The following is a 57,671-nucleotide window of genomic DNA, read 5'->3' on the forward strand; positions in this document are numbered from 1 at the left end:
CGGCCTTCAACGGCCTGCGGGTGCTGGTGGTCGACGACAACCCGGTGGCGCGCGACGTGATGGTCGGCGCGCTCGACGACCTGCCCTTCCGCGTCGACGCGGTCGACTCCGGCGCCGCCGCGCTGGCCGCGATCCGCGGCGCCGACCAGGACGACCCGTTCGGCGTGGTGCTGACCGACTGGCAGATGAAGGGGCTGGACGGCATCGAGCTGACCCGCCAGGTGAAGAACGACCCGCTGCTGGCCGAGCCGCCGGTGATGGTGCTGGTGACCGCCTTCGGCCGCGAGGAGATCCGCAACCGCGCCGAGCAGGCCGCGGTCGACGGCTTCCTGCTCAAGCCGGTCAATCGCTCGACCCTGATCGACACCCTGGTCACCCTGGTCGGCGCGCGCGACGACGACTGCCCCGACCCGGCCGTCCTGCCGCGCGAGGCCGGCCTCGACGGCGCCCGCGCGCTGCTGGTCGAGGACAACGAGGTGAACCAGCAGATCGCGCGCGAGCTGCTGGAGGGCATGGGCCTGGCGGTCGACGTGGTCGGCAACGGCCGCGACGCGGTCGAGCGGCTCGACGGCCTGCCGCCCGACCACTACGCGCTGGTGTTCATGGACCTGCAGATGCCGGTGATGGACGGCCACGAGGCGACGCTGGCGATCCGCGCCGATGCGCGCTTCGACGCGCTGCCGATCGTGGCGATGACCGCCCACGCCATGGTCGAGGAACGCGAGCGCTGCCTGCGCGAAGGCATGCAGGACCACATCAGCAAGCCGATCGAGCCGACCACGCTGCAGGCCTGCGTGCGCCGCTGGATCATCGGCGCCGCCGCCGCGGCCGTGGCCGAGCCGGCGGTCGCCTTCGACGACGACGGCCTGCCGCGCCTGCCCGGGCTCGACGCCCGCGAGGGCCTGCGCCGGGTGGCCGGCAACCGTACGCTCTACCGCAAGCTGCTCGGCCAGTTCCACGACCGCTTCGGCGACAGCGCCCAGCGCATCGCGCAATGGCTGCCGCAGGACCGCCAGGCTGCCGAGCGCGAGGCGCATTCGCTCAAGGGCGTGGCGGCCAACCTCGGCGCGACCGAGGTGCAGCTGTTGGCCGAGCAGGTCGAGACCGGCCTGCGCGAAGGCGAGCCCGACGCCGCGCTGCGGCCGCGGCTGACCCGGCTCGGCCAGTCGCTGGCCGGGTTGTGCGCGCTGCTGGGCCGCGCGCTGGCCGAGACCGCGCCGGGCGCCGCGGCGCAATCGCCCGCCGCCGCGCCGACGCCCGCCCCGGCCGGCCAGCTGCTGGAACTGGCGGCCGGTCTGAGCCGGCTGCTGGCCGACAACGACGGCGACGCGATCGACCTGATCGAGCGCCACGGCCCGATCTTGCGCCAGGGCCTCGGCGACTCCTTCGCCGCGGTCGAACAGGCCGCCTCCCAATACGATTACGACGCGGCCCACGCGCTGCTCGGCGCGCTCGCCGTCCGCGCCGGCCTCGACCTCGGCCGCGCCGCCGCCGCATGGCAAACCATGCCTTACGAACCGACGCCATGAGCGACCTCATCGAACCCCTCCGACAGCACGCCGCCTGGCGCGGCGACTTCGAACGCGCGATGTCGGTGATGCGCGACGACCAGGCCGCCGCCCAGGCCATCGGCACCCGCCTGGCCGCCGATCCCGACCCGCTGGCGCGCCTGCACGGCGAGCTGGCGATGGCGCTGAGCGACTATTTCGCCGACCGCAACGAACACAGCGAGGCGCGCTTCCTGCAGCTGGACCAGGCCTTCACCCGGCTCGACGTGCGCGAGGGCATGCTGCTCAGCCGCTTCGGCCTCTTGGCGGTCTACCGCGTGCTCGGCCGGGTGGCGGAGGCGCACCGCTTCGGCGAGGAGCACGTGGTGCCGATCCTGCCGGCGCGGCCGGACATGGGCAGCGTGCTGACGCTGAACACGCTCGGCATCATCGCGCAGGAATACGGCCTCACCGACGAGGCGATCCGCCACTTCCACGCCGCGCTCGACGCCGCCTGCGCGCTCGGCCTGCGCGCGCGCGAGGCGCAGATCACCTGCAATATCGGCGAGCTGTTCTACATCTGCGGCAACGCCGAGGACGGCGAGACCATGCTGCTGCGCGCGCGCGACCTGGCGCGCCAGGCCGACGAGCGCTGGCTGCTGCCCTTCGTCAGCCTGATCCTGGCGCTGTGCAAGCTGTCGCGCGACGACGTCGAGGCGGCCTACCAGGTGCTGGCCGAATTCCTGCAGGACGAGGAGGTGCAGCCCAATGCATCGGCCTCCAACCGCGGCTTCTTCCTGGCGGTGTCGGCCTACACGCTAGCCGAACGCGGCCAGCTCGACCGTGCCGAGCAGCTGTGCAACCAGGCGCTGGCCGAGATGGCCGGCTACGAGGAAAAGCACCTGCGGCCCTACACCTGGTGGGCCAGCGGCCATATCCACCGGCTGCGCGGCCGGCTGCGCGAAGCGGTCGTCGACCTCAACCGCGCCATCGACGAGATCGGCGAGCTCGGCTACGTGTTCATGCCGATGAAGGCGGCCGAGGAACTGGCGGCGATCCACGCCGAGCTCGGCGACTGGCAGGCCGCGCTGGCCGACTACAAGCGCCACCACGCGCTGTTCGAGCGCGCCCAGAGCCAGGCGATCCGTACCAAGCTGCAGGTGGTGCGCATCCAGACCGAGCTGCGCGAGGCCGAGACGGCGCGGCTGCACGCCGAGGAGGCGACGCGCGCCAAGTCGATGTTCCTGGCCAACATGAGCCACGAGATCCGTACCCCGATGAACGCCATCATCGGCATGGCCCACCTGGCGCTGAAGACGCCGCTCACGCCCAAGCAGCGCGACTACGTCGACAAGATCCACACCGCCGGCGTCTCGCTGCTCGGCATCATCAACGACATCCTCGACTTCTCGAAGATCGAGGCCGGCAAGCTCGACCTCGAGAGCGTCGACTTCGACCTCGACGAGGTGCTGGCCAACGTGGCCGCGGTCACCGGCGGCCGCGCGCGCGACAAGGGCCTGGAATACCTGTTCGACCTGCCGCCCGAAGTGCCGCGCCGGCTGCGCGGCGATCCGCTGCGGCTGGGCCAGGTGCTGATCAACCTGGCCAACAACGCGGTCAAGTTCACCGAGCGCGGCGAAGTGCGCATCGGCGCGCGGCTGCTGCGCAGCGACATGGAGGCGCTGGTGCTCGAATTCGAGGTCTGCGACACCGGCATCGGCATGAACGCCGAGCAGAGCGCGCGGCTGTTCCAGGCCTTCACCCAGGCCGACGGCTCGACCACCCGCCGCTTCGGCGGCACCGGGCTCGGGCTCAACATCTCCAAGCGGCTAGTCGAGATGATGGGCGGCCGCATCGACGCCGAGAGCGAGGAAGGCCGCGGTTCGCGCTTCCGCTTCGACGTGCGGCTGCGACCGGCCAGCGAGGAGGCGCCGCGGCCGGCCTCGGCGCCGCTGCAGCAGCCGGTGCTGCCCAAGTTCCGCGACGTCGCCGTGCTGCTGGTCGAGGACAACGACATCAACCAGCAGATCGCGGTCGAGCTTTTGCAGGCCGCCGGCGTCAGCGTCGAAGTGGCCTGCAACGGCCGCGAGGCGCTCGACCTGCTGCTGCTGCACGATTCGCCGCCCTACGACCTGGTGCTGCTCGACGTGCAGATGCCGGTCATGGACGGCTTCGCCACCATCCGCGCGATCCGCGCCGAGGCGCGCTTCGACGACCTGCCGGTGGTGGCGATGACCGCCCATGCCATGCAGGAGGAGCGCCAGCGCTGCCTCGATTCGGGCATGAACGACCACCTGTCCAAGCCGATCTCGCCGCAGTCGCTGTTCGATACCGTGGCGCGCTGGACCACCCGCCGCCCGCGCAAGCCCGCCGCGCCGGCCGCGGCCGAGACCGCCGCGCTGCCGCAGGTCGACGGGCTCAATACCGAGAGCGGCCTGGCGCGCACGCTGGGCGACCGCACGCTCTACCTCGACCTGCTCGACCGCTTCGGCCAGGAACAGGCCGGCGTGATCGGCCGCATCCGCGCCGCGCTGCCGGCCGACGCGGCGCTGGCGCGGCGGCTGGCCCATACGCTCAAGAGCGTGGCCGGCCTGATCGGCGCCGGCGCGATCCAGGCGCTGGCCGGCGAACTCGAGGACAGCCTGATGGTGCCGGGCGGCGTACCCGATCCGATCCGGCTGGCCGAGCTCGAACACGCGCTCGAACACCTGCTGGCCGGCCTCGCCGCCTTCCGCGGCCAAGCTACCTCCTCCCATGGCGCGTCGGCGCGCGATGGGCTAATCATGCTATTGAGGGCGCAGGACAGCGAAGCGCTCGACTACTACGATCGCCATCACGCCGCGCTGACGGCCGAGCTCGGACCGGCCGCCATGCAGCAGATCGAACGGCAGATCCGGCAATACGACTACGACTCGGTACTGGCGAGCCTCGCCCGGGCGGGCGGCGGACCGGGTCCGGCGGGGGGATAGCATGAGCGGTACACCGGAGCGGCAGACCGTCCTGATCGTCGACGACACGCCGGACAACATCACCCTGCTCTCCGCCCTCCTGCGCGACCGCTACCGCACCAAGGTCGCCACCAACGGGATCAAGGCGCTCGAGATCGCCGCGGCCTCGCCGCAGCCGGACCTGATCCTGATGGACGTGATGATGCCGGACCTCGACGGCTACGAGGCCACCCGGCGGCTCAAGCAGAACCCGGCCACCGCCGGCATCCCGGTGATCTTCCTGACCGCGCGCAGCCAGGTCGAGGACGAGGAGCTGGGCCTGTCGATCGGCGCGGTCGACTACATCACCAAGCCGATCAGCCCGCCGATCGTGCTGGCGCGGGTGCAGACCCATCTTTCGCTCAAGCGCGCCCACCGTTTCCTCGAGGACCAGAACCAGCATCTGGAGCACCTGGTCTACCAACGCACCCGCCAGCTCGGCCAGATGCAGGACGCCACCATCCTGGCCATGGCGAGCCTGGCCGAGACGCGCGACAACGAGACCGGCAACCATATCCGCCGCACCCAGAATTACGTCGCCGCGCTGGCCCGCGCGCTGCAGTCGCACCCGCGCTTCAGCGCGCTGCTGACCGAAGAGAACATCGACCTCTTGCACAAGTCGGCGCCGCTGCACGACATCGGCAAGGTCGGCGTGCCCGACCGCATCCTGCTCAAGCCCGGCAAGCTCGACGCCGAGGAGTGGGAGATCATGAAGCTGCACACGGTCTACGGCCGCGACGCGATCATCCAGGTCGAGAAGCACCTCGGCGGCAGCAACGGCTTCCTCGCCTTCGCCCGCGAGATCGCCTATTCGCACCAGGAGAAATGGGACGGCTCGGGCTACCCGGAAGGACTGGCCGGCGACGCGATCCCGCTGTCGGCGCGGCTGATGGCGGTGGCCGACGTCTACGACGCGCTGATCTCGCGCCGCGTCTACAAGCCGGCCTTCCCGCATGCGCAGGCGGTGGCGATGATGCGCGAAGGCCGCGGCAGCCACTTCGACCCCGACGTGCTCGACGCCTTCCTGGCGATCGAGGCGGAGTTCCTGGCGATCGCGGATCGGTTCAGGGACGAGGAAACGACGCCAGACGCTGCCTGACGGCAACGTCTGGCGAGTGAAACGTGAAATGTGAAAGGTGAAACGTGTCGCAGCTGCGCGGCTCGGTTCAGCGCGGCGAAGCCGCGCCACGTTTCACGCTCGCCGCGGGCGATCACTTTTCACGTTTCACGTATAATTGCCGGCTTTTCAAGCATTTCAGCCGAGCCCGCCATGGAAGCCGAACGCCTCAACCAGATCGAGAACAGCATCGCCGACCTCGCCGCCCGCGGCGACGAGCTGCGGAGGTATCTTTGACTACCCGGGCAAGAAGGACCGGCTCGAGGAAGTCTCCCGCCTGAGCGAAGACCCCGATATCTGGAACGACCCCAAGCGCGCCCAGGAGATCGGCAAGGAAAAGAAGCTGCTCGAAGCCGTGGTGCTGGTGCTCGACGAGATCGCCCAGGTCACTTCCGACAGCCGCGACCTGTTCGAGATGGCCAAGCCCGAGGAAGACTGGGACACCATCGAATCGGTGGCCGGTGACCTCGCCTCGGCCGAGGCCAAGATCGCCGACCTCGAATTCCGCCGCATGTTCAGCAACCCGATGGACCCGAACGCCTGCTTCGTCGACATCCAGTCGGGCGCCGGCGGCACCGAGGCGCAGGACTGGGCCGGCATGCTGATGCGCATGTACATCCGCTACGCCGAGCGCAAGGGTTTCACCGTCGAGGTGATGGAAGAATCGGAAGGCGAAGTGGCCGGCATCCAGAGCTGTACGCTCAAGCTGACCGGCGACTACGCCTACGGCTTCCTGCGCACCGAGACCGGCGTGCACCGGCTGGTGCGCGTCTCGCCGTTCGATTCCAACGCCCGCCGCCACACCTCCTTCTCCTCGGTCTTCGTCTACCCCGAGGTCGACGACAGCATCGAGATCGAGATCAACCCGGCCGACCTGCGCATCGACACCTTCCGCGCCTCGGGCGCCGGCGGCCAGCACATCAACAAGACCGACTCGGCGGTGCGGATCACCCACAACCCGTCCGGCATCGTCGTGCAGTGCCAGAACGACCGCTCGCAGCACCGCAACAAGGACGAGGCGATGCAGATGCTGCGCGCCAAGCTGTACGAGGCCGAGCTGCGCCGCCGGATGGAAGCGCAGCAGTCGCTCGAAGCCGGCAAGTCCGACATCGGCTGGGGCCACCAGATCCGCTCCTACGTGTTCGACCAGAGCCGGGTCAAGGACCTGCGCACCAGCGTGGAAGTCGGCAACGTCAAGGGCGTGATGGACGGCGACCTCGATATCTTCATCGAGGCCAGCCTCAAGCAGGGCGTCTGATCGCGCCGCACCGGGCAATACCGTAGTTCCTAACGCAGTACATTTCATATCCAGGGAGATACAAAAAGATGTCCACGCTCAATAAGATGAAAATCGGCTTCGTCATCGCCGCCGCAGCGCTGCTGTCGGCCTGTGCCTCGGTGCCCAAGGGCGACCCGAAGCTCGACGCCGAACTGAAGAACTTCAAGCCGCAGGACGGCAAGGCCGGGATCTACGTCTATCGCAACGAGACCATGGGCGCCGCCATCGCGATGGACGTCCAGGTCGACGGCAAGCAACTCGGCAAGACCGGCGCCAACACCTACCTGTTCACCGCCGTGGAACCGGGCCAGCACAAGCTGGTCGGCAAGGCCGAGACCGACTCCGAACTGACCATCGACACCGTGGCCGGCAAGCTCTACTACGTGTGGCAGGAAGTGAAGATGGGCGTGATGTCCGCCCGCAACAAGCTGCAACTGGTTGACGAAGCGAAGGGCCAAGCCGGCGTGAAGGAAACCACCCTGGCCGCCTCCGCCAACTAAAAGTACGTGCAATCAATCGGGCGGCGCGGGCAACCGCGCCGCCCGACAGACCCAGGATGCCCTGAATGTCCGACCAGCAAAGTCCCCTCGCCCTCGACGAAAACCAGCTCATCGCCGAGCGCCGCGCCAAGCTTGCCGAGATCCGCAAGCAGGGCGTCGCCTTCCCCAACGACTTCAAGCCCACGCACAAGGCCGGCGCGCTGCACGCCAGGCACGACGCGGCGGAGAAGGAAGCGCTCGAAGCCGATGCGATCGAAGTGTCGGTCGCCGGCCGCATGATGCTGAAACGGGTGATGGGCAAGGCCGCCTTCGCGACGCTGCAGGACGACACCGGCCGCATCCAGCTCTACATCGCGCTGGACAAGGTCGGCGAGGCCGCGCTGGCCGGCTTCAAGACCTGGGACCTGGGCGACATCCTGGCCGCGCGCGGCACGCTGATGAAGACCAAGACCGGCGAGTTGAGCATCCAGGTCACCGAACTGCGCCTCCTGGTCAAGGCGCTGCGCCCGCTGCCGGAGAAGTTCCACGGCATGACCGACCAGGAGCAGAAGTACCGCCAGCGCTACCTCGACCTGATCACCAACGAGCAGAGCCGCGACACCTTCATCAAGCGCTCGAAGATCGTGCAGAAGATCCGCGAATTCATGGCCGGCGAGGACTTCCTCGAGGTCGAGACGCCGATGATGCACCCGATCCCCGGCGGCGCCGCGGCCAAGCCTTTCACGACCCACCACAACGCGCTCGACATGCCGCTCTACCTGCGCATCGCGCCGGAGCTCTACCTCAAGCGCCTGGTGGTCGGCGGCCTGGAGCGCGTGTTCGAGATCAACCGCAACTTCCGCAACGAGGGGATGAGCACGCGCCACAACCCGAGTTCACCATGCTCGAGAGCTACGAGGCCTACGCCGACTACCGCCGGGTGATGGACCTGACCGAGGCGATGATCCGCCACGCCGCACGCGAGGTGATCGGCCATACCGCCGTGACCTACCAGGGCAAGATCGTCGACCTGTCCAAGCCGTTCGAGCGGCTCACCGTGGTCGAGGCCATCCTCAAGTACAACCCGCAGTACAACGAGGCACAGCTGAACGACCGCGCCTGGCTCAAGGCCGAGATCGAGAAGCTCGGCGGCAAGCTGGTGGTCACCGACGGCGTGGCCGGCCTGCAGTTCAGTCTGTTCGAGGAAACCACCGAGCAGAAGCTGTGGGACCCGACCTACATCATCGACTACCCGGTCGAGATCTCGCCGCTGGCGCGCGGCTCCGATACCCGTCCCGGCATCACCGAGCGGTTCGAGCTGTTCGTGGTCGGCCGCGAACTGGCCAACGGTTTCTCCGAGCTGAACGATCCGGAAGAGCAGTCCGAGCGCTTCCTCGACCAGGTGCGGCAGAAAGACGCCGGCGACGAGGAGGCGATGCACTACGACGCCGACTACATCCGCGCGCTCGAGCACGGCCTGCCGCCGACCGGCGGCCTCGGCGTCGGCATCGACCGGCTGGTGATGCTGCTGACCGACGCGCCGTCGATCCGCGACGTGATCCTGTTCCCGCAGATGCGCCGCGAGGACTGATCGGCCCCGGCAATCGGATGGAATGGGAGCTTCGGCTCCCATTTCTCATTGAGGCGTCGCGACCGTGGAAGCTGTCGCGGCCTGGCTCGTATTTGCCGCATCGCCGTCGGAATGCCCGGTGAGGCGGGGCAGGCGCTGAATTCCGACCTACATCAATGCCGCCTTCCATCCGTCGCCGTATAAATCGCTGATCTTCATTGCCGCATACCACGATATCTACACCGTGACGCCCCGCCATCCCCGCTCCAGACCGCCCGGCTCGACCTGACCGCCGACGGCATCCCCTACTCGGCCGCCTTCGACGACGTCTACCACACCCAGGACGGCGGCCTGGCGCAGGCGCGCGACGTGTTCATGGCCGGCAACGGCCTGCCGGAACGCTGGGGCGGACGCGCGAACTTCACGATCTGCGAGACCGGTTTCGGCCTCGGCCTGAGCTTCCTGGCCAGTTGGGCCGCCTGGCGCGCCGATCCGCGGCGCAGCGAACGGCTGCATTTCGTCTCCTGCGAGCTGCATCCGTTCGCCCAGGCCGATCTCGCCACCCTGCATGCCGCGCTGTTCGCCGCCGAAGACGAACTGGCCGGGCTTGGTCGACAACTGGTGGCGCAATGGCCCTTGCTGGTGCCCGGCTTCCACCGGCTCGAATTCGACGGCGGCCGCGTCGTGCTCACCCTGCTGCTCGGCGACGCGCTGGACTGGCTGCCGCGGCTGTCCGGCCAGGTCGACGCCTTCTACCTCGACGGCTTCGCGCCGGCCAAGAACCCGGCGCTGTGGCAGGAAGCGCTGTTCAAGCAGTTCGCCCGGCTGGCCGCGACCGGGGCCACGCTGGCGACCTATACCGTGGCCGGCGCGGTGCGGCGCGGGCTCGAGGCGGCCGGTTTCGCGGTCGAGAAGCGGCCCGGCTTCGGCCGCAAGCGGCAGATGCTGGCCGGTGCCTTCCGCGGCCGCCGCACGGCCCCGACCCTGCCGCCCGAGCGCCATGCCCTCGTGATCGGCGCAGGACTGGCCGGCGCCGCCATCGCCGAACGGCTCGCCACGCGCGGCTGGCGCATCACGCTGCTGGAGCGCGAAGCCGGGCCGGCCGCGGCGGCCTCGGGCAACCATGCCGGCGCCTATCGACCGGTGCTGTCGGGCGACGACAACCTGCAGGCGCGGCTCGCGCGGGCGGCCTTCCTGTACGGCCTGCGCGGCCTGGCACGGCTGCCAGACGTGCGCTGGGCGGCCTGCGGCGCACTGCAGCTCGCCCGCGACGACGACGAGGCCGCGCGCTTCGCCGCCCTGCCCGACCAGCTCGGCCTGCCGACCGACCATGCGCGCGCGGTCGACGTCGACGAGGCGAGCCGCCTGGCCGGCCAGCCGGTCGCCGCCGGCGGCCTGTGGTTTCCGCAGGCGGGCTGGATCAACCCGCCGAGCCTGGTCGCGGCGCTGCTGGCGGCCGCCGCGCCCCGGCTCGAAGCGCGCTTGGGCTGCACCGTGACCGAGTTGCGGCGCGATGAAGACGGCTGGCAGGCGTTCGACGCCAGCGGCACGCTGCTGGCTCGCGCGCCCGTGGCGATCCTCGCCAACGCAGCCGATGCGGCCCGATTCGCCCCCGACCTGCTGCTCGGCCGCGACGAACGCCTGGTCAGCCATCTGCCGGCCGGACAGGCGCCCGCGGTCCGCGCCGTGGTCTGCCGCGGCGGCTACCTCACGCCGGCGCACGCCGGCCTCGCCTGCATCGGCTCCAGCCCGGCCGGCGAGGCCGCGGCCGGCCACAATCTGGCCCTGCTCGACGCCATGCTGCCCGGCGCCGCCGACGGCCTCGACGCCGCTACGCTCGGCGGCCGCCGCTGCGCGCGCCCCGGTACGCCGGACCGGCTGCCGGTGGTCGGCCCGCTGGCCGACGCGGCCGCCTTCCTGCCCAAGCACGCCGGCAGCCTGCACCTGGCGCCGCGCCGGGCCGGCCTCTATGCGCTGACCGGTTTCGGCGCACGCGGCCTGGTCTGGTCGCAGCTGTGCTCCGAGCTGCTGGCCGCGCAGATCTGCGGCGAACCCTTGCCGGTCGAACGCGAGCTGGCGCTGGCGGTCGACCCGGCGCGCTTCCTGGCGCGGCGCGCCTGTTAGAATCGCGCCTCCCGCCTTTTCCAGGACCGCCATGGCCGCCCTCACCTGCCTCTATCCCCGCTGGCTGATCCCCGTCGAACCGCGCGGCGCGGTGCTCGAAGGGCATGCACTGGTGATCGAGGGCGAGCGCATCGCCGCCATCCTGCCGGCCGCCGAAGCCCGCCAACGCTATGCCGCCGCGGAGGCGATCGAGCTGCCCGACCACGCCCTGCTGCCGGGCCTCGTCAACCTGCACGGCCACTCGGCCATGACGCTGCTGCGCGGCCTGGCCGACGACCTGGCGCTGATGGACTGGCTGCAGAACCACATCTGGCCGGCCGAGGGCCGCCACGTCTCCGACGCCTTCGTCCACGACGGCACGCTGCATGCGATGGCCGAGATGATCCGCGGCGGCACCACCACGGTGAACGACATGTACTTCCACCACGAAGCGGTCGCCTGCGCCGGCCTCGCGGCCGGCATGCGCACCGTGGTGGGCTGCTCCATCCTCGAATTCCCGACCGCCTACGGCCGCGATGCCGCCGACTACCTGGCCAAGGCCGAAGCCGCCTGCCGTGCCTTCGCCGGCGAATCGCTGGTCGGCTTCACGCTGGCGCCGCACGCGCCCTACACCGTCGCCGACGACACCTTCCGCCGGACGATCGCGCTGGCCGACCGGCTGCGGCTCGGCATCCACTGCCATATCCACGAGACGCGCGACGAGATCGACGGCAGCCTCGCGCAATACGGCGTTCGGCCGCTCGAGCGGCTGCATGCGCTCGGCCTGCTCGGCCCCACTCTGGTGGCGGCCCACGTAGTGCACGCCAGCGACGCCGAGATCGAGCTGCTGGCCCGCCACGGCGTGCACGTGGCGCATAATCCGGCCAGCAACCTCAAGCTCGCCTCGGGCTTCGCCCGCGTCGCGGCGATGCAGCGCGCCGGCGTCAACGTCGGCCTCGGCACCGACGGCGCCGCCAGCAACAACAAGCTCGACCTCTTGGGCGACCTGCGCCTGGCCGCGCTGCTGGCCAAGGCCGAATCGGGCGATCCGACCGCGCTCGGCGCCGCTGCGGCGCTCGAGATGGCCACGCTGGCCGGCGCCCGCGCGCTCGGCCTGGCCGACCGCATCGGCTCGCTGCTGCCGGGCAAGCAGGCCGACCTGGTCGCCGTCGACCTCGGCGCGCTCGAGACCCAGCCGCTGTTCGACCCGCTGTCGCAGCTGGTCTATGCCGCCGGCCGCGAGCAGGTCAGCGACGTCTGGGTCGCCGGCCGCGCGCTGCTGCGCCGGCGGGAACTGACCACGCTCGACGCCGGCCAGATCGTCGCCCGCGCCCGCGACTGGCGCGAACGGATCGCCGCCGACCGCGCGGCCTGACGGCCTACCGCATCCTTTCGAATCCAGGACGAACAGCCATGACCGACACCACGACCGCACACCGCAACGCCGACGACGCCGAACTGGCCAAGTTCGCCGAGCTCGCCCACAAGTGGTGGGACCGCGACAGCGAATTCAAGCCGCTGCACGACATCAATCCGCTGCGGCTGGGCTTCCTCGACGGCCACGCCGGCCTCGCCGGCAAGACCGTGCTCGACGTCGGCTGCGGCGGCGGCATCCTGGCCGAGAGCATGGCCGCGCTCGGCGCCACGGTGACCGGCATCGACCTGGCCGAGAAATCGCTGAAAGTGGCTCGCCTGCATGGCCTGGAGAGCGGCGTGCAGGTCGCCTACCGCAATGTCGCGGTCGAGGCGCTGGCGGCGGAGGCACCGGCGAGCTTCGAGGTGGTCACCTGCATGGAGATGCTCGAACACGTGCCCGAGCCGGCCAGCGTGGTCGAGGCGACCGCGCGGCTGGTGAAGCCGGGCGGCTGGGTATTCTTCTCCACGATCGCACGCAATCCCAAGGCTTATCTGCACGCAGTGCTCGGCGCCGAATACCTGCTCGGCCTGCTGCCGCGCGGCACCCACGACTACGCCAAGTTCATCAAGCCGTCCGAGCTCGCCCGCATGGTGCGCGGCAGCGGGCTGGAGCTGGTCGAGCTCAAGGGCATGGGCATGGACCTGGTGACCCGCACCTATCACCTGAACGACGACGCCGGCGTGAACTACCTGCTGGCCTGCCGCAAGAACTGACCACGATGACCGATCTGCCCCAAGCCATCCTGTTCGACCTCGACGGCACCCTGGCCGATACCGCGCTGGATCTCGGCGGCGCGCTGAACCGCCTGCTGGCCGAGGAAGGCCGCCCGCCGGTGGCGCACGAGCACATCCGCCCGATCGCCAGCCACGGCGCGCGCGGCCTGGTCGAGCTCGGCTTTTCGCTGCATCGCGAGGCGGAAGGCTTCGACGCGCTGCGGCTGCGCTTCCTCGACCATTACGAGCACGGCTTCTGCGACTGCACCGTGCTGTTCGACGGCGTCAACACGCTGATCGAGACGCTGGCTGCGCGCGGTATCGCCTGGGGCATCGTCACCAACAAGCCGATGCGCTTCACCGACCGGCTGGTGCCGGCGCTGTGCTTCACCGTGCCGCCGGCCGTGGTGGTGTCGGGCGACACGGTCGGCGTCGCCAAGCCCGATCCGAAGCCGATGCTGCACGCCTGCGAAGCGCTGGGCGTCGACCCGGCGCGCTGCTGGTACGTCGGCGACGCCGAGCGCGACATCGCGGCCGGCCGTGCGGTCGGCATGACCACGGTGCTGGCCGATTACGGCTATATCGCGCACACCGACCGGCCGCACGAATGGGGCGCCGACCACCGCATCCAGCATCCGCTGGAACTATTGGCCCTGCTCGCGGCCTAAGCGGTATACTGTTCGACTTCTCTGGCAGTGCTGAGAAATTCTTTTCGGGGACGACATGGCTTCGACGGGGGTTACAAAGCGGCTGGGGGCATGCCGGGATTTCAGTCACCCCGTTAAACACTGAAACGTTATAGTCGCAAACGACGAAAACTACGCTCTGGCCGCTTAATCCCGGCTAGACGCTGCACCGATTTGTTCATGGGTCGGGCCGGGCAACCGGCGGCAGCGTTATTCACATGAAATCGCACTCCGCCGGGTCGCTTGACGGGGTGTCAAATCCAAGGCGACTCGCGTGTGCCAAGCCTGCCGGTCGGCGTGTCACCCGTTAAATCCAATTGACCAGGCTAAGCATGTAGAACTCACCGCAGAGGGCTTTCGGACGCGGGTTCGATTCCCGCCGTCTCCACCAATGCAAGGGCTCGGATCATTTCCGGGCCCTTTTTCTTGCCCGATGGCCGATCGATGTCGGCGCAAGCGGGATTGGCCGGATCGATCACGACCCAGGATTGTCGAGATGAGCGACTCACTCCAAGAACTGACGCATGCCCTGCAGCAATTCGCGCAGGAACGCGACTGGGGACAATTCCATTCCCCGAAGAACCTGGCATCCGCCCTTGTCGTCGAGGCAGGCGAACTGCTTGAGCATTTCCAGTGGCTCACCGAGGCGCAGAGTCGCACCCTGCCAGCGCAAAGCCGCGATGCCGTGGCGGCGGAGGCGGCCGACGTGCTGCTATACCTGATCCAGCTGTGCGCGGCGCTGGGCATCGACCCGATCGCGGCAGCGCAGGACAAGATGCGCGTCAACGGCGAGAAATACCCCGTCGAACGGGCCAAAGGGACACACAAGAAGTACGATCAACTCTGAAAGTCAGCCGGGAGCGCTCCTTGATCATCTATCAGGCCAACAAGCGCGAGTTCCTGCACCATGCGTTGCGCGAGGACATCGAGGACATCATCGCAGGCCACTACCGCTCCGCAACGGGGCACGGTGCCGGGTCCTCCGAAGTTCAGGCCTGGAAGCACTCCTTGCTGGAAATGGCCAAGGTACTGCAGGACGACGAAATTCCGGCCGACGCGGGCATCGCGATCGAATACCAGTTACCCCAGTCCGCCAAGCGCATCGACTTCCTGATCGCCGGAGAAGACGACGAGGCGCGCTCGAAGCTCATCATCGTGGAGCTGAAGCAGTGGTCTACATCGCGGCGCAGCGAGAAGGACGCCATCGTCTGGGCTCGACGCGGCGGTCGCTCCGGCGAACGGGAGGGGACGCATCCGTCCTACCAGGCCTGGTCCTACGCGGCCTACCTGCAGGACTTCAACAGCGCGCTCCAGGACGGCGCCGTGGCCGTGCAGCCGTGCGCATACCTTCACAACCATCCGCGCGACGGCGAAATCGACCATCCGCACTACCGGGAGCACATTGCCCGCGCACCGCTGTTCCTGGCCCGCGAACGGGCCAGACTGCAGGCTTTCATCCGCGAGCATGTGCGCCACGGCGACCGGCGCGGCGCGCTCTATGCCATCGAACACGGCCGGATCCGGCCAACGAAGATGCTGGCCGACAGCGTGGCCGGCATGCTGCGCGGCAAGACCGAATTCGTGATGATCGACGAACAGAAGGTCGTCTACGAAACCGTACTGGCCGTGGAGATGCAAGCCGAACGGCGCAAGCAGGTCGTCATCGTCCAGGGCGGCCCAGGGACCGGGAAGTCGGTACTGGCGGTGAACCTGCTGGCCGCGCTGCTGGCTCGCCATCGCAACGCCCGTTACGTATCGAAGAACGCCGCACCGCGGGCAGTCTACGAGGCCAAGCTCACCGGCACCTTCACGAAGACCCGGATCAGCAACCTGTTCAGCGGCTCCGGTGCCTTCGTCGACGCGGCACCCGATACCTACGACACCCTGATCGTCGATGAGGCTCACCGCCTCAACGAGAAGAGCGGCCTGTACCGCAACATGGGCGACAACCAGATCAGCGAGGTGATCCGCGCCGCACGCTGCACGGTGTTTTTCGTCGATGACGACCAGCGGGTCACGATTCACGACATCGGCCATGCGGAGGAATTGCGGCGCCATGCGGCCGCATGCGGTGCAGAAGTCACCGAACTCGAGCTGTCCTCGCAATTCCGCTGCAATGGCTCGGACGGCTACCTGGCCTGGCTGGACCACTCGCTCGATATCCGCGAGACGGCCAACCAGACTTTGGATACCCGAGAATACGACTTCAGGGTATTCGACGACCCGAAGCAGATGCATGCGCTGATCGAACTGAAGAACCAGGTCAACAACCGCTCGCGCGTCGTCGCCGGCTATTGCTGGAAATGGCTCAGTAAGAAGGATCCCCAGGCCTGGGACATCGAACTCCCGGGCTTTGACTATCGGCGCCGCTGGAACCTGGACAAAGATGGCAGCCTGTGGATCGTGACACCCGGTTCGGTCGAGCAGATCGGCTGCATCCACACCTGCCAAGGGCTGGAGCTGGACTACGTCGGCGTCATCATCGGGCCGGACCTTGCTTATCGCGATGGCCGAATCGTGAGCGATGCGACAAGACGGGCTCCGTCGGACCAGTCGGTCAAGGGGCTGAAGCGGCTGCTGGAATCCAGCCCCGAGGACGCTGGCAAACTGGCCGATTCGATCGTCAAGAACACCTACCGCACGCTCATGACGCGAGGCATGAAGGGATGCTACGTCTACTGCGCCGATCCCGCCCTGGCGGAATACCTGCGTTCTCGCCTGAGCAGCAGCAGGCCCGGCGGTGCGGATGCCGACGATGCCGCGACGGCCGTAGCCACCGCATGCAATGTCCTATCCTTGCGCAAGGTTTCGGAATCCGAGCGCGCGTCAGGTACGCCGGCCTTGCCCGTCGTGGATCTGCGATTCGCGGCGGGAGCCTTCTCGGACATGCAGGTACTGGAGGATGGTGCCGTCGACTGGGTTGTACCACCCGACTGGATCCGCCCCAGCCTGGCATGTTCGTCGCCCAGGTCGTCGGTGAATCAATGAACCGGCGAATTCCCAACCATGCGTGGTGCCTGTTCAGGGCAGCCCCTTCCGGGACACGGGAGGGCAAGGTCGTCGTGGTGCAGCACCGCGACATCGCCGATCCCGATACGGGAGGCCGCTACACCATCAAGGTCTACAGCAGCGAAAAACTGGCGACGGACGAAGGCAACTGGCGTCACCGGCGGATCATCTTGAAGCCGGACACCGATCATCCCGGCTATGGACCGATCGTCCTGGAGCTGGCGGACGACCAGGAGCACCTACACGTGGTCGCCGAGTTCTTGATGGTGATACCGCACGATGCCCGTGAATTCGAGGCCCTTCCCTCCCGGCAGACGCAGTGTCGTATCCGGGTTCATGCGGCTGTCCCCGGTAGCCGATGGCGTCGCCTACGCGATAAGGATCACCGGCCGGCACGTTAGCCCATCGCTTACGATGGCGAGACCATTTCGAGCGTTCTCCTAATCGGTCCAGCCTCGGCCGGACCGGGAGTACCGGTGCCTTCCTCGCTGGGATCGAGCCAGCCGAGTCAGTGGTGGAGCATTGTCGCAACGGCCCGGGCGCGATGTCCTTCGAAACGAAGGAAACGTTTCCTTCCATGCTATCGTTGCCGCTCATTGAAACGACCATGCGCCATATCGCAGCCGGAAGCCCTGACGGCGCCCGGCATATCGGCAGACCGAGCCGGACCATGGGCCCGGCTTCGGCAGGAATGGATGGGACATGTCCGACACGCAAGCAACCCTGATCGACGTCGCCAAGCGGGCCGGCGTATCGCTGGTCACCGCCTCGCGCGCGCTGAACGGTACCGGCGCCGTCGCGGAGAAAACGCTGGCCAAGGTCCAGACCGCCGCTGCCGAGCTGGGCTATTCGCCCAACCTGACTGCCCGCGTGCTCAAGGGCGGCCGCAGCAACGTGCTGGGGCTCACCGTCAGCTACCTGCAGTCGCCCTTCGTCGCCGAGGTCGTCAACGCGGTCAGCGAAACAGTGGAGCGGCTGGGGCTGGACCTCATCATCTACAACACCACCTCCCGCCTCGGCACTCCGGCGCGGGTGAACATCGGCCGCTTGCTCGGCGGCCTGTGCGACGGCCTCTTGCTGGTTTTGCCCGGCGCGGTCGACGGGGCGATCAAGCAGTTCGAGCAGGGCCGCCTGCCGGTCGTCCTGTTCAATTACTGGTTCGACGACACCAGCCTGCCCACCGTGCGCGGCGACAATTACCACGGCGCGCGCGCCGCGATACGGCACCTGGTCGAGCTCGGCCATCGCCGCATCGCCTTCATCGGCGGCAGTTCGTTTTCCGGCCAGAGCCAGCAACGGCAGCTCGGCTATAGCCACGCACTGGCGGATGCCGGCCTGCCGGTCGATCCCGGCCTGCAGATCGACGGGGACTTCACCCAGGTGTGCGGTTTCCAGGCGGTTCGCCAGTTGCTCGCCCTGGCCGAGCCGCCGAGCGCGATCTTCGCCGCCAACGACCAGATGGCCTTCGGCGCGATGGATGCGCTCAAGGCGCGCGGCCTGCGCATCCCGAGGACATCTCGGTGATCGGCTTCGACGACATCCCGGCCGCTTCCGCCGTCTATCCGCAGCTGACCACGGTCCGCCAGCCACTGCAGGAGATGACCGACGCCGCCATCCGGTTGCTGCAGGCCCGCATCGAAGGCCAGCCGATGGAAAGCCAGCGCCTCGAATTCCCGAGCACGCTGGTGATTCGCGCCTCGACCGGCCCGGCGCCCGGCTTTGCCGCTACGGCGCCGATGGCTAGCGGCTAGCGAACTCATGCCGGGCGACCCGGCCCGAACCGGCGGCAATCCACCGAGTACGACCAGGATCGCAAGCTTTCCAAATCTTTCATCAATGACTGATACCGGTAACTCTCCAGTCTCCTCAAGCCCTTACTCTGAGGTAAACCGAGTCGACGTCACAACATGGCCAGGCCCTCGACCGCAAGCCGCAATGCCGGCCGATGCAGGGCAATACGCCAACCGAATCCATCTGGAGCACTACGCATGACCCCACCTCGTTTCGACCTCGTCGGCATCGGCGAATGCATGGTCGAGCTCTATGCCGACCAACCCCTGGGCCTCACCCCGACGCTGCAGCGCGCCTATGGCGGCGATGTGCTCAACACGCTGGTGACGGCGGCCCGGCTCGGCGCACGTACCGGCTTCGTCAGCCGGGTCGGCGACGACCCGTTCGGCGCCGGCCTGCGCGCGGCCTGGCAGGCCGAGGGCGTCGACACTGCGCAGGCGCCGCTGGTCGCGGGCGAGAACGGCATCTATTTCATCTCGTTGCTGCCCGGCGGCGAACGTGAATTCACCTACCGCCGCGGCGGTTCGGCCGCGTCGCAATTGCTGCCCGAGCAGCTCGACGAAAGCTACCTGGCCTCCGCCGGCTGCCTCCTGCTGTCCGGCATCACCCAGGCGATCTCGCCGGGGGCGGAAGCCGCTACGCACGCCGCCGCCCGCATCGCGCGACGCCATGGCGTACGGGTCGCCTACGATCCGAACTACCGGCCCCGGTTGTGGGCCGGCCGTGGCGGCCTGCCGGCTGCCCGCGCCGCCTTCGATTCGCTGTTGCCGCTGGTGGACTGGCTGCTGCCCAGCCATCCGGCCGATGCCGCCTTGCTCGGACTGTCGGACGAAGACGCGGCAGCCGTCCTGCACGCCTTCGCCGACCGCGGGCCGCAGGTCGCGCTCAAGTGCGGCGCCGACGGCTGCCGGCTGGCGGTGAACGGTGTCGGCCACCGGGTCGCGGCCGACCCGGTGGACAGCGTGGTCGACAGCACCGGTGCAGGCGACGCCTGGAACGGCGGCTTCCTGTTCCACCTCGCCCGCGGCCTGGACCCGGTCGCCGCCGCGCGGCAGGCCAATCGGCTGGCGGCGGCCAAGCTCGCCCATCGGGGCGCGATCCCGCCGCGCGCGATGCCGGCCTGACCCCATTCGCGGCGCGGCGAGCCGTACATCCAAGCTACTGATTCGACTATATATTTCGCCAACCAATCGGCTGGCCGGCTCGATCTGCCTATTGAGCCGCCCTTCACCGTCACCGTCGTCCGATCGCTCGAGGTGGCAGGCGAACCTGCGCAGGATGTTGCGCCGAGCATGAAATCGATCGGGTCCCGCACAAATAGTGGTAACGTTTACACAATCGATGATAACGTTTCCACATTGAGTGTTACCCTTAACACTGGACGGCAAAGTCGGGCTTGGACGGAGTTCTCTCCCTCACTCAGGCGCGACTGTTCCGCCGGAATGCTCGCAGCGGACCACGAATGGAATCGGACAGATGAGAAGGATCCGGTCGGCACCCAGCATCGTGCGCCACGACTTCGATACCCGTGCCCCGGCGCCGGATGCCGTGCGCCCGTCCCGACCGCAGCGCAAAGGCCGGTACCGCCATGGCTGATACCCAAGTGACCATCTACGACGTCGCGGAAAAGCTCGGCATCTCGGCGATGACCGTCTCGCGCGCGCTGAACGGCACCGGCCGCGTGGCGGCCAAGACCCGCGAGCGGATACTGGCCGCCGTGGAGGAGCTCGGCTACCTGCCCAACCTGTCGGCCAAGGTGCTCAACGGCAGCCGCACCCATGTGCTGGGCCTGCTGGTCGGCAGCATCCTGTCGCAGTCGATGACCTCGATCATCAGCGCCATCGGCCAGGCGGTCAAAGCGACCGGGATGAACCTGGTCATCTACACCAACAGCCAGTTCGACGCCACCGACCGCGCGGGCGGCGACAACGTCATCCAGGTGCTCGGCGGCATCTGCGACGGCCTCCTGGTGTTCATGCCCGGCGCCAGCCCGCGCATGCTGGCCGACTTCGAGCGCGGCGGCCTGCCGGTGGTCCTGCTCAATTACTGGCACGACGAGACCGCGCTGCCGGTGGTGCGCGGCGACAACTACCACGGCTCCTTCGCCGCGGTGCGGCACCTGACCGGGCTCGGCCACCGCCGCATCGCCTTCATCGCCGGTTCGGCCTACACCGGCCAGAGCCGCGAGCGCCAGCGCGGCTACCTCGACGCGCTGCGCCAGGCCGGCATCGTGCCGCGGCCCGAATGGGTGGTCGACGGCGACTTCGCCCAGTCGGTCGGCTTCGAGGCGGCGACCCGCCTGCTGGCGCTGGCCGAGCCGCCCACCGCCATCTTCGCAGCCAACGACGAAATGGCCTTCGGCGCGATGGACGCGATCAAGGCGCACGGCCTGCGCATCCCGGCCGACATCTCGGTGGTCGGCTTCGACGACATCCCGTCGGCCGGCCACGTCCATCCCAAGCTGACCACGGTACGCCAGCCGCTGGTCGAGATCAGCGAGGCCGCGGTCGAGTTGCTGCAGCAGCGGATCGGCACCGAGCGGCAGATCGCCAGGCGGGTGGAATTCAACAGCGAGCTGGTGATCCGCGATTCCTGCGGCCCGGCGCCCGATGTGCGGCAGCGCGCGGACCGACAGGACTAGCCCGATGCGTGCGCCCGCCCTCCCCTTCCCGCTCCGCCGCTGAATCGATCATGTCCGCCACCGCGCTCGGCATCCACACCAATGATACCGGTAACTCGAAAGCCGGCCGGCGTCACCGCGCCAAGGCCGATACGCCCGGATCGAGCGTCCCGGCCAGGCCGATCGACACCTTGTGCAACCCGAACCGGGCGGTCCGACACGTCCGTCCGCCTGCAGCACACCCGCCACGCCCAGCCATCGCCGGTCTCTGTCCGGCCATCGCTGGAAACCTTTACAAAACACGCGGCCTGGCGGCCCGCCGGTAGCGCAACCGCCTACCCACTTCACGAGAGGACCCGCAACGATGACTTCGCCCGCCCCGTTCCCGCCACCCGATCTGGAATCCGCGCTGCGCCAGGCGCTGGAACAGGTCGCCGCGCTGCAGTTGCAGTTCCCGGCGCAGTTTCCCGGCGGCACCACCGAGGGCAACGTCTACTCGCCGCGCCGGCTCGACGGCCATGCCGAAGGCGCCAATACCGGCTGGACCACCGGCTTCTGGACCGGCCTGCTGTGGCAGGCCTACGTCTTCGACGGCAACCCGCGCTACCGCCGCAGCGCCGAGTCGCACCTGCCCGGCTATGCCGAGCGGCTCGAGCGGCGCATCAACATCGACCACCACGACATGGGCTTCCTCTACACGCCGTCCTGCGTGGCGGCCTGGCAGCTCACGGGCAACGCGGACGCGCGCCGCACCGCCCTGGCCGCCGCCGATTGCCTGCTGCGGCGCTACCTGCCCACCGCCGGCATCATCCAGGCCTGGGGCGATCTCGACGATCCGGCCCAGCGCGGCCGCATCATCATCGACTGCCTGATGAACCTGCCGCTGCTGCACTGGGCCAGCGCCACCAGCGACGACCCGCGCTACCGCGCCGCCGCGCTGAGCCACCTGGTCCACTCGCGCGACCACCTGGTGCGGCCGGACGCCTCGAGCTTCCACACCTTCCATTTCGACGTCGAGACCGGCGCACCGCTGCACGGCAGCACCGCCCAAGGCGCCGCCGACGATTCCTGCTGGGCCCGCGGCCAGGCTTGGGGCATCTACGGCTTCGCGCTCAATCACGGCCATGCGCCCGAGCTGGGACTGCTCGAGGTCGCCGCCCGCCAGGCCGACTACTTCCTCGCCCACCTGCCCGAGCACGGCATCGCCTACTGGGATCTCGCCTACGGCGACGGCAGCGGCGAACCGTGGGACAGCTCGGCCTCGGCCATCGCCGCCTGCGGCCTGCTCGAACTGGCCGGCCACCTGGCCGACGACCCGCGCGGCCGCCGCTACCGCGCCGCGGCGCTGCACATCCTGTCCTCGCTGGCCGCCCGCTGCGCCGGCCGCATTCCCGATTCCGACGCACTGCTGCTGCACGGCGTCTACAGCAAGCCGCACGGCAAGGGCGTCGACGAGGCCAGCCTGTGGGGCGACTACTTCTACCTCGAGGCGCTGGCCCGCGCGACGCGCGGCTGGCGCACCCATTGGCGGACCGATCCACCACCGGACGCGAGCTGACTCGCCGGCCCGCGTCCATGCAGCACCAGTTCCATTTGCCATACATAAAGGAGACGGCAATGTTTCAATGCAAGGAAGGTTCGATGAGCTACCGGCCCACCCCCGTGGCGCTGGCGGTCGCGCTGGCCATGCTGGGGGCGGCGGCGCCGGCCGTGGCGGCCGAGGGCACGACGGCCACGGCGGCGGCCGACCAGATCACCGTGACCGGCATCCGCGCATCCAAGCAGAAATCGTTGCTGAGGAAGCGCAATGCCGACACCGTGACCGAGGTGGCGACGGCCGAAGACATCGGCAAAATGCCCGACAAGAACGTCGCCGACACGCTGCAAAAGCTGCCCGGCGTCTCGACCATCACCGGATCGGGCGGCCAGGGCGGCTATGACGAGAACGACCGCGTCAGCCTGCGCGGCACCAGCCCCAGCCTGGCGCTGACCACGGTGAACGGCCATGGCGTGGCCACCGCCGACTGGGATCCGGCCGACCAGGTCGCCGGCGGCGCCGGCACTAGCACCTCGGGCGCGGCGCGCAGCGTCAGTTACCTGCTGTTCCCGTCCGAGATCGTCAGCCAGGTGGTGGTCCACAAGAGTCCACAGGCCGACCAGGCCGAAGGCGGCATCTCGGGTTCGGTCGACATCGTGACCCGCCGGCCGCTGGAGTTCCGCCAGCAGCTGACGCTCGACGCCAATCTGCAGGCGGTCTATTCGGACTTTGCCAAGAAAACCGACCCGCAGCTCAGCGCGCTGTTCAACTGGAAGAACGAGGCGAACTCCTTCGGCGTGATGGTCCAGGCCTTTAGCCAGCAGCGCCATATCCGTCGCGACAGCGAGGCCGAGATCAACTGGGCGCGCGTCGGCGCCAATACCGCGGCAGGCCAGGCCAATGGCGGCCAGCTGGCCAACAAGCTGTTCATCCACAGCGCGGTCGACACGCTGTTCCAGCAGGAACGCAAGCGCAGCGGCGGCATGATCGGGCTGCAAGCGCGGCCGACCGACGCGCTGTCGCTCAATTTCGATGCCTTCTACTCCAAACTCGACGCCAGCTATACCGCCAACCGCCTGGTGCTGCGGCCGAACAACTCCCTCAACGGCGGCGTGGTGCCGACCGATGTGACCGTCGAGGGCGACCTGATTACCGCCGCCACCTTCGCCAACAGCGGCAACGCGATGGGCGCGCAGCTGGAGACCCAGGCCAATCCCAAGGCCTCGTCGCAGACCAAGTATTTCAACGGCGAATTCAAGTACGACATCAGCGACAAGCTCGCCCTGGCGGGCCAGCTCGGCCGGACCGAGGCGACCGGCGAGAGCTACCTGTACTGGAACTACATCTTCCTGCCCAATGTAACCACCGCTTACAAGTTCAACGGCATGGACACGCCGGTGTCGTTCAGCCTGCCCAACGGCGTGAACGCCGCCAGCTTCTCGGCGCTGCCCGGCAATTCCGGCGCCGACAACAGCTTCAGCCTGCAGCGCAGCGAAGACAGCGAGACCTACGGCAAGCTCGATCTCGAGTACAAGCCCGGCAGCGGCTTGCTGGCAGCCCTCAAGGCCGGCATCCGGCAGACCGCGCATGAGCGCGAAGGCTCGCGGCCGATGAAGGGCTCCGCGCCGATCAACGCCGACCGCACCGGCAGCGTGACGCTGACCACCATCCCGGGCTGGAACGGCGCCACCTTCCCCGGCAACTTCGGTTCCAGCCTCGGCGGCGTCGGCTCGGCGGGCGCGAGCACGCCCTACATCTCGTCCGATGCCGTCGTCGCCTGGTCCGACGCCAACTTCAGCAACGACCCGGCCTACAACCTGCCGGTGGCCGGCGTGTTCAAGGTGAAGGAAGACACCTCGGCGGCCTATGCCATGGCCAAGTTCGCCAGCGACAACTGGCGCGGCGACTTCGGCCTGCGCTACGTCAAGACCGAGGTTTCGGTCCGGACCAACCGCGGCGTGCCCTGCGGCGTGCCGCAGAACGACCCGGCCAAGCCCAATTACAACCCGATCGCGTTCGGCAGCCAGGCACAGGTCGACCAGTGCGTCGCCGGCAACTTCGTGCCGGCCGGCGCGACGCTCTTCACCGGCTCGCGCTTCGGCAACTTCATCCAGTTCACCACCGAGTCGGACTACCAGGAATGGCTGCCCAGCGCCAACATCGCCTGGGACGCGACGCCGGACCTGGTGCTGCGCGCCGGCGCCGCCAAGGTGCTGTCGCGCCCCGACTACAGCGCGCTCGGCGCCACCGTCGGCCTGGGATACAACACCGCGCTCAATCCGCCGTCGACCGGTTCAGGCGGTAACCCGGAGCTCGGCCCCAACCTCGCCTACAACTACAACCTCGGTGCCGAGTGGTACTTCACCAAGCAGTCGCTGCTGTCGGCCCAGCTCTTCCTGCTCGACTTCAAGTCGCTGGTCAGTTCGGGCACCACGCTGCAGCGGCTGTTCAACCCGGCCGTACCGGCCAGCGCGGGAGGCCCGCAGGTGATGGACACCCTGGTGACCGCACCGGTGATGGTGACGGGCCGCTCGCAGGGCATCGAGCTCGGATACCAGCAGGAGCTCGGCTACGGCTTCGGCGTCCAGGCCAATTACGCCTACACCGACGCCGAGGAGACCAGCGGCCAGAACAACGGTCAGCCGATGCTGGGCTCGTCGCGCGACACCTATACCTTGGGCGGCTACTTCGAGAACGAGACCTTCAGCGCGCGGCTGACCTATTCGCATCGCAGCAAGATGCGGACGGGGCTCTACGGCGGCTCGCAGAACTACCTCGCACCGACCGGCACGCTATCGGCCGCGCTCAACTACACGGTGTCGCCGAACCTGACGCTGAGCTTCGAAGGCCTGAACCTCAACGATCCCAAACTGCGCTACTACAACGCGCCGACCGCAACGGTGCCGTTCGAGGCGACCACCGGCTTCTACAACAGCGGCCGCCAGTACTATCTGGGCCTTCGCTACAAGTATTGATGCACCCCGCCGCCTGCGGCCGCCCAAGCACGGCGGCCGCAGGCGTAACTGCGTCGCCGACGCCACGAAGCCCCCCGGTATCCCATGCCTACGACAATCCGACCCGTATTCCGGTTCAGGCGCCTCGCGCTGCTGCCGCTCGCCCTAGCACTGGCGCTGCCGACCACCCCGGTCCTGGCGACGGAGGCCGGCCCTCCCCGCCCCGCGCTGGCCGATCCGCTCAACCGCGACGCCGACTACCGCTGGTTCCAGCACGACCGCCTGGGCCTGTTCGTCCACTTCGGCCTGTATTCGAACGCCGGCCGGCACGAGTGGGTGATGAGCAAGGAAAAGCTGTCGTCCGAGGCCTACCGCAAGTATTTCGAGACCTTCGACCCCGACCTGTTCGACGCCCGCGCCTGGGCTCGCGCGGCCAAGGCCGCAGGCATGAAGTACGTGGTGCTGACCACCAAGCACCACGAGGGTTTCGCACTGTGGGATTCCGATCTCACCGACTACAAGATCACCAACACCCCGTTCAAGCGCGATCTGGTGCGCGAATACGTCGAGGCGGCGAGGGCCGAGGGCCTCAAGGTCGGCTTCTACTACTCGCTGATCGACTGGCATCACCCCGACTTCCCGGTCGACGGCTTCCACCCGCAGCGCGATGACGCAGCGGCCAGGCAAGCGCCGCGCGACATGAAGAGATACGCCGACTACCTGCACGGCCAGGTGCGCGAGCTGCTCACCCGCTACGGCAAGATCGACTACCTGTGGTTCGACTTCTCCTATCCCGACCGGCACCGCGAGTGGGGCTGGGCAAGGGCAAGGGCCGTGACGACTGGCAGAGCGAGAAGCTGGTCGAGCTGGTTCGCAAGCTGCAGCCCGGCATCATCCTCAACAACCGGCTCGACCTGCCCGGCGGCGTGCAAACGCCCGAGCAGTTCCAACCCAGGGCCGGCGCCGCGGCCGATACCAGGCTGGTCGAGGAATGCACCACGCTCAACGGATCCTGGGGCTACGACCGCGACAACCTGGCCTGGAAATCGTCCGAGGCGGTGGTGAACCTGCTGGTCGACGCGGTCAGCAAGGGCAACAACCTGCTGCTCAACGTCGGCCCGACCGGCCGCGGCGAATTCGAGCCGCGCGCCCGCGAGCGCCTGGCCGCGCTCGGCGAATGGACCCGGCTCAACGGCCGCAGCATCTACGGCGCCGGCCCCAGCGCCTTCGCCGCGCCCTACGGCGCGCGCTACACCCAGCGCGGCGACCGGCTCTACCTGCACCTGCAGCGCTACCCGATCGGCGCGATCGAGCTCGACGGCCTGGCCGGCAAGGTGCGGTATGCGCAATTCCTGCACGACGGTTCGGAAATCCAGTTCGAGGAGCCGGAAAAGAAGGACTGGCACAGCTACGTCCATGCCGGCGTGAGCGAAGGCGCGATCCGGCTGAAGCTGCCGGCGGTGAAGCCGGAAGTGCCGGCGCCGGTGGTGGAGCTGTTCCTGAAGCAGCCCTGATCGGGTCCGGCAGCGGCCCGGCCGGGCCGGTCTCGATCCATGCATCGAACGCGCTTCGCCGGTTGGCGGGGATGCGGCACGACCGTTCCAGCGGAACCTGGAATCGACCTGTCGCGATACCGGCCCAGACCGGTACGGACGGATCTCGACCCTGACCAAGAATGGAGACGACATCATGCATCTGCCACCGATACCGCCCTGGCGCGCCCTGCTGGCCGCCTGGCTCACCCTGCTGGCGCTGCTCGGCACCGCCGCCCAGGCCGACGAATACGACACGCTGCGCAACAAATGGATCACGGTACAGACCGGCGGGCCGGGCATCGACACCGCCAACCCCGACATCGCCGCCGCGATCGTGCGCATCACCGCCACCGCGCAGACCGCCTGGAACAACCTGCACAAGGAAGCCGGCCGCACGCGGCTGTGGGACGACGTGGGCGTCACCGACAACGGCAGCGACGCCGCCGCCAACTACGCCAGGCTGCGCAGCATGGCGATCGCCTACGCCACCACCGGCTCGTCGCTGCAGGGCGACCCGGCGCTGGCGGCGGACATCGTGGCCGCGCTCGACTGGATGCACGCCAACCTCTACAACACCGGCACCGTCATCACCAGCTGGGCCGACCTGGAATTCGCCGCCTCGCAGGCCTCGATGACCACGGCGCTGCTGGTCTACGACCAGTTGAACGCGACCCAGGTCGCCAACTACACCGCGGCGGTCGACCGCTTCGTGCCCGACTGCTCCAACTGGATCAGCAAGTACAACACGGTGAGCGTCGCCACCGGCGGCAACCTGGTCGACCTGTGCCTGGCGGTGGCGCTGCGCGGCATCCTCGGCAAGAACGGCGGCAAGATCGCCGCTGCGGCCAGCAAGATCAGCCCGGTGTTCCTCTACGTCGCCAGCGGCGACGGCTTCTACCTGGACGGCTCGTTCATCCAGCATTCCACCCATGCCTACATGGGCGGCTACGGCACCGCGGTCATCGGCGGGCTGTCGAGCCTGTTCATCCTGCTGAACGGCTCCAGCTGGGCCATCACCGACCCGAATGCCGGCAACGTGTGGAACTGGATGTCGAAAGCCATCGTGCCACTGGTGTTCAACGGCGCCATGACCGATGCGGTCAAGGGTCGCGGCGTCTCGCGCTGCGGTCCCGGCGACCACGGCACCGGGCGGGCCTTCGCGCAGTACCTGCTGCGCTTCGCCAACGGCGCGCCGGCCGCGCAGGCCGCCTATCTCAAGGGCGTCGCCAAGGCCTGGGCCAGCCAGGACACGAGCTGGAACGGCTACGTCGATAGCTGCAGCAGCCCCGGCACGAGCTACACCAACTACTACTCGGGGTTGCCGCCCTACGACATCGCCAATTTCACGGCGGTGATGAACGACGCGTCGATCGTCGCGGCATCGCCGCTCAACGGCAATTTCAACTTCGCCGGCATGCAGCGGGTGACGCATTTCGCACCCGGCTTCGGCATCGCGCTGAGCACCTTCTCCAAGAAGATCTCCGCCTTCGAGTGCGGCAGCTCCGAGAACTGGAAAGGCTGGTACACCGGCCTGGGCATGACCTACTTCTATACCGCCGACCAGGCGCAGTTCAACGGCAACTTCTGGCCCACGGTGAACCTCACCCGCCTGCCCGGCGTCACCACCGACGGCTCGACCAAGGTGCCGGCCTGCAACTACGAGAACGTGCTCAATACCTACGACTGGGTCGGCAATTCCGCGGTCGACGGCCTGCACGGCAGCGCCGGCATGCAGTTCACGCTCGCGCCGGTCACCGGCAGCACGCTGGCGGGCAAGAAGTCGTGGTTCTTCTTCGGCGACAAGATGGTGGCGCTCGGTTCCGGCATCGCCAGCAGCAGCGCCGGCGCGGTGGAAACCGTGGTCGACAACCGCAAGCTGCTCGCTGCCGGCAACAACGTCCTGACCGTGAACGGCGCCAGCCAGCCGGCCACGCTGGGCTGGTCCGCCACGCTGCCGGGCGTGTCCTGGGCCCACCTGGACGGCAACGTCGCCGGCGCCGGCATCGGCTACTACTTCCCCGGCACCGCCAGCCTGTATGCCCTGCGCGAAAGCCGCAGCGGCAAATGGAGCGACATCAATACCAACAGCGGGCCGACCACCACCTACGGCAACAACTTCCTCAGCCTGGCGGTCCCGCACGGCAACGCGCCGAGCAACGGCAGCTATGCCTACGTGGTGCTGCCGAACCGGACCGCCGCGACGACGGCGGCCTTCGCCGCGGCGCCGACCATCCAGGTGCTGGAGAACTCGCAGGAAGCCCACGCTGCCCGCGACATCGCGCTCAACGTCACCGGCGTCAACTTCTGGAACGACGCCGGCAAGACGGTGATGGACGGCGCATTGCCCTACCTCGCCAGCAACCGCAAGGCCTCGGTGACGCTGCGCGAGAGCGGCGGCCAGCTGAGCATCGGCGTGTCCGATCCGACCCAGGCCAATACCGGCTCGATCACGCTCGAGATCGGCCGCCGCGCCGCCAGCCTGATCTCCGCCGACGCCGGCGTCACGGTCAACCAGCTGTCTCCCACCCTCCGCCTCACCGTCAACGTCAACGGCTCGGCCGGCAAGACCTTCAACGTCAAGTTCGGCGGCGTGTCGCTCTACGCGCCCAAGGCGGTCGGCGCGGCGGCCGACGCCTATGTGCGCGGCGGCAGCTACGCGGCGACCGCGTTCGGTTTCAACGGCTACACGGTGGTCACCCATTCGTCCAGCGCCGACTGGATTCGCCAGGGCCTGTACCGCTTCGATCTGCCGGCCACGCCGGCCGGCGCCAGCATCGCCAGCGTCCAGATCCGGCTGACGGCGGACGGGGTGCCCACCACCGCGCCGCAGAACCGCGCCTTCCTGCTGGCCGGCAACGGCTGGGCCGAGGGCTCGGTCACCTGGAACAGCAAGCCGGCGCTGGCCTCGGCCACCCCGCTGGCCAGCTGGGCGACCCCGACGGCGGTCGGCACGCCGGTGACCTTCGACGTCACGGCGGCCGCCGTCAACGCCATGGCCGGCGACAAGAAGCTGTCGATCCTGCTCGATTCGCTCGACAGCTCGGGCACCTGGGTGTCCTACTCCACCCGCGAGAACGCCAATCCGGTCTACCGGCCGGTTCTGATCGTGAACTACAACTGAGCGGCGCGGCCGGCACCGGTTCGCGGTGCCGGCCGCCAGATCACCGGAGCCGCGCGCGATGACGACTCGACCGGCCGGCAGCGGCGATCGCGCCGCCGCCTCCGAAGTCCGCCGCGGCATCCTTGCGGCCGCAACCCCTTTCCCATCCTTGCCATGAAACTTTCGCGCCGTAACCTGCTGGGCCTGGCCGCCACCACCCTGGCCGTCCCGCGCCTGCCGGCCCTGGCCGCCGGTCCCATCCCGCTCGCGCCGCCGCGCCCCCACGGCGCCGTGCCGAGCGCGCGCCAGCTGCGCTGGCATGCGCTGGAGCGCTACGCCTTCGTGCACTTCAGCATCAACACTTTCACCGACCGCGAATGGGGCTACGGCGACGAATCGCCGGCGCTGTTCGATCCGAGCGACTTCGACGCCGACCAGATCGTCGCCAGCGCCCGCGCCGCCGGCCTGCGCGGGCTGATCCTGACCGCCAAGCATCACGACGGCTTCTGCCTGTGGCCCAGCGCCCATACCGCGCACAGCGTGCGCCGCAGTCCCTGGCGCGGCGGCCGGGGCGACATGGTGCGCGAGGTGTCGGACGCCTGCCGCCGCCAGGATCTCGCCTTCGGCGTCTACCTGTCGCCGTGGGACCGCAACCACGCCGAATACGGCCGACCGGCCTACCTCGCGTATTTCCGTGCCCAGCTGCGCGAGCTGCTGACGAACTACGGGCCGCTCTTCGAGATCTGGTTCGACGGCGCCAACGGCGGCGACGGCTACTACGGCGGCGCGCGCGAGACGCGGCAGATCGACGCGCCGCGCTACTACGACTGGCCCGCCACCTGGCAGCTCGTGCGCGAGTTGCAGCCCGACGCCGCGATCTGGGGCCAGCGCGGCTCCGACCTGCGCTGGGTCGGCAACGAGGACGGCCATGCCGGCGACCCATGCTGGGCCGCCATGGACAGCGGCGCCTTCAGCATCGAAAAGAACCACGGCGGCGTGCGCGGCGGCGAGGTCTGGCGGCCGGCCGAGGTCGACGTCTCGATCCGGCCCGGCTGGTTCTGGCACGCCCGCGAGGACGACCAGGTCAAGACCGTCGGTCGGCTGATGCGCATCGAATTCGAATCGGTCGGCCGCGGCGCCGGCCTGCTGCTGAACCTCGCGCCCGACCGGCGCGGCCGCATTCCCGAGCGCGATGCCCAGGTGCTGCGCGAGTGGGGCGAGGCGCATGCCGCCACCTTCGGCCGCGACCTGGCCCGCGGCGCCCGCGCGCGGGCCAGCCAGGTGCGCGGCAACGCGGCGGCCTACGGCGCCGGCCGGGTACTCGACGGCCGCGGCGACACCTACTGGAGCTGCGACGATGCGGTGCGCGAGGCCGAGCTGATGCTGACGCTGCCCCGCCCCGCCACTTTCGACGTGATCCGCCTGCGCGAATACCTGCCGCTGGGCCAGCGCGTCACCACCTTCGCGCTGGACGTCGAGGAACGCGGCGGCTGGCGCGAGATCGCGCGCCACCAGGCGATCGGCAGCCAGCGGCTGGTGCGGCTGGCCGCGCCGGTCACCACTCGCCGGGTACGGCTGCGCATCGTCGAGGCCGAGGCCTGCCCGGCAATCAGCGAGTTCGCGCTGTTCCGCCAGCCGGAACTGCTCGAGCCGCCGACCATCGCGCGCAACGCCGCCGGCCAGGTCTCGCTCGCCAGCGAGTGGCCGGGCGCCGCCATCCACTACAGCCTCGACGGCAGCACGCCCGGCGCCGGCTCGCCGCGCTACGCGGCGCCGTTCGCGCTGCCCGACGGCGGCACGGTCAAGGCGGTCTGCCTGCGGCGGACCAAGGCCAGCGCCGTCGCCAGCCGCAGCTTCGACCTGGCCAAGGCCGGCTGGCGCATCGCCGCCGCCAGCGCACCCGGCGCCGAGGCGCTGCTCGACGAGGATCCGGCCACGCTCTGGCGCTGCCCGGCCGGCGGCGAACTGACGCTCGACCTCGGCGCCGAGCACGCGCTGACGGGCTTCACCCTGCTGCCGGCGGCCCACCTGCCGGCCGGCCACGGCGCGCCGCTGGCCTATGCCTGCCACGCCCGCCGCGACGATGGCGACTGGCAGCCCGCGGCGCAGGGCGAGTTCGCCAATATCGAGGCCAATGCCGCGGTGCAGACCATCCGCTTCGACGCGGCCCGGCCGGCCCGCTACCTGCGCCTGGCGCTGACGCGCGCCGGCGGCGGCCAGGAGCGGATCGCCTGCGCCGAGCTCGGCGTGCTGACGCGCTGAACCGCAATCAAGGCGGCCGGCCGGCGACGGCCGGCTGCACCCACCCGAGAACACGATGGAGACGACCATGACCCCAGCCGATCGCCCCGCCCACCGCCTCAAGCGCCTGCTGGCGCTGGCACCGCTGTGCCTGGCGCTCGCCCAGGCCCTGCCGGCCGCCTCGGCCCAGGCGGCGGCCGCACCCAACCGCCCGCCGCTGGCCGACCCGCTCAACCGCAACGCCGACTACCAGTGGTTCCTCGACGACCGCTTCGGCATGTTCATCCACTTCGGCCTCTACTCGAACGGCGCCCGCCACGAGTGGATGAAGCACCGCGAAAAGCTCGGCAACGAGCAGTACCAGAAGTATTTCGACACCTTCGATCCGGACCTCTTCGACGCGCGCGCCTGGGCCCGCGCCGCCAAGGCCGCCGGCATGAAGTACGTGGTGCTGACCGCCAAGCACCACGAGGGCTTCGCGCTGTGGGATTCCAAGCTCACCGACTACAAGATCACCAACACCCCGTTCAGGCGCGACCTGATCCGCGAGTACGTCGACGCCTTGCGCGCCGAGGGGCTGAAGGTCGGCTTCTACTACTCGCTGATCGACTGGCACCACCCGGACTACCCGATCGACATCATGCATCCCTTGCGCGACGACGAAGCCGCCAGGAAGGCCAACGGCCAGCGCGACATCCGCAAATACGCGGCCTACCTGCACGGCCAGGTGCGCGAGCTGCTGTCCAACTACGGCAAGATCGACTACCTGTGGTTCGACTTCTCCTTCCCCAAGCGCGACGGCGACTGGGACAACGGCCGCGGCAAGGGCCGCGACGACTGGCAGAGCGAGAAGCTGGTCGAGCTGGTGCACAAGCTGCAACCCGGCATCATCCTCAACAACCGGCTCGACATCCCCGGCGGCGTCGACACGCCCGAGCAGTACCAGCCCAAGTTCGGCGGCATTCCCGGCGAGCTCAAGCTGGTCGAGGAATGCACCACCTTCAGCGGCTCCTGGGGCTATTACCGCGACGAGGCCAGCTGGAAGTCGAACGAGCAGGTGGTGCGGCTGCTGGTCGATGCGGTCAGCAAGGGCCACAACCTGCTGCTCAACGTCGGCCCCAATGCGCGCGGCGAATTCGACGCGCGCGCCAAGGAGCGGCTGGCCGCGCTCGGCGAATGGACCCGGCTCAACGGCCGCTCGATCTACGGCGCCGGCCCGAGCGCCTACGCCGCGCCCGACGGCGCCCGCTACACCCAGCGCGGCGACCGGCTCTACCTGCACCTGGAGAACTACCCGATCGGCTCGATCGAGCTCGACGGCCTGGCCGGCAAGGTGCGCTACGCCCAGTTCCTGCACGACGGCTCCGAGATCCAGTTCAAGGAAGCGGAGAAGCAGGTCGAGGGCAACAACCTGACCAGCAATCTCGCCGAGGGCTCGATCCGGCTGACGCTGCCGCAGGTGAAGCCCGCCGTGGCGGTGCCGGTGGTCGAGCTCTGGCTGAAATAGGCCGGTTCCGCGCAGCGAGCGGCAGGCGCGGCGGCAGCGGTCCGCCGCCACAACCGCGTTCTTGATGGGGAATGCATAGCAGCCTTCATCTGGACCGACCGCGTGTGGGCCTGGCCCAAGGAGCTCGACTAGCCGGTCGAGGTCGGCGCGGCCAGGCCGGCTCGCCGCTCGAGACCGCGCGCGACCTGATCGCCCTGCGCCTCGCCCACCCAGCGCGATGCGATCCCCGTCCCCAGCGCTGCCGTACCGATGCGCCGGACAGCGCGGCCGCGGCAGCGCGCCGAACCGAATCGGCGTTACAGTCTCGCCTGTGGTAACGATAGCGATTCGTCGACGGAACCGATGAGGTAACGATAGCGCACCGCCCGCCGGCTCGATCCATCCACCCTGTCCTTTCCCCAAACCCGAACTCCACCCGAGACCTTTGCCATGTCCACCTTCACCGTCGTCGGCAACGACTTCCACCTCGACGGCCGGCCGCACCGCCTGCTGTCCGGTGCCCTGCACTACTTCCGCGTGCTGCCCGAGCAGTGGGAAGACCGCCTGCTCAAGCTGCGCGCGCTCGGCCTCAACTGCGTCGAGACCTACGTCGCCTGGAACCTGCACGAACCGCGCCCCGGCGAGTTCGACTTCTCCGGCGGCCTGGACCTGGTCGCCTTCGTGCGGCTGGCCGAATCGCTCGGCCTGCACGTCATCGTGCGGCCCGGCCCCTATATCTGCGCCGAGTGGGAGTTCGGCGGCCTGCCGGCCTGGCTGCTGGCCGACCCGGACATGGCGCTGCGCTGCAGCTACCGGCCCTACCTCGACGCGGTCGAGCGCTTCTTCGATGCGCTGCTGCCGCTGCTGCTGCCGCTGCAGGTGCAGCACGGCGGGCCGATCCTGGCCATGCAGGTCGAAAACGAATACGGCAGCTACGGCAGCGACAAGGCCTACCTGGTCTGGCTCGAGCAGGCGCTGCGCGAGCGCGGCGTCGAGACCCTGCTGTTCACTTCGGACGGCGCGCTCGACTTCATGCTGACCCACGGCAGCGTGCCGCACGTGCTCAAGACCGCCAACTTCGGCTCGCGCGCCGCCGGCGAATTCGCCAAGCTGCGCGAATACCAGCCGGCCGGCCCGCTGATGTGCATGGAATTCTGGTGCGGCTGGTTCGACCACTGGGGCGAGCAGCAGCACCTGCGCGGCGCGGCGGACGCCGCCCAGGCGCTCGACGAGGTGCTGGCGGCCGGCGCCTCGGTCAATGTCTTCATGTTCCATGGCGGCACCAGCTTCGGCTTCATGAACGGCGCCAACACCGACCTCGAGACCGGCGCCTACCAGCCGACCGTGGGCAGCTACGACTACGATGCGCCGCTGTCCGAGGACGGCCTGCCGACCGCCAAGTACCACGCCTTCCGCGAAGTGATCGGCAAGTACGTCGAGCTGCCGCCGCTGCGACTGCCGCCGCCGGTGCCGCGCTTCGAGACCGGCACCCTGGTGCTGCCCGAATCGCAGCCGCTGTTCGCTTCGCTGTCCCGGTTATCGATACCGCAGTCGACGCCGGTGCCGCGCAGCATGGAAAGCCTGGGCCAGAACTACGGCTTCGTGCTCTACCGCACCCAGCTCAACCACCCGGCCGGCCCGACCACGCTGCACCTGGAGCAGCTGCACGACCGCGCCCAGGTCTTCGTCGACGGCGTCGAGATCGGCACGCTCGAGCGCGACCAGCCGCTGTCGCTCGCGCTGACGCTGCCGTCCCGCCCGGTGACGCTCGACATCCTGGTCGAGAACCTGGGTCGGGTGAACTACGGACCCAAGCTGCACGACCGCAAGGGCATCCTCGGCCAGGTCCGGCTCGGCACCCATACCCTGCTGCACCACTGGCAGAGCTACCCGCTGCCGCTCGACGACCTGTCGCGGCTCGCCTTCATCCAGACCACCGCCGCGCCGAGCGGGCCGACCTTCTACCGCGGCCGCTTCGAGGTCGAGCGGCCCGGCGACGCCTTCCTCTCGCTGCCCAGCGGGCACAAGGGCGTGGCCTGGCTCAACGGTTTCAACCTCGGCCGCTACTGGGAACGCGGGCCGCAGACCGCGCTCTACGTGCCGGCGCCGCTGCTCAAGCCCGGCCTCAACGAACTGACGGTGCTCGAACTGCATCCGCGCGGCGAGTGCCAGGTGCGCTTCAGCGCGCAGCGCCCCAAGGCGAAATGAGCCAGGCCGCGGCGGTCGACCGGCTGAGTCCGGCCCGGTGCGCCGGCCAGCTGGCCTTCGTGCTCGGGATGGCGTCCTTCCTGCAGCGCGACGACCGCCGCTTCAAGCGCTGCATGGCGGCGGAATGGCTGGCCTAGGTGGTCCACTTCGCGCAGCCGGGCGTGCCGACCGCGGCGGCCCGCCCGCTGGCGCGGTGGTTGGCGCGCGGCTGGATCGTCAAGCCGCTCCTCACACCGCACACCGCATCCCAGCTCACTTGACCGCTCCCGCCGTAATCCCCGAATCAGCTGCCGCGAAGCGAACACATAAAGCAGCAGCACCGGCAGCACCGCCAGCGAGAGCGCGGCCAGCACCGCGTTCCAGTCGGTGGTGTACTGGCCGATGAACTGCTGCACGCCGAGCGTGACGGTCTGAGTCGCCTCGCCCGGCGCCAGGATCAGCGGGAACCACAGGTCGTTCCAGATCGGCACCATGGTGAACACCACCACGGTAGCCACGGCAGGCCGGATCAGCGGCAGCACGATCTGGAAGAAGATGCGGAATTCGCCGGCGCCATCGCAGCGGGCGGCGTCCTTGAGTTCCTGCGGGATCTGCCGGATGAACTCGCCGAGGATCAGGATCGCCAGCGGCAGGCCCTGCGCCACGTAGACCAGCACCAGGATGGTCAGGGTGTTGACCAGGTCCAGCTTCACCGCCAGCTCGAGGATGGACACCGTGCCGAGCCGGATCGGCACCATGATGCCGAAGGCGAGGTAGAGCGCCAGCCAGCGGTTGCCGCGGAAGCGGTACTCGGCCAGCGCCCAGGCCGCCATCGCGCCGAACAGCAGGATCAGCGCCAGCGAGGCCAGCGTGACCGTCAGACTGTTGCCGAAGAAATGCAGGAAGGGCGACTTGTCGAGCACCTTGTGGAAGCCGATCAGCGAGAAGGTCTCGCCGGTCGGCAAGGCCAGCGGATCGTCGAAGATCGCGTCGCGGCGCTTGAAGGCGTTGATCAGGATCAGGCCGAGCGGGAACAGCGCGAGCAGCGTGTAGCCGGCCAGGATCAGGTGGGTGAAGGCGGCGGCGCCGAAGCGGCCGATCGGTTTGCTCATGGCCGGTTCTCCGGATCGATGGGGTATGCGCGCGCCATGCCGATCCGCAGGAGCGGCGTCAGCCGCGAATGGTCGTGGCACACCCGACGATTCGCGGCTGAAGCCGCTCCTACAAAGGCATTCCTGCCCGCCGGCTTGTTCGAGTTCATGGACCGCCTCCTAGAACGCATGCCGCTGCAGGCGGCGCTGGACGGCGAAGGTGTAGACGCCGACGCCGGCCAGGATCACCAGGAACATCGCGGTCGCCACCGCCGCGCCCATGGTCGGGCTGCCGACCTGGCTCTGGTAGCCGAAGAAGGTGCGGTAGAAATAGGTGCCGAGCAGGTCGGTGCTGAAGTTCGGCCCGGCGATCGCGCCCTTGACCGAATACACCAGGTCGAAGGCGTTGAAGTTGCCGACGAAGGTCAGGATGGTGACCAGGCCCAGCGTGGGCAGGATCAGCGGCAGCTTGATGGTCCAGAAGATGCGCCAGGCCGAGGCGCCCTCCATCGTCGCGGCTTCGACGATGTCCTCGGGAATCGCGATCAGCGCGGCATAGATCAGCATCAGCGGGATGCCGACGAACTGCCAGACCGAGATCAGCGCCAGCGTGAGCAGCGCGGTCTCCTCCTGCCCCAGCCACGGCGCGAACTGCTCGGCCAGGCCCACCCGGCCCAGCAGCGACTCGGCCACGCCCCACAGCGGCGACAGGATCAGCTGCCAGGTGAAGCCGACGATCACCACCGACAGCAGGGTCGGCAGGAACAGCGCGGTCCGGTAGGCCGCCCCGCCTTCACGCCCTTGAGCGACAGCAGTGCGGCCAGCATCAGGCCGATCGGGTTCTGCACGCACAGGTGGATCAGGAAGAACTTCAGGTTGTTGGCCATCGCGTTCCAGAAGCCGTCGGACCACTGCGGGTCGGTCAGCAGCTTCAGGTAGTTGGCGAGGCCGGCCCACGATTGCTGGCCGCTGTCGGAGGTGGCGTAGAAGCCCTGCCGCAGCGTATCGAGCAGCGGATAGGCGCTGAAGGCGGTGTAGATCAGGCAGGCCGGCGCCAGGAAGACGACCAGGTGCCAGGTGGTGTGGCGTTTCATGCGCAACTCCTGTGGAAAGCGCCGGGCCCACGGGCCGGCCAGGCGGGTCGAGCATCGTCCCCGTAGGTCGGGCTTTATGCCCGACTGCGATCCCGGCCGAGGATGCCGTCGGGCTAAAGCCCAATCTACGCCGCGGTATCGGCAGCCAAATCCGTAGGAGCGGCTTCAGCCGCGAACAGTGCGAAGCCTCCACCCTTCGCGGCTGAAGCCGCTCCTACGCGGGTCATCGCCGGCTCAAGGCTTGGCCGGCTTGTACCATTTCGCGAAGCCGGCCTGGATGCGCGCCGCCGCATCCTTCGGCGCCAGCTTGCCGTTGATGACCTGGGCGTTGACGTTCCACAGCTCGTTTTCCATGTTCGGCTCGCCGCGATTGAGGATCTGCGCATTGAGACGGATGGTGGAGGCGCAGCGCTTGCGCCAGTCGAGCATCTGCTTGGCCAGCGGGTCCTGCACGGTGATCGGGTGGTTCGACAGCGAGAAGAAACCGGTGACCTTGTTGGTGTACAGGTCGGCGAATTCGGCCGAACCGAGCCACTGGATGAAGGCGTAAGCGTCGGCCTTGTTCTTCGACTTGCTGTTCACGCCCATGCCGATGTCGGTGTGGTCGGAGATGTAGCACTTGTCGCCGGCGCGCGGCACCGGCGGCGGGAACGCGCCGATGTCGAAGGTGGCGTTCTGGCGGTAGTAGGCGATGTCCCAGGAACCGGCCGGCACCATGGCGGCGCGGCCCGACGAGAACAGGATCTGGCTGTCGCCGTAGGTCTGCGCCTGGTAGCCGCGGGCCAGGTAGGGCGCGAGCCGGCTTGCGAAATCGAAGGCGGCGACGAATTGCGGATCGGTGAAGCGCGCCGTGCCGGCGATCAGCGCGCGGCGGCCCTCCTCGCCCTTCCAGTACGGTGCGCCGAGGCCGGTGAACACGATCTGGCTGGTTTCCCACTGGTCGGCGGTGCCGAGCGCGACCGGCGTCTTGCCGGCCTTCTTCACCGCCTCGGCCACCTTGAAGAATTCTTCGGCGGTGGCCGGCGCCTGCAGGCCGAGCTGCTGGAACAGCTTGCGGTTGTAGAACACGCCGTGGATCACCGAGGCCATCGGCAGGCCGAACACCGTCTTGCCGTCGTCGGTCTGCCAGGCCACCTTGGCCGAGGCCGGGAAGTTCTCCAGGCCCGGCTTGCCGTTCAGGCTGTCGAGCTGGCCCTTCTTGTAGAGGTCGAGCGACTTGTCGAACGGACGCAGCGTGATCAGGTCGCCGGCGGTGCCGCCGGTCAGCCGCGCGGTCAGCGAGGAGTCGTATTCGGTCGGCGCGGTCGGCGCGAACTTGACCTTGATATCGGGATGGCGCTTGTTGAAGGCCGGGATCAGCACTTCCTCCCACAGCGTCTTGTCGTCGACGCGCCACGATTCGATGGTCAGGTTGCCGGCCTGGGCCAGGCCGCAGGCCAGCAGCGCGGCGACGAGGGTGGCACGGATCGGATGTCTGATTTGCATGGGTCGGTTCCTCGCTCCTGGGATTGATAGTTCTTGTTCCGGTGGCATCGCCGCCCTGCCCACCCATGATCGACAAGTCCAGTTCAAGCCGGGAAGGCAGGCCATTCTGGCGATTTATTCAATCAGCATAGCCAATGGCATTGTAATGGTATTCCCTTCTGGTGAGCTTGTCGGCTTTCACGATGCTTACGGCCATGAAAAAGCCACGGCCGGGTTTACCGGCCGTGGCGGATTGCGAAGCGGGCCGCGCCGCCCGTCAGTAGTAGGTCACCACCAGCTTGGGCTGGGCGGTCGTCACGCCGTTCTCGCGCGCGGCGTACTCGACCCAGCCGTTGGCGCCGTAGTTGGCGGCGGCTTCGACGCGGATCGACAGCAGCTTGTCGCCGGCCAGCGCGGCGGCGGCCTGGTTGGTGACGTCGATCTGGGCCGTACTGCCCACCGCCGGCACGCTCCAGCTGCCGAGCAGGCTGCCGACCGCCGGCGCGTTGTTCCACGACAGCGTGGTCTCGCCCCAGCTGTCGCTGCTCGCCAGGTAGGCGTTGTGGGTCATCGCCGTGGTCTGGCCGACCGAGCTCGGCGCCAGCACCAGCCTGGCGCTGACGATAGTGCCGGCGATCGCGCCGAGGTCGAACTTGAGGAAGGCGCGCCGCGCATAGCCGACCCCGTCGTTCTTGATCGTCAGCGTGGCGGTCTGGCCGTAGTTGGTGTTGGCGTAGGTCCCGTCGCGCACGTAGGCATCGGCCACCGCGCCGAGGCTGGCCGTGCTGCCGTACTTGAAGCGCGCGACGTAGGACTTGCCGGCCGAACCGGCGACGTCGACGGCCAGCTTGATGGTCGGGCTCAGCTGCTGCACGGTGACGCCGGCATCGGCCGCCACCGCGGCGACCGCGGCGCGGTTGATCTCGATATTGATCGCGCCGGTCTGGGTCTGGGTCGGGTCGGCCACGCTGACCGCCAGGTCGTTGCCGCTTTCGCGCGTCAGCACCGAGGCCTTGCGGTCGCTGCTCAGGTAGGCCGTCCCGCCGACGTTGACGGTCTTGGCGGCGTTCTGCCAGAAGTTGGCGCCGACCAGGCCCAGCGCGGTCTCGCGCGCCGCGGTGGCAGCGGACGAACGCTCGAGGATCTCCACCGTCGGGTTCGCCGCGAAGGCCGCCGTCTGCGCCGCGCTGCGGCCGGGCAGGATCACCTGGCTGTAGGCCCCGGTCGCGGGGCTGACGCCCTGGTAGCTGGCCAGGCTGAGGAAGTGGTTGCTGACCGTGTCGGCAGTATTGCCGGCGTTGATCTGCGACCAGATGCCGCTGCGCGTCTCGCGCAGGCCGTAGACGGTCGGCGCATAGGGGAACCAGTAGCCGATGTCCGCACCCGGCACGCTGCCGGCCAGGTGGGCCCACTGCACCGACGGCATCGCCTCGCTCCAGCCCAGCGTGGTCGGCTTGGCCACGCCGTTGACGGTCAGCAGGTTGTTGCCGGACGCATTGAGCTTGCGGTTCTCGATGATGGTCTCGACGTTGACGCCGTCGGTGCTGCGGATGCCCGAGCCGGCCTGGACGATCTTGTCGCCGAACAGGAACCAGCTCTTCTTGGCCTGCAGGCTGCTGCCGGTGACGCCCGAGGCGGCGAAGTCGAGGCCGACCGCGGCGTAGCGGCCGTCGAGCTCGGCGCCGCCGGCGTAGTCGTTGACGTTCTCGTAGTCCTTCCACGGCACCGGCGTGCCGCTGCCGCTGCGGTCGGTGGTGGTGCCGGGCAAGCGGCTCATGTCGACCGTGGCCCAGTAGCCGTTCATGTACTGGGTCTGGTCGGCGTCGTAGAGCCAGCCGGTGCCCATGCCGGTCCACCAGCCCTTGATGTTCTCGCCGTTGCCGTACTCGAAGCTCGAGATCCGCTTGGAGAACATCGCGATGTCGTAGGCGAAACCGGCCTCGCGCTGCACCACGCGGTCCTGGCTTGCAAACACATGGGTCTTGACCGGCTCGGCGGCGGCGCTTACCGCGTTGTCGGCCGCCAGCGCCTTGAGCAGCGCCAGATCGTAGAGGCCGATGCCGGCGTAGACGCCGGGCACGGCGGTCGCCACCGGGGCGTAGTAGCTGCTGCCGAAAGTGGTGTCGCGCTGCATCCAGCCCTTGACCGCGCGGCGGATCGCCAGCGCATCGGCCGCCGGCGCGCCTTGGGCCAGGAAGTTCAGCCCCACCGCGTTGCCGCGGCCGACGTTATGGCCGGTCGTGAACTGGCGGCTCGCGCCACGGCCCAGTAGTGAGTCGAGCATCGCGCCGTCGTAGATGGCCGGGATATAGGCATCGCGTGCCCAAGCATAGACGTTGGAAATGTTGGGATCGGTGAAGGCCCAGCTCGAGCCGGCCAGCAGGTAGGTCAGCTTGCCCACGTCGCTCAGCACCGCGCCGCCATAGCCGCCGAGGTAGGGCACCGCGCCGTGCTGGATGAAGGAGCCGTCGAGGTAGAAGCCGTCGCCGCTGGTGACGTAGGGCAAGGCGCCGCCGACCGCGTCGCGGCCCTGCACGAGCTTGGACGGCGACTTGCCGAGCACGCCGCGCATCAGCACCGGCCAGGCCTTGTCGAGCAGGTTGGCGCCGGTCTCGGTGGTCTGCACCGTGCCGTTGGGGTTGAGACGCTGGATCGGGTTGGGCACGAACTTGTCGATCGCCGCCAGGTAGTTGGCGATCTGGGTCGGACTGAGCTGGCCGTACATCAGCGTCATGGTGTCGACCAGCGACTGCGGCGTGCCGATATGCCAGTCCCACCAGTTGTTGTAATAGGTGACCGAGGGTTGTAGCGGTTGGCGTAGAGCCAGTCGAGGCCGGCCACGATGTCGGCCGCCAGCGCGGCGTTGCCGTACAGCGAGGAGCCGGAGGTCGAATAGGCCAGCGCCATTGCGTTGAGGCGGGTGTAGCTGCCGGTGACGTGGCTGGAATTGGTGGTGCTGGCCAGATCGCTCCAAAGGTAGGTGCGGCCGGCGGCGGTGTTCATGCCGCTCCAGTTGGCCTGGGCATTGCTGGCGATGGTGGCGAGCTGCGCCGCGATGTCGGGATCGGCGGTATTGGCGGCGCTGCCGCCGGTGAGCCGAGTCAGCCATTTCTCGCGCAGGCTGTCGTATTCGTCGGCCCATGCGGCGGGCGCCAGCAGCGCGAAGGTGCAGCAGAACGGCAGCAGGGAACGCAGGCGGCGTGCGGCAGGATGGTGCATGAGGTCGTCTCCATATGGGTCTGGCTGCGCCTCGTGGCGGGCGCACGAATTCCCGGAAATATTTTGGATGTACTCCCGTCCGTCAGGACGACGCTTTGCCCGGGCCTGAAGCTCAATGGAACGGCCATGCGAGGAGGCGACGGCGTGACGGCGGCGAGGGTCTGGCTCCCGAAAAGCGACCTCAGCCGCGAACGGCGCGGACGGCCGTTCGCGGTAGACGCCGCTGCTGCGGAGGCATTCGGCGGGCCGCTGCGCGCCCGCCCTGTCCTGCTCAGTAGTAGGTCACGGCCAGCGTCGGCTTGGTCGTGACGGTGTGCTCGCGCGCCGGGTACTGCACCCAGCCCTCGCCGCCGTAATTGGCGGCGGAATCGATCAGGAAGCTGACCAGCTCGTCGCTGCCGGCCGCCGCCTGCACCGCCGCGGTGGCGTCGAACTCGGTCCAGGCGTTGAGGTCGGGTACGGTCCAGCTCGCCAGCAGCGTCGAGGTCGCCGGCTTGTTGTTCCAGCTGACCGTGGTCTCGCCCCAGCTGTCGGTCGGCACCAGGTAGGCCTGATGGACGATGCCGCTCGCCGTGCCCTTGTAGATCGGCGACAGCCGCACCTTGGCATTGACGATGGTGCCGACGATCGAGCTGAGATCGAAGCGCAGCAGGGTCTGGCGATCGTAGCCCGCGGCCTCCTTCTTCACCTCCGAGACCGCGGTGCTGCCGAAGTTGGTGTTGGCATAGCTGCCGCTGCGCACGTAGGCATCGGCCGCCACCGTCAGGTAGGCCAGCTTGGCCAGCTTGAAGCGGGCGCGGAAGGTCTTGCCGGCCGAGGCGTTGACGGCGATGGTCAGCTTGATGGTCGGCGTGAGCTGGTCGACGGTGACGCCCGGATCGACCGACAGCGCCTCGCCGGCGACGCGGAAGATCTCGACCTGGATGCTGCCGGTGTTGAGCTGGGTCGGATCGGCCACGCCGACTTCGAGCTCGCCGTTCGCCTCGACGAAGCTGACCGCGGCCTTCCGGTTGCTGCTGACGTAGCGATAGCCGTTGTCGTAGACCGTCTTGCTGGCGTCGTTCCAGAAATTGACACCAACCACCTTGACCCCGCCGCTGGTATCGAGGATGGCGTGCGCATCGGCCGAGTTCTCCATCACCTTCACCGTCGGCGCGGCGGCATAGGCGGCCGTCTGCGCCGCCGTGCGGTTGGGCAGGATCACGTAGGCGTAGCTGCCGGCGGTCGGGTTGGTGCCGTGCTTGAACGCGAGGCTCAGGAAGCGGTTGGTCTGCTGCGGGTTGCCCAGCGGGTAGTTGAGCGTGTTGATGTCGCTCCAGTAGCCGCTGCGGCTTTCGCGCAGGCCGTCGATGCTGGCCGTGCCGGGGAAGAAGTAGCCGATGTCCGATCCGGCCACGTTGCCGGCCAGGTGGGCCCACTGCACGCCGGCCATGCTCTCGCTCCAGCCGACCGAGCTGGACTTGGCGCTGCCATTGACGGTGAGCGCGTTGTCGCCGGCGGCATTGAGCTTGCGGTTGTCGACGATGGTCTCGACCGCGCGGCCGTCGGTGGTGGCGATGTTGGAGCCGAGCGCGACGATGCGGTCGCCGACGGTGAACCACGACTTCTTGCCCTTGAGCGCCGTACCGGTGACCTGGACGGTGTCGAACTGCATGCCGAAGGCCCCGTTGGCGCCGACGGTGGCGCCGCCGACCCAGGTCTGGGTGTTCGGGTAGTACTTGAAGTTGACCAGCGTGCCGCTCGAGCCGTCGGTGGTGGTGCCCGGCAGCCGGTAGCTGTTCACCGTCGGCCAGTAGCCGTCGCTGTACTGGGTCTGGTCGGCATTGTAGAGATAGGTCATGCCCAGGCCGGTCCACCAGCCGCGGGTGTTCTCGCCGTTGCCGTACTCGAAGGCCTGGATGCGCGGCGACGACAGGCCCAGGCCGAACACGAAGCCGGCGGCGCGGTGCAGCGGCCGGTCCATGCCGGCGAACATGTGGGTGTCGACTGGCTCCGGCGCCGCCACGACGCCGCTGTCGGCGGCGATGGCCTTGAGGTTGACGATGTCGGCCAGGCCCACGCTGTCGAAGTAGTTGGCGAAGCTGGTGTCGCGCTGCATCCAGCCCTTGGCGATGCCGTTGAGCAGCGCCGCCTTGTCGGCCGGCGCGCCCTTGGCCAGGCGGGCGAAGTTGGCGACGATGCCGCGGCCGGCGGTGTGGTCGGTCGAGTTGTGGCGGGCCAGCGCGCGGCCGCGCACCGCATCGAACTGGGCGCCGTTGTACATGAAGGGCTGGAAGGTCTCGGTCGCCCAGCGGTAGACGTTGGCGGCGTTGGGGTCGCTGAAGGCCCAGCTCGAACCGTTGAGCAGGTAGAACAGCGCGGTGGCGTCCGACAGCAGGATGGCGCCGTAGGAGCCGACGTAGGCGACCCGGCTGTGCTGCACCAGCGAGCCGTCGGCGTAGAAGCCGTCGCCGCCGGTCACGTAGGGGAAGGCCGGAGCCATCTCGTCGCGGGCCTGCGCGATCTTGGCCGACGACTTGCCGAGCACGCCGCGCAAGGCCACCACCAGCACCTTGTCGAGCAGGTTGGCGCCGGTCTCGACGGCGGCCGCATTGCCCTCGCGCAGGCTCGGATCGGGCACGAAGCGGTCGATCACCGCGATCCAGTTGGCGCGCTGGGTGGCGCTGAGCTGGCCGTACATCAGCACCATGATGTCGTCGAGCGCGATCGGCGAGCCGATCTCGGCGTTCCACCAGGTCAGGTTGCTGGCCACCGGCGTGCTCAGGTTGTACTTGTTGGCGTACAGCCAGTCGAGCCCGCCGACGATGTCGGCCGCCAGCGCGGCATTGCCGTACAGCGCGGTGCCGGGGGTGGCGTAGGCCAGCGCCATCGACTTGAGCCGGTTGTAGTGGGCGGTGATGGTGTCGCCCGAGTCGACCCACGGGTACAGGTCGTCCCACAGCGCGGGCCGGCCGGCGTCCTTGCGCAGCGTGCTCCAGTAGCCCTGAGCGGTATCGTTGATGACCAGCAGGCGCGCGGCGATGTCGGGATCGGACGTATCGAGGCCGGGGCCGCCGGTGAGCTGGGCCAGCCAGCGGGCGCGCAGGTCGTCGTATTCGTCGGCCAGTGCCGGCGGCGCCAGCAGCAGGGCGAACAGCAGGCCCGACAGATGCAACAGGGCCCGCCAGGAACGGGCGTTGAGGTTTTGCATGATGAAGTCTCCGTGTTTGAGGTACTGCACGCTGCCCACGCGCGGCCGGTCTGATGCCGGTCCTGTCGCGGGACGTCTGCCGGCCGGAGCCGGCGGTGCTGCTGCTCGCCATCGCGCCGCGCCAGGCGGATCAATGGGTGACGCGGTTCGGTCGCGGCGGTGCTCCTTTCCCGCCGGCCTTGGCCGGCACCATCCAGGGTCGATCGGATCCCGCTGCCGTCGGCTGCGGGCGCGGCTCACGGCACCGCTTCTCGCCATTAAGGATTGAAAACGTTTCCAATGCTTCCCCGAGCGTCGGAAAACACGAAAACCCGGCCATCGGAAATGGGATTCGGAAACGGCTTCAGCCGCGAAGGCCTCGATCGCTCGAGACATTCGCGGCTGAAGCTGTTCCCCCGGCGCCCTGCCCGGCTGGGCAGGAGGGCGGCGGCGGAAGGAAACGGACGCCCCCGCGCGCACGGCGCGGGCCGGTGGGATCAATACAGCACGCGCTTGGCCTCGGGCTGGTCGATGTTGGCCTTGGTGACCAGCACCACGCCGGTGTCGAGCTGCCGGGCGACCTTCTGGCCGGCCAGGATGGCCGCCACCGTCTTCACGCCGAGCTCGCCCATCTGGTAGGAACCCTGCACCGCGGTGCCGTCGAGCGTGCCGTCGCGGACGAAGCCCTGCAGGTCGGCGTTGCCGTCGAAGCCGATCGCCGCCACCTTGCCGGCCTTGCCCGACTGCACCAGCGCGCGGCCCATGCCGACCGCGGTCGGCTCGTTGGCGCCGAAGATGCCCTTGAGATCGGGATTGGAGGCCAGCACGTCGGTGGTCTGGTTCAGCGCGGTGGCCATCTGCGACTGCGAGTAGAACGGGCCGACGATCCTGATCTTCGAGTTCTTCTCCAGATAGCGCTTGAAGCCCCCTACCCGGCCGAGCTCGGAACCGGCGCCGGCGACGTAGGACATGATGGCGACCTTGCCCTCGGTGCCGATCTTCGCGATCAGCGCCTTGGCGCACAGCTCGCCGGCCAGCCGGTTGTCGGTGGCGAGGAAGGACTGGTAGTAGCTGCGGCCGGAGTCGGACACCAGCGAATCGATCAGCACCACCGGGATGCGCGCCTCCCAGGCCTTCTTGATCGCCGGGATCAGCGCGTCCGGGTCGGACGGCGCGAGCACGATGCCGGCCACCTTGCGGTTGACCGCGTTCTCGACCAGGCCGACCTGGTCGGCGATGGCCGATTCGCTGGCCGGGCCCTGGAAGCTCAGGGTATGGCCCTTGACCGCCTTGATGCCGTCGTTGGCGCCCTTCTGCACGTTTTGCCAGAAGGTCGAATTGGTGGTCTTGACGATCACCGCGATTTCGCCGGCCTGGGCGAGGCCGGTGGCCAGCAGGACGGCCAGCAGGCCGCGGATCGTGGGTTTCATGGTGTTGTCTCCTTGTGGGTGGAATTCCGGTAGGCCGTCGTTCGCTGCCTGGTTGATGTAGGTCGGGCTTTACGCCCGACCTACATCAACCGATCACCGCAAGAGCGGCTTCAGCCGCGAACAGTTGATCAATACGCAATGCATTCGCGGCTGAAGCCGCTCCTACGGATGCAGCGCCCTAGCGCCGGTTGCGCACCTGGTCGATCCAGACCGTGAACAGGATCACCAGCCCGATCACGATCTGCTGGGTGAAGGCCGATACGCCGTTCATGTTCAGGCCGTTGCGCAGGATGCCGATCACGAAGGCGCCGATCAGCGTGCCGGAGATGGTGCCGACGCCGCCGATCAGCGAGGTGCCGCCGATCACTGCGGCGGCGATCGCGTCGAGCTCGTACATCACACCCTCGTTGGGCTGGGCCGTCACCAGCCGCGACATCAGCACGCAGCCGGCCAGGCCGGCCAGGGCGCCGGACAGCAGGTAGGCGAAGGTGGTGACGCCGTCGACGCGCACGCCCGACAGCCGGGCCGCCTCGGCATTGGAGCCGACCGCGTAGAGGTGGCGGCCGAGCACGGTGCGGGTCAGCAGCAGCGAGACGCCGACCGCCAGCACGATCATCAGCAGCACCGGGTAGGGAATGCCGGGGAAGATCACGTCGGGAAAGCCCATCGCGTCGATCTCGACCACCCGGCCCAGCGCGCCGTTGCCCAGCGCGGCGAAGTCCTCGCCCAGGCCCGATACGGCGCGCGCGCCGGTCAGCTGCAGCGCCACCCCGCGCGCCACCAGCATCATGCCGAGCGTGGCGATGAAGGGCGGCAGCCTGAGCCGGGTCACGCACAGGCCGTTGACCAGGCCGCACAGCGCGCCGACCAGCACGCCGCCGAGCATGGCCGGCGGCACCGCCCAGCCGGCTTCCTTGACCAGCAGCGCGGCCGCCACGCCCGACAGCGCCAGCACCGAGCCGACCGACAGGTCGATGCCGCCGGTGATGATCACGCAGGTGGCGCCGATGCCGAGGAAGCCGATCGAGGTCACCTGCAGCGCCACCGTCATGCCGTTGCCGACGCTGAAGAAGGCGTCGCTGGTCAGCGAGAACACCAGCACCAGCAGCAGCAGGCTCGCCAGCGCGGCGAATTTCTGGATCAGGTCTTTTTGTCGGGCGTGAGCATGGTCGGGTTCGGGTCGTGTGAAGCGATTGAGGTTCTGTAGGAGCGGCTTCAGCCGCGAATGGTGGTCATGCCACCGTCGCTTTCGCGGCTGAAGCCGCTCCTACGGGGCGTGCGGCCCGGACGGCGGCGGCGCGGCGCGGCGGCCCGAGGCGTACTGCATGATTTCTTCCTGGCTGGTGTCGCGCGTCGCGAGCGTCGCGGCGATGCGGCCCTCGTGGAACACCGCGACGCGGTCGGTCAGGCCGAGAATCTCGGGCAGCTCCGAGCTGATCAGCACCACGCCGATGCCCTGCGCCGCCAGTTGGTCCATCAGCTGGTAGATGGCGAACTTGGCGCCGACGTCGATGCCGCGGGTGGGCTCGTCGAAGAAGATCACCCGCGACTCGCGGAACAGCCACTTGGCGATCGCCACCTTCTGCTGGTTGCCGCCCGACAACAGCCTGGCCACCTGGAGCGGCGACGGCGTCTTGATGCCGAGCACGTCGATGTAGCGCTGCGCCACCGCCAGCTCCTCGTTCGCGCGGATGAAGCCGAGCCGGCCGGACACCGCGCCCATGCGCGCCTGGGTGACGTTGTGGGCGACCGGCAGCTTGATCGACAGCCCGTCGGCCTTGCGGTCTTCCGACAGGTAGGCGAGCCCGGCCGCGATGGCGTCGACCGGCGACGCGATGCGCAACGGCTTGCCGGCCAGCTTCACCGTGCCGGCGTCGCGGCGGTCGGCGCCGAACACCGCCCGGGCGACCTCGCTGCGGCCGGCGCCCATCAGGCCGGCGAAGCCGAGGATCTCGCCGCGCCGCAATTCGAAGTCGACCGGCCCGAAGTCCGGCGCGCGGCGCAGACCCTCGACCGACAGCAGCACCTCGGCGGTCGGCACCGAGCGGCGCGGCGGAAAGTGGTCCTGCAGGGGCCGGCCGACCATCGCCGCGACGATGCGGTCGACCGAGGTGGCGGCGAAATCGTCGCTGGCGACGCGGCGGCCGTCGCGCAGCACGGTGACGCGGTCGACGATGCGGGCCATCTCGTCGAGCCGGTGCGAGATGTAGACGATGCCGACGCCGTCCCGGCGCAGCGCGTGGATCAGCGCGAACAGGCGCTCGGTCTCGGACTCGGTCAGCGACGAGGTCGGCTCGTCCATGATCAGCACCTCGGCGTCGAGCGACAGCGCCTTGCCGATCTCGACCATCTGCTGCTGCGCCACCGACAGCGTGGCCACCAGCTGTTCGGGCCGCAGCGCGAGGCCGAGCCGGTCGAGCCAGTGCCGGGCGTCGCGACGCAGCTTCGCCCGGTCGATGAAACCGGCGCGGCGCGGTTCGCGCGCCAGGAACAGGTTCTCGGCCACCGACAGCCGCGGCACCAGGTTCAGCTCCTGGTGGATCATCGCGATGCCGGCGCGCTGGGCATCCAGCGTCGAGCCGAAGCGGCGCTCGGCGCCGCGGTGGACGATGCGGCCGGCGTCGGGCTGGTACAGCCCGCTCATCACCTTCATCAGCGTCGACTTGCCGGCGCCGTTCTCGCCGCAGACGGCATGCACCTCGCCGCGCCGCAGCGCGAAGTCGACGCCGTCGAGCGCCAGCACGCCGGGGAAGCGCTTGGTCACGCCGTGCAGCGAGAGCACCGGTTCGCCGGACCGGACGGCGGACGGCAAGGCGGACGGGATGGCAGCGAGCTTCATGGCGCGCGGCTCAACGGGTCCACTCGACGCAGGTCTGGCGCTGTTCGCCCAGGCCGGCAATGCCGACGCGCATCGTGTCGCCGGCGCGCAGGTACCACGGCTCGGGCTTCTGCCCCAGGCCGACGCCGGGCGGCGTGCCGGTGCTGATCACGTCGCCGGGGTTCAGCGTCATGAAGCGGCTGATGTAGGACACCAGCTGTTCGATGCGGAACACGATCTGGTCGGTATTGCTGTCCTGCACCCGGCGGCCGTTCACCTCGAGCCACAGCGGCAGCGCATGCGGGTCCGGCACCTCGTCGCGGGTCACCAGCCAGGGGCCGATCGGCGAGAAGGTGTCGCAGCCCTTGCCCTTGTCCCACTGGCCGGCGCGCTCGAGCTGGAACTCGCGTTCGGAGATGTCGTTGACCACCACGTAGCCGGCCACGTGGTCGAGCGCTTCGGCCTCCTCGACGTAGCGCGCGGTGCGGCCGATCACCACGCCGAGCTCCACCTCCCAGTCGGTCTTGACCGAGTCGCGCGGGATCACCACCTGGTCGTCCGGGCCGATGATCGAGCTGGTCGCCTTCATGAACAGCACCGGCTCGGGCGGGATCGGCATGCCCGATTCGGCGGCGTGGTCGGCGTAGTTGAGGCCGACGCAGACGATCTTGCCGATGCCGGCCAGCGGGCAGCCGATGCGCGCGCCGGGCTCGGCCAGGGGCAGCCGTTCGACGTCGAGCGCGGCCAGCGCGGCCAGCGTGCGCGGCGCGAGCTGGGCCGGGCCAGGTCGGGCAGCAGCATCGAGAGGTCGCGGACCCGGCCGTCGCGATCGAGGATGCCGGCCTTCTCGGAGCCGGCGGGGCCGTAGCGGAGCAGTTTCATGGGGACTCTCTGTATCCAGTTTCAAAATCGGTCGGCGCCGCATGCTCTTGTAGGAGCGGCTTCAGCCGCGAATGGTGGAGATGCCACCGGCGCTTTCGCGGCTGAAGCCGCTCCTACGGAGGGCGCATCGGCGCCGATGCGTTCAATCCATGTGGAACACCCGTTCCATCGGCGCCCAGTGCTCGCCCTCGGCGCGGCTCTCAAGCGGCGCCTGGCACGGCCCGCACAGCGCCCACCAGCGGCGGGTGGCCTCGCGTTCGGCGATCCTGCGCATGTCGGCGGCGAAATCGTCGCCGTGGTACTCCCAGTAACCGAACAGCAGGTTCTCCGGCTCGCGCAGGAAGATGCTGTAGTTGCGGACCTTGGCCGCCGCGAGGCAGGCCAGGATCTCGGGCCAGACCGCCGCGTGCAGCCGCTTGTATTCGGCGATGTGCTCCGGCCGGATGCCGATCACCATGCCCATCCGTTGCATCGATGTTTCCTTCCTACCTGTAGAGACTGTCATCTCCGTCAAGCGGCAGCGAGAAGCGCAACCAAGGGACTTTCACCGCAGAGGACGCCGAGGACGCGGAGAAAGGCAGACTGATCGGTAGAGCAGTTGCTCGCCCCGATATACAGCCCTGTGCGAGCGGACCTTCCTCCGTGTCCTCGGCGTCCTCCGCGGTGCATCTTTTCGTCCATCGCTCCAGCAAATCCCCCAGTTCCCCCAACCATTCGCGGCTAAAGCCGCTCCTACGGCCCCGTCCCTATTCGACCGCCAGCCGGTAGAACGCCGCCGCATTGGCGCCCGGATGCCGTCCACGCCGGTGCGGCCGGCCAGCAGCGCCTCGGTCGCCGCGCACCAGGCGGCGTAGTCGGCCACCTCGTTCAGCACCGGCCAGTCGCTGCCCCACATCAGCCGCTCGGGCCCGAACCAGCCGAGCAGGCAGGCGAGGTAGGCCTGCAGCGGCGCGCCGCGCCAGCCCGGCCCGGCCTCGGTCGCCAGGCCCGACAGCTTGCAGTGCACATTGGGCAGCGCCGCCAGCGCGGCCATGCCCTGGCGCCAGTCCGCCGCCGGGCGGCAGCAGCGGCCGGCTTGGCGGCATGGTCGATCACCACCGGCAGGCGGCGATGGCGGCGGGCGAAGCGCAGCAGGTGCGGCAGGTGGTTCGGCCGCACCAGCGCGTCGAACGTCAGCCCGTGCTCGATCAGCGCGGCGGCGGCCGGATCGAGCGCCGGGTCGGCGATCCAGGCGGGGTCGGCCAGGCCTTGCAGCATCGGCCGCACGCCCTTGAACTTGGGATGGCGCGCCAGCCGCGCGATCTCGGCCGGCGCCCGGGGCGACTCGAGGTCGACCCAGCCGACCACGCCGAGGATGAAGTCGTGCGCATCGGCCAGCCCGAGCAGGTAGTCGTTCTCGTCCGCCGCCGGCCGCACCTGCACCAGCACCGTGCCGGCCACGCCGTGCGCGCGCAGCAGCGGCGCCAGCTCGGCCGGGCCGAAATCGCGGTACAGCGCCGGTATCTCCGGCGTCGGCCAGCCGTAGTCGGCGCGGCCGAGCTGCCAGCAATGCTGATGGGCGTCGATGCGCAGCATGGCAGCCTCAGGCCGGCACCGGCGCAGCCGGATCGAGCAGGCCCTGCGCGCGCAGCGCCTGCCAGAAGGCGGCCGGGATCGGCCGCTCGAACCAGTCGATGTTCTGCCGCAGCTGGGCCGCGCTGCGGCCGCCGGGCAGGCAGCTGGCGACCGCCGGATGGGCCAGCGGGAACTGCAGCGCGGCGGCCGGCAGCGGCACGTCGAACTGCGCGCAGACCGCCTCCAGCGCCGCCACGCGCTCGATCACCTCGGCCGGCGCCTCGGCGTAGTTGAACTTGCGGTTGCCCTTGACGCCGCCGGCCAGGATGCCGGAATTGAACGGCCCGCCGAGCAGGATGCCGACGCCGCGGGCCACGCAGGCCTCGAGCAAGGGCGACAGCGTCTGCTGCTCCAGCAGCGTGTAGCGGCCGGCCAGCAGCGTGCAGTCGAGGTCGAACTCGCGCATCGCGTCCCACACCGCTTCCCACTCGTTGACGCCGAGGCCGACCGCCTTGACCTGGCCCGAGCTGCGCAATTCGTCGAGCGCCCTGAAGCCGCCGCCGTCGGTGAGCTGGCGCCAGTAGCGGTCGTGCAGCGCGCCGTGGGTGAGCCGGCCGATGTCGTGCACCAGCAGGATGTCGATGCGGTCCATGCCCAGCCGCTGCTGGCTGTCCTCGAACGAGCGCAGGATGGCGTCGTGGCGGTAGTCGTAGACCGGCGCGAACGGCAGCGGATCGACCCAGCCGTTCGCTTCCTTCGCCGCCGGCGCCGGCTTCATCAGCCGGCCGACCTTGGTCGACAGCACGAAGTCCCCGCGCGGGTAGTCGCGCAATGCCTGGCCGACGCGATGCTCGGAACGGGTATGGCCGTAGTACGGCGCGGTGTCGAAGTAGCGCACGCCGGCGTCCCAGGCGCCGCGCAGCGCGGCCTCGGCCTCGGCGTCGGAGGTGGCGCGGTAGAGGCCGGCCAGCGGCGCGCAGCCGAGGCCGAACACCCCGATATCGAGGCCGCTCTTGCCCAATGGGCGGGTGTCGGTGGATTTCATGGTCGTCTGTCGAATCCGATGTCGATGCCGTTGCGCCTGCCCCCGTCCGTAGGTCGAGCTTCATGCCCGACGGCGCTGCGGATCGAGGCCGCTGTCGGGCATGAAGCCCGACCTACCGAAATGCGCCTGTGCGGTCAGATCGTCACGCCGCCGTCGACCGAGTAGGCGCAGCCGGTGACGAAGGCCGATTCGTCCGAGGCGAGGAACAGCACCAGCGGCGCGATATCGTTCACAGAGGCCAGCCGGCCCATCGGCTGGCGCGCGACGAAGTCCTTCTCGGCCTGCACCGGATCGGCCGCGGCGGCGATGCGGCCGCGCAGCGACGGCGTGTCGACGGTGCCGGGGCAGACCGCATTGCAGCGGATGCCCTGCTTGACGAAGTCGGCGGCGATCGACTTGGTCAGCCCGATCACCGCCGCCTTGGTGGTGCCGTAGGCGCAGCGGTTCGGGAAGCCCTTGATGCTGGAGGCCATCGACGACATGTTGACGATGCTGCCGCGGCCGGCGGCCAGCATGCCCGGCAGCACGGCGCGCGCCAGCCGGTACATCGAGGCGACGTTGAGCTCCCACGAGAACGCCCAGTCGTCCGCCCCGACTTCGAGCACCGTGCCGGTATGGACATGGCCGGCGCAGTTGAACAGCACGTCGACCGTGCCGATGCGCGCGACCAGCGCCTCGATGGCGGCCGGATCGGTGACGTCGAGCCGGGCGGCGCACAGGCCGGGCCGGCCGTGCAGATCGGCCAGCAGGCCTTCGTCGCGGTCGGTGGCCCACACCAGGGCGCCCTCGGCGGCCATCGCCAGCGCGCTGGCACGGCCGATGCCCTGGCCGGCGGCGGTGACCAGCACGGTCTTGCCTGCGAGTCGTTGGGTCATGCCTGTCTCTCCGTGATGCCCTCGGGGCATTCTAATGAATCTGGTAGCGGTACCACATCGGTGCGAACGATCGGCCCACGCTGGCGCCAGACCGCTGCGCTGTTGTAGGAGCGGCTTTAGCCGCGAAAGCAATCGTTGCACTTCCAATAACCGCCGTGATGGCACCGGCCTTCGCGGCTGAAGCCGCTCCTACGTTCTAACTATCGCGACTTCCGTCTAAGCCGCCCGCCGCAGCGGCAGGCAGCTCGGCCCGACCGGCTCGAACGCCTTGTAGGTCAGGATGAATTCCTGGTGGCCCAGCGCCTCGGACTTGCTCGGCTCGCCGTTGGCGACGCGGCCGACCAGCCCGACGATCTCGGCGCCGAGCTGGTCCAGCGTCGCCTCGCCGGCCAAGAGGCGCCCGGCATTCACGTCCATGTCGTCCGCCAGCCGCGCATAGGTCTGCGGATTGGCGCAGACCTTGATCACCGGCGCCAGCGCCGAGCCGACCACCGAGCCGCGGCCGGTGGTGAACAGCGTCAGGTGGGCGCCGCAGGCGATCAGCTCGACGATCTCGGCGTTGTCCGAGATGTTGGGAAAGCCGAAGCGCACCTCGCCGTCGGGCACCACGTCGAGCAGGTAGAGCCCGCCGGCCGGCGGCACGTCGCCCGGCTTGATCAGGCCGGCGATCGGCGAAGCGCCGCTCTTGGCATAGGCGCCGAGCGACTTCTCCTCCTGGGTGGTCAGGCCGCCGTCGGCATTGCCGGGCGCGAAGCTGCCGTGGCCCAGCGTGGCGTAGTAGCGCGCCGCCTTGGCCACGCAGGCGACGATTTCCTCGCCCAGCTCGGGCGTGGCGGCGCGGCGCTGCATGTGGAACTCGCAGCCGACCAGCTCGCCGGTCTCCTCGAAGATGCAGGCGCTGCCGGCGCCGATCATGGCGTCGAAGGCGCGGCCGACGGCCGGGTTGGCGGTGATGCCGCTGGTGCCGTCCGAGCCGCCGCAGACGGTGCCGACCACCAGCTCGTCCCAGCCCATCGGCACGCGCGCCTCGCCAGCCAGGTGGTCGAGCGCCCAGCGCACCCACTCCACGCCTTCGGCGATGGTGCGGCGGGTGCCGCCGTGCTCCTGGATGGTCAGCGTGTGGACCGGCCGGCCGCTGGCGGCCACCACGGCGTCGAGCCCGCGCTTGTCGAAGCTCTCGCAGCCGAGCGACAGCAGCAGCACCGCGCCGACGTTCGGGTGGGTGGCGAGCTGACGCAGCATCTTGTCGGCGTAGGCGTTCGGGTAGCAGCCGGGAAAGCCGATCAGGTGGACCGGTCGGCCGCGGAATTCGAGCGTGATCTCGCGCGCCACGAAATGCGCGCATTCGACCAGGTAGGCCACCGCCACCACGTTGCGGATGCCCTTGCGGCCGTCCTGGCGCGGATAGCCGAGCAGCGGGGGGAGCGTGTCCAGCGTCATCTCAATGTCCGTCACGGACGAAAGAGCGACCGTCTTCCAGCGTGTAGGTCGGCAGGTAGTCGCTCTGCAGGTTGTGGGTATGGATGTGCTCGCCCTGGGCGATGGCGGCGGTGGCGCTGCCGATGACCGCGCCGTAGCGCAGCACCTTGTCGCCGGCCGCGATCGGCCGCCGGGCCAGCTTGTGGCCGCTGCCGACGTCGCGCGCCAGCTCGACCGCAAGGCCCTCGACCAGCAGCCGCTCGCCCGCCTGCAGCGGCGCGCAGGCCACCAGGCAGTTGTCTTCCGCCGCGAGCAGCAGGAGGCGTGGATCGGTAACGGCCATGTTCGATGCTTTCCAATGCTTGGGTCGATCCGGTCCCGTTGCGGCAGGTCCGGCGTATTGGCTTGAAGGTCTATTGGTCTGACCATTGAGCCAAACGATAGTTGTGCCATAATGCGTCTGTCAAGCGATGAATCGCGGCGGCGGACCGATGGTGCCGTCGCGCCGCGGCACCGAACGAGAACGCACAAGGGATGAACGAATATGGTGGGACGCCTGCCGCAGATCGAACCCAAGCGGCTGTACCGGCAGATCGCCGGCCTGATCCGGACGCATATCGACCAGGGCGAATTCGCCATCGGCAGCTACCTGCCGCCCGAGCGCGAGCTGGCCCAGCAGCTCGGCGTCAGCCGCGCCTCGGTGCGCGAGGCGCTGATCGCGCTCGAAGTCGAAGGCCGGGTGTCGATCCGGGTCGGCGCCGGCGTACAGGTGCTGAACCCGGCGTCAGCCGGGGGGGCGCTGGCCGGGGGATCGGCAACCAAGGCCGCGGCCGGCAACGGCGGCTCCGCCGCCGAGCTGCCCGAGATCGGCCCGCTGGAGTTGCTGGAAGCGCGCCGGCTGGTGGAAAGCGAGACCGCCGCGCTGGCCGCCCGCAACGCCACCGAGGCCGACATCGCCGCGCTCGAGGCGGCGCTGGCGCGCATGCTGGACGAGCACGCCAAGGGGATCCCGCGCCACGAGGGCGACCGCGACTTCCACTACGCGCTGGCGCGCGCCAGCGGCAACGGCGCGCTGCTGTTCATGGTGGCCACGCTGTGGGAGCAGCGCTACACGCCGGTGTTCGAGAAATTCGAGGAACACTTCTCCACCACCGAGCTGTATCGCGACGCCGAGGATTTCCACCAGCGCATCCTCGACGCCGTGCGCCGCCGCGACGCCACCGCGGCGCGCAACGCGATGAAGGCCCACCTCGACACGGTGAAGAAGGCGTTCTCGCGCAGCCTGTCGGGACGCTGACCTCGTCCGGAGGAAC

Annotated in this window: 38 protein-coding genes, 1 other RNA gene and 5 pseudogenes (1 of these 44 cut by a window edge); 26 read left to right on the top strand and 18 right to left on the bottom strand. The window is 69.0% G+C overall.

The features are described 5' to 3' along the window. The 25 genes and pseudogenes from H9L41_RS11495 to H9L41_RS11610 all read left to right on the top strand — a co-directional run. On the top strand, positions 1-1,529 hold the end of the coding sequence (locus H9L41_RS11495; protein WP_187523848.1) for a response regulator. The gene continues 2,911 nt to the left of window position 1, outside the view; the window shows 1,529 of its 4,440 coding nt (coding positions 2,912-4,440); the start codon falls outside the window, past its left edge; it ends in the stop codon at positions 1,527-1,529. Continuing rightward, positions 1,526-4,456 carry an ATP-binding protein gene (locus H9L41_RS11500; protein ID WP_051319226.1) on the top strand — a complete coding sequence of 977 codons (2,931 nt, stop codon included), beginning with the start codon at positions 1,526-1,528 and terminating at the stop codon, positions 4,454-4,456. The genes H9L41_RS11495 and H9L41_RS11500 overlap by 4 nt, the downstream gene beginning before the upstream one ends. A 1-nt stretch (position 4,457) precedes the next feature. Next, positions 4,458-5,573: a response regulator gene (locus H9L41_RS11505; RefSeq protein WP_028447150.1), complete on the top strand. Its 1,116-nt coding sequence runs from the start codon at positions 4,458-4,460 to the stop codon at positions 5,571-5,573. Between the two features lie 171 nt (positions 5,574-5,744). Further along, a protein-coding gene (gene prfB, locus H9L41_RS11510) for a peptide chain release factor 2 (RefSeq protein ID WP_157462056.1) occupies positions 5,745-6,849 on the top strand; the annotation gives its coding sequence in 2 pieces (ribosomal slippage) (positions 5,745-5,825 and positions 5,827-6,849; 1,104 coding nt in all). A gap of 68 nt (positions 6,850-6,917) precedes the next feature. Then, positions 6,918-7,370: a DUF2846 domain-containing protein gene (locus H9L41_RS11515; RefSeq protein WP_211236904.1), complete on the top strand. Its 453-nt coding sequence runs from the start codon at positions 6,918-6,920 to the stop codon at positions 7,368-7,370. A gap of 65 nt (positions 7,371-7,435) precedes the next feature. Then, a pseudogene (gene lysS, locus H9L41_RS11520) lies at positions 7,436-8,940 on the top strand (lysine--tRNA ligase). Positions 8,941-9,219: 279 nt separating this feature from the next. Then, on the top strand, positions 9,220-11,043 hold the full coding sequence (gene mnmC / locus H9L41_RS11525) for a bifunctional tRNA (5-methylaminomethyl-2-thiouridine)(34)-methyltransferase MnmC2/FAD-dependent 5-carboxymethylaminomethyl-2-thiouridine(34) oxidoreductase MnmC1 (protein WP_308419663.1): 1,824 nt from the start codon (positions 9,220-9,222) through the stop codon (positions 11,041-11,043). Between the two features lie 31 nt (positions 11,044-11,074). Further along, positions 11,075-12,397, top strand: a complete 1,323-nt coding sequence (locus tag H9L41_RS11530; protein WP_028447145.1) for a TRZ/ATZ family hydrolase — start codon at positions 11,075-11,077, stop codon at positions 12,395-12,397. Between the two features lie 38 nt (positions 12,398-12,435). Beyond that, on the top strand, positions 12,436-13,152 hold the full coding sequence (gene ubiG, locus H9L41_RS11535) for a bifunctional 2-polyprenyl-6-hydroxyphenol methylase/3-demethylubiquinol 3-O-methyltransferase UbiG (protein WP_028447144.1): 717 nt from the start codon (positions 12,436-12,438) through the stop codon (positions 13,150-13,152). Between the two features lie 14 nt (positions 13,153-13,166). Further along, complete coding sequence (locus H9L41_RS11540) at positions 13,167-13,820, top strand: HAD family hydrolase (protein ID WP_028447143.1); 654 nt, start codon at positions 13,167-13,169, stop codon at positions 13,818-13,820. 46 nt (positions 13,821-13,866) lie between these two features. After that, positions 13,867-14,229: a transfer-messenger RNA gene (ssrA, locus tag H9L41_RS11545) on the top strand. A 105-nt stretch (positions 14,230-14,334) separates the two neighbouring features. After that, the gene (locus H9L41_RS11550; RefSeq protein ID WP_028447142.1) at positions 14,335-14,685 is read left to right on the top strand and encodes a nucleotide pyrophosphohydrolase; all 351 of its coding nucleotides are present in this window, start codon (positions 14,335-14,337) and stop codon (positions 14,683-14,685) included. 20 nt (positions 14,686-14,705) lie between these two features. Continuing rightward, the gene (locus H9L41_RS11555) at positions 14,706-16,826 is read left to right on the top strand and encodes a DUF2075 domain-containing protein (RefSeq protein ID WP_265584013.1); all 2,121 of its coding nucleotides are present in this window, start codon (positions 14,706-14,708) and stop codon (positions 16,824-16,826) included. After that, the gene (locus tag H9L41_RS24680) at positions 16,793-17,248 is read left to right on the top strand and encodes a S24/S26 family peptidase (protein WP_265584014.1); all 456 of its coding nucleotides are present in this window, start codon (positions 16,793-16,795) and stop codon (positions 17,246-17,248) included. The genes H9L41_RS11555 and H9L41_RS24680 overlap by 34 nt, the downstream gene beginning before the upstream one ends. A gap of 301 nt (positions 17,249-17,549) precedes the next feature. Continuing rightward, positions 17,550-18,598: pseudogene (locus H9L41_RS11560) on the top strand (LacI family DNA-binding transcriptional regulator). 237 nt (positions 18,599-18,835) lie between these two features. Continuing rightward, positions 18,836-19,762 (top strand): sugar kinase, encoded by a 927-nt coding sequence (locus H9L41_RS11570; RefSeq protein ID WP_028447139.1) that lies wholly within the window; start codon positions 18,836-18,838, stop codon positions 19,760-19,762. A 464-nt stretch (positions 19,763-20,226) separates the two neighbouring features. Next, the gene (locus tag H9L41_RS11575) at positions 20,227-21,279 is read left to right on the top strand and encodes a LacI family DNA-binding transcriptional regulator (protein WP_034607645.1); all 1,053 of its coding nucleotides are present in this window, start codon (positions 20,227-20,229) and stop codon (positions 21,277-21,279) included. A 343-nt stretch (positions 21,280-21,622) separates the two neighbouring features. Beyond that, complete coding sequence (locus H9L41_RS11580; RefSeq protein WP_028447138.1) at positions 21,623-22,816, top strand: glycoside hydrolase family 88 protein; 1,194 nt, start codon at positions 21,623-21,625, stop codon at positions 22,814-22,816. A gap of 83 nt (positions 22,817-22,899) precedes the next feature. Further along, positions 22,900-25,770, top strand: coding sequence for a TonB-dependent receptor (locus tag H9L41_RS11585; RefSeq protein ID WP_028447137.1), 2,871 nt, complete (start codon positions 22,900-22,902; stop codon positions 25,768-25,770). Between the two features lie 84 nt (positions 25,771-25,854). Further along, positions 25,855-26,490 (top strand): annotated as a pseudogene (locus tag H9L41_RS24685) (alpha-L-fucosidase); the annotation flags it as partial. A 68-nt stretch (positions 26,491-26,558) separates the two neighbouring features. Further along, positions 26,559-27,263, top strand: a complete 705-nt coding sequence (locus H9L41_RS24690; protein ID WP_265584015.1) for an alpha-L-fucosidase — start codon at positions 26,559-26,561, stop codon at positions 27,261-27,263. Between the two features lie 175 nt (positions 27,264-27,438). Continuing rightward, entirely contained in the window at positions 27,439-30,405 is a 2,967-nt protein-coding gene (locus tag H9L41_RS11595) for a polysaccharide lyase family 8 super-sandwich domain-containing protein (RefSeq protein WP_051319224.1), read from the top strand. A gap of 153 nt (positions 30,406-30,558) precedes the next feature. Then, on the top strand, positions 30,559-32,646 hold the full coding sequence (locus tag H9L41_RS11600; RefSeq protein WP_028447136.1) for an alpha-L-fucosidase: 2,088 nt from the start codon (positions 30,559-30,561) through the stop codon (positions 32,644-32,646). A 67-nt stretch (positions 32,647-32,713) separates the two neighbouring features. After that, positions 32,714-34,132 carry an alpha-L-fucosidase gene (locus tag H9L41_RS11605; RefSeq protein WP_084300494.1) on the top strand — a complete coding sequence of 473 codons (1,419 nt, stop codon included), beginning with the start codon at positions 32,714-32,716 and terminating at the stop codon, positions 34,130-34,132. Positions 34,133-34,561: 429 nt separating this feature from the next. After that, positions 34,562-36,319, top strand: coding sequence for a glycoside hydrolase family 35 protein (locus H9L41_RS11610; RefSeq protein ID WP_028447134.1), 1,758 nt, complete (start codon positions 34,562-34,564; stop codon positions 36,317-36,319). Here H9L41_RS11610 and H9L41_RS11615 read toward each other — a convergent pair. The 18 genes and pseudogenes from H9L41_RS11615 to H9L41_RS11695 all read right to left on the bottom strand — a co-directional run bounded on the left by H9L41_RS11615 (position 36,205) and on the right by H9L41_RS11695 (position 56,701). Next, positions 36,205-37,410: a carbohydrate ABC transporter permease gene (locus H9L41_RS11615; protein WP_187523851.1), complete on the bottom strand. Its 1,206-nt coding sequence runs from the start codon at positions 37,408-37,410 to the stop codon at positions 36,205-36,207. The genes H9L41_RS11610 and H9L41_RS11615 overlap by 115 nt on opposite strands. Further along, positions 37,407-37,559 carry a hypothetical protein gene (locus tag H9L41_RS11620; protein ID WP_157462054.1) on the bottom strand — a complete coding sequence of 51 codons (153 nt, stop codon included), beginning with the start codon at positions 37,557-37,559 and terminating at the stop codon, positions 37,407-37,409. The genes H9L41_RS11615 and H9L41_RS11620 overlap by 4 nt, the downstream gene beginning before the upstream one ends. Positions 37,560-37,569: 10 nt before the next feature. After that, positions 37,570-38,133 carry a carbohydrate ABC transporter permease gene (locus H9L41_RS24695; RefSeq protein WP_265584016.1) on the bottom strand — a complete coding sequence of 188 codons (564 nt, stop codon included), beginning with the start codon at positions 38,131-38,133 and terminating at the stop codon, positions 37,570-37,572. Further along, positions 38,127-38,483: a carbohydrate ABC transporter permease gene (locus tag H9L41_RS24700; protein ID WP_265584017.1), complete on the bottom strand. Its 357-nt coding sequence runs from the start codon at positions 38,481-38,483 to the stop codon at positions 38,127-38,129. The genes H9L41_RS24695 and H9L41_RS24700 overlap by 7 nt, the downstream gene beginning before the upstream one ends. Positions 38,484-38,717: 234 nt before the next feature. Then, positions 38,718-39,968 (bottom strand): ABC transporter substrate-binding protein, encoded by a 1,251-nt coding sequence (locus H9L41_RS11630; RefSeq protein WP_028447131.1) that lies wholly within the window; start codon positions 39,966-39,968, stop codon positions 38,718-38,720. 256 nt (positions 39,969-40,224) lie between these two features. Then, on the bottom strand, positions 40,225-42,081 hold the full coding sequence (locus H9L41_RS11635; protein WP_265584044.1) for a polysaccharide lyase family 8 super-sandwich domain-containing protein: 1,857 nt from the start codon (positions 42,079-42,081) through the stop codon (positions 40,225-40,227). A gap of 66 nt (positions 42,082-42,147) precedes the next feature. Beyond that, positions 42,148-43,166, bottom strand: a pseudogene (locus H9L41_RS24705) (hypothetical protein); the annotation flags it as partial. Between the two features lie 271 nt (positions 43,167-43,437). Then, positions 43,438-46,356 (bottom strand): polysaccharide lyase family 8 super-sandwich domain-containing protein, encoded by a 2,919-nt coding sequence (locus H9L41_RS11645; RefSeq protein WP_028447130.1) that lies wholly within the window; start codon positions 46,354-46,356, stop codon positions 43,438-43,440. A 476-nt stretch (positions 46,357-46,832) separates the two neighbouring features. Then, on the bottom strand, positions 46,833-47,765 hold the full coding sequence (locus H9L41_RS11650) for an ABC transporter substrate-binding protein (protein ID WP_034607467.1): 933 nt from the start codon (positions 47,763-47,765) through the stop codon (positions 46,833-46,835). Positions 47,766-47,943: 178 nt separating this feature from the next. Beyond that, a complete protein-coding gene (locus tag H9L41_RS11655; protein WP_308419649.1) occupies positions 47,944-48,867 on the bottom strand; it encodes an ABC transporter permease in 924 nt (307 codons plus the stop codon). Positions 48,868-49,032: 165 nt separating this feature from the next. Continuing rightward, entirely contained in the window at positions 49,033-50,604 is a 1,572-nt protein-coding gene (locus H9L41_RS11660) for a sugar ABC transporter ATP-binding protein (RefSeq protein ID WP_051319222.1), read from the bottom strand. A 10-nt stretch (positions 50,605-50,614) separates the two neighbouring features. Continuing rightward, on the bottom strand, positions 50,615-51,490 hold the full coding sequence (locus tag H9L41_RS11665; protein ID WP_308419650.1) for a fumarylacetoacetate hydrolase family protein: 876 nt from the start codon (positions 51,488-51,490) through the stop codon (positions 50,615-50,617). 117 nt (positions 51,491-51,607) lie between these two features. Next, entirely contained in the window at positions 51,608-51,937 is a 330-nt protein-coding gene (locus H9L41_RS11670) for an L-rhamnose mutarotase (protein ID WP_028447126.1), read from the bottom strand. A 72-nt stretch (positions 51,938-52,009) separates the two neighbouring features. Next, positions 52,010-53,040 (bottom strand): annotated as a pseudogene (locus H9L41_RS11675) (amidohydrolase family protein). Positions 53,041-53,047: 7 nt separating this feature from the next. Continuing rightward, positions 53,048-54,064 (bottom strand): aldo/keto reductase, encoded by a 1,017-nt coding sequence (locus tag H9L41_RS11680; protein ID WP_034607464.1) that lies wholly within the window; start codon positions 54,062-54,064, stop codon positions 53,048-53,050. A 134-nt stretch (positions 54,065-54,198) separates the two neighbouring features. Further along, on the bottom strand, positions 54,199-54,939 hold the full coding sequence (locus H9L41_RS11685; RefSeq protein ID WP_034607462.1) for an SDR family oxidoreductase: 741 nt from the start codon (positions 54,937-54,939) through the stop codon (positions 54,199-54,201). Positions 54,940-55,155: 216 nt separating this feature from the next. Beyond that, entirely contained in the window at positions 55,156-56,379 is a 1,224-nt protein-coding gene (locus tag H9L41_RS11690; RefSeq protein ID WP_028447122.1) for a UxaA family hydrolase, read from the bottom strand. A 1-nt stretch (position 56,380) separates the two neighbouring features. Further along, positions 56,381-56,701: a UxaA family hydrolase gene (locus H9L41_RS11695; RefSeq protein WP_028447121.1), complete on the bottom strand. Its 321-nt coding sequence runs from the start codon at positions 56,699-56,701 to the stop codon at positions 56,381-56,383. A gap of 201 nt (positions 56,702-56,902) precedes the next feature. On the opposite strand from H9L41_RS11695, the gene H9L41_RS11700 reads away from it, so the two are divergent. Beyond that, positions 56,903-57,655 carry a FadR/GntR family transcriptional regulator gene (locus H9L41_RS11700; protein WP_051319221.1) on the top strand — a complete coding sequence of 251 codons (753 nt, stop codon included), beginning with the start codon at positions 56,903-56,905 and terminating at the stop codon, positions 57,653-57,655. The last annotated feature ends 16 nt before the right edge of the window (positions 57,656-57,671 follow it).

Source organism: Chitinimonas koreensis (genome assembly GCF_014353015.1).
Classification (GTDB): Bacteria; Pseudomonadota; Gammaproteobacteria; order Burkholderiales; family Chitinimonadaceae; genus Chitinimonas; species Chitinimonas koreensis.

What these genes read in the sequence shown, in the direction of transcription:
- H9L41_RS24700 (WP_265584017.1), bottom strand. Translation starts at nt 38,483, where the DNA reads ATGAAACGCCACACCACCTGGCACCTGGTCGTCTTCCTGGCGCCGGCC.
- H9L41_RS11660 (WP_051319222.1), bottom strand. Translation starts at nt 50,604, where the DNA reads ATGAAGCTCGCTGCCATCCCGTCCGCCTTGCCGTCCGCCGTCCGGTCC.
- H9L41_RS11605 (WP_084300494.1), top strand. Translation starts at nt 32,714, where the DNA reads ATGACCCCAGCCGATCGCCCCGCCCACCGCCTCAAGCGCCTGCTGGCG.
- H9L41_RS11575 (WP_034607645.1), top strand. Translation starts at nt 20,227, where the DNA reads ATGGCTGATACCCAAGTGACCATCTACGACGTCGCGGAAAAGCTCGGC.
- H9L41_RS11500 (WP_051319226.1), top strand. Translation starts at nt 1,526, where the DNA reads ATGAGCGACCTCATCGAACCCCTCCGACAGCACGCCGCCTGGCGCGGC.
- H9L41_RS11595 (WP_051319224.1), top strand. Translation starts at nt 27,439, where the DNA reads ATGCATCTGCCACCGATACCGCCCTGGCGCGCCCTGCTGGCCGCCTGG.
- H9L41_RS11580 (WP_028447138.1), top strand. Translation starts at nt 21,623, where the DNA reads ATGACTTCGCCCGCCCCGTTCCCGCCACCCGATCTGGAATCCGCGCTG.
- H9L41_RS11680 (WP_034607464.1), bottom strand. Translation starts at nt 54,064, where the DNA reads ATGAAATCCACCGACACCCGCCCATTGGGCAAGAGCGGCCTCGATATC.
- H9L41_RS11615 (WP_187523851.1), bottom strand. Translation starts at nt 37,410, where the DNA reads ATGAGCAAACCGATCGGCCGCTTCGGCGCCGCCGCCTTCACCCACCTG.
- H9L41_RS11505 (WP_028447150.1), top strand. Translation starts at nt 4,458, where the DNA reads ATGAGCGGTACACCGGAGCGGCAGACCGTCCTGATCGTCGACGACACG.
- H9L41_RS11530 (WP_028447145.1), top strand. Translation starts at nt 11,075, where the DNA reads ATGGCCGCCCTCACCTGCCTCTATCCCCGCTGGCTGATCCCCGTCGAA.
- H9L41_RS11570 (WP_028447139.1), top strand. Translation starts at nt 18,836, where the DNA reads ATGACCCCACCTCGTTTCGACCTCGTCGGCATCGGCGAATGCATGGTC.
- H9L41_RS11645 (WP_028447130.1), bottom strand. Translation starts at nt 46,356, where the DNA reads ATGCAAAACCTCAACGCCCGTTCCTGGCGGGCCCTGTTGCATCTGTCG.
- H9L41_RS11670 (WP_028447126.1), bottom strand. Translation starts at nt 51,937, where the DNA reads ATGCAACGGATGGGCATGGTGATCGGCATCCGGCCGGAGCACATCGCC.
- H9L41_RS11610 (WP_028447134.1), top strand. Translation starts at nt 34,562, where the DNA reads ATGTCCACCTTCACCGTCGTCGGCAACGACTTCCACCTCGACGGCCGG.
- H9L41_RS11695 (WP_028447121.1), bottom strand. Translation starts at nt 56,701, where the DNA reads ATGGCCGTTACCGATCCACGCCTCCTGCTGCTCGCGGCGGAAGACAAC.
- ubiG (WP_028447144.1), top strand. Translation starts at nt 12,436, where the DNA reads ATGACCGACACCACGACCGCACACCGCAACGCCGACGACGCCGAACTG.
- H9L41_RS11620 (WP_157462054.1), bottom strand. Translation starts at nt 37,559, where the DNA reads ATGAACTCGAACAAGCCGGCGGGCAGGAATGCCTTTGTAGGAGCGGCT.
- H9L41_RS11635 (WP_265584044.1), bottom strand. Translation starts at nt 42,081, where the DNA reads ATGCAGCGCGACACCACTTTCGGCAGCAGCTACTACGCCCCGGTGGCG.
- H9L41_RS11700 (WP_051319221.1), top strand. Translation starts at nt 56,903, where the DNA reads ATGGTGGGACGCCTGCCGCAGATCGAACCCAAGCGGCTGTACCGGCAG.
- H9L41_RS24680 (WP_265584014.1), top strand. Translation starts at nt 16,793, where the DNA reads ATGTTCGTCGCCCAGGTCGTCGGTGAATCAATGAACCGGCGAATTCCC.
- H9L41_RS11515 (WP_211236904.1), top strand. Translation starts at nt 6,918, where the DNA reads ATGTCCACGCTCAATAAGATGAAAATCGGCTTCGTCATCGCCGCCGCA.
- H9L41_RS11550 (WP_028447142.1), top strand. Translation starts at nt 14,335, where the DNA reads ATGAGCGACTCACTCCAAGAACTGACGCATGCCCTGCAGCAATTCGCG.
- H9L41_RS11650 (WP_034607467.1), bottom strand. Translation starts at nt 47,765, where the DNA reads ATGAAACCCACGATCCGCGGCCTGCTGGCCGTCCTGCTGGCCACCGGC.
- H9L41_RS11690 (WP_028447122.1), bottom strand. Translation starts at nt 56,379, where the DNA reads ATGACGCTGGACACGCTCCCCCCGCTGCTCGGCTATCCGCGCCAGGAC.
- H9L41_RS11630 (WP_028447131.1), bottom strand. Translation starts at nt 39,968, where the DNA reads ATGCAAATCAGACATCCGATCCGTGCCACCCTCGTCGCCGCGCTGCTG.
- H9L41_RS11585 (WP_028447137.1), top strand. Translation starts at nt 22,900, where the DNA reads ATGAGCTACCGGCCCACCCCCGTGGCGCTGGCGGTCGCGCTGGCCATG.
- H9L41_RS11600 (WP_028447136.1), top strand. Translation starts at nt 30,559, where the DNA reads ATGAAACTTTCGCGCCGTAACCTGCTGGGCCTGGCCGCCACCACCCTG.
- H9L41_RS11685 (WP_034607462.1), bottom strand. Translation starts at nt 54,939, where the DNA reads ATGACCCAACGACTCGCAGGCAAGACCGTGCTGGTCACCGCCGCCGGC.